This window comes from Rothia sp. CCM 9416 (assembly GCF_048513535.1).
In the GTDB taxonomy this organism is placed as follows: domain Bacteria; phylum Actinomycetota; class Actinomycetes; order Actinomycetales; family Micrococcaceae; genus Rothia.
In genome coordinates, this window is the sequence record NZ_JBLXXR010000019.1 from 1 (window position 1) to 44,316 (window position 44,316).

At 56.4% G+C, this 44,316-nt stretch carries 39 protein-coding genes and 2 tRNA genes; 20 read left to right on the top strand and 21 right to left on the bottom strand.

Translation table 11 applies throughout. The features are described 5' to 3' along the window. Positions 1-103: 103 nt before the first annotated feature. The 3 genes from ACN080_RS08250 to ACN080_RS08260 form a co-directional block, all read right to left on the bottom strand. Positions 104-175, bottom strand: a tRNA-Thr gene (locus ACN080_RS08250). Positions 176-410: 235 nt separating this feature from the next. Further along, positions 411-2,318: a DEAD/DEAH box helicase gene (locus tag ACN080_RS08255; protein ID WP_419113511.1), complete on the bottom strand. Its 1,908-nt coding sequence runs from the start codon at positions 2,316-2,318 to the stop codon at positions 411-413. 342 nt (positions 2,319-2,660) lie between these two features. Further along, on the bottom strand, positions 2,661-4,265 hold the full coding sequence (locus ACN080_RS08260) for a DUF2079 domain-containing protein (protein WP_419113512.1): 1,605 nt from the start codon (positions 4,263-4,265) through the stop codon (positions 2,661-2,663). A gap of 104 nt (positions 4,266-4,369) precedes the next feature. Here ACN080_RS08260 and ACN080_RS08265 point away from each other — a divergent pair, with 104 nt between their 5' ends. Beyond that, the gene (locus ACN080_RS08265; protein ID WP_419113513.1) at positions 4,370-5,380 is read left to right on the top strand and encodes a DNA-3-methyladenine glycosylase family protein; all 1,011 of its coding nucleotides are present in this window, start codon (positions 4,370-4,372) and stop codon (positions 5,378-5,380) included. Between the two features lie 78 nt (positions 5,381-5,458). Here ACN080_RS08265 and trxA read toward each other — a convergent pair whose 3' ends face one another. From trxA to ACN080_RS08280, 3 genes are all read right to left on the bottom strand, one after another. Further along, complete coding sequence (trxA, locus tag ACN080_RS08270) at positions 5,459-5,842, bottom strand: thioredoxin (RefSeq protein WP_419099233.1); 384 nt, start codon at positions 5,840-5,842, stop codon at positions 5,459-5,461. A 115-nt stretch (positions 5,843-5,957) separates the two neighbouring features. After that, positions 5,958-6,039, bottom strand: a tRNA-Tyr gene (locus ACN080_RS08275). Between the two features lie 164 nt (positions 6,040-6,203). After that, positions 6,204-6,590 carry a hypothetical protein gene (locus tag ACN080_RS08280; protein WP_419113514.1) on the bottom strand — a complete coding sequence of 129 codons (387 nt, stop codon included), beginning with the start codon at positions 6,588-6,590 and terminating at the stop codon, positions 6,204-6,206. Between the two features lie 179 nt (positions 6,591-6,769). Between ACN080_RS08280 and ACN080_RS08285 the strand changes: the two genes are divergently transcribed. Continuing rightward, the gene (locus ACN080_RS08285) at positions 6,770-7,261 is read left to right on the top strand and encodes a YajQ family cyclic di-GMP-binding protein (RefSeq protein WP_419110807.1); all 492 of its coding nucleotides are present in this window, start codon (positions 6,770-6,772) and stop codon (positions 7,259-7,261) included. A gap of 119 nt (positions 7,262-7,380) precedes the next feature. Here ACN080_RS08285 and htpX read toward each other — a convergent pair whose 3' ends face one another. Further along, positions 7,381-8,277 (bottom strand): zinc metalloprotease HtpX, encoded by an 897-nt coding sequence (gene htpX, locus ACN080_RS08290; protein ID WP_419110808.1) that lies wholly within the window; start codon positions 8,275-8,277, stop codon positions 7,381-7,383. 142 nt (positions 8,278-8,419) lie between these two features. Further along, on the bottom strand, positions 8,420-10,663 hold the full coding sequence (locus tag ACN080_RS08295; RefSeq protein ID WP_419113515.1) for a sigma-70 family RNA polymerase sigma factor: 2,244 nt from the start codon (positions 10,661-10,663) through the stop codon (positions 8,420-8,422). Between the two features lie 793 nt (positions 10,664-11,456). Here ACN080_RS08295 and ACN080_RS08300 point away from each other — a divergent pair. Together ACN080_RS08300 and ACN080_RS08305 are read left to right on the top strand one after the other, a co-directional pair. Then, positions 11,457-11,990, top strand: a complete 534-nt coding sequence (locus tag ACN080_RS08300) for a Fur family transcriptional regulator (protein WP_419104821.1) — start codon at positions 11,457-11,459, stop codon at positions 11,988-11,990. An 80-nt stretch (positions 11,991-12,070) separates the two neighbouring features. Beyond that, positions 12,071-13,537, top strand: coding sequence for a catalase (locus tag ACN080_RS08305; RefSeq protein ID WP_419099227.1), 1,467 nt, complete (start codon positions 12,071-12,073; stop codon positions 13,535-13,537). Between the two features lie 128 nt (positions 13,538-13,665). Here the strand turns inward: ACN080_RS08305 and ACN080_RS08310 are convergent, their stop codons facing one another. Together ACN080_RS08310 and ACN080_RS08315 are read right to left on the bottom strand one after the other, a co-directional pair. After that, positions 13,666-16,116, bottom strand: coding sequence for an MMPL family transporter (locus ACN080_RS08310; RefSeq protein ID WP_419113516.1), 2,451 nt, complete (start codon positions 16,114-16,116; stop codon positions 13,666-13,668). A gap of 34 nt (positions 16,117-16,150) precedes the next feature. After that, the gene (locus ACN080_RS08315; RefSeq protein ID WP_419113517.1) at positions 16,151-17,455 is read right to left on the bottom strand and encodes an SseB family protein; all 1,305 of its coding nucleotides are present in this window, start codon (positions 17,453-17,455) and stop codon (positions 16,151-16,153) included. Between the two features lie 337 nt (positions 17,456-17,792). Here ACN080_RS08315 and ACN080_RS08320 point away from each other — a divergent pair, with 337 nt between their 5' ends. Together ACN080_RS08320 and rarD are read left to right on the top strand one after the other, a co-directional pair. Then, positions 17,793-19,097 carry a DUF6882 domain-containing protein gene (locus tag ACN080_RS08320; RefSeq protein WP_419113518.1) on the top strand — a complete coding sequence of 435 codons (1,305 nt, stop codon included), beginning with the start codon at positions 17,793-17,795 and terminating at the stop codon, positions 19,095-19,097. Between the two features lie 174 nt (positions 19,098-19,271). Then, complete coding sequence (gene rarD / locus ACN080_RS08325) at positions 19,272-20,168, top strand: EamA family transporter RarD (RefSeq protein WP_419104817.1); 897 nt, start codon at positions 19,272-19,274, stop codon at positions 20,166-20,168. A gap of 3 nt (positions 20,169-20,171) precedes the next feature. On the opposite strand, the gene ACN080_RS08330 is transcribed toward rarD, so the two are convergent. The 3 genes from ACN080_RS08330 to ACN080_RS08340 form a co-directional block, all read right to left on the bottom strand. Then, positions 20,172-20,936, bottom strand: coding sequence for an amino acid ABC transporter ATP-binding protein (locus ACN080_RS08330; RefSeq protein ID WP_419111600.1), 765 nt, complete (start codon positions 20,934-20,936; stop codon positions 20,172-20,174). A 29-nt stretch (positions 20,937-20,965) separates the two neighbouring features. After that, the gene (locus ACN080_RS08335; RefSeq protein ID WP_419104815.1) at positions 20,966-21,760 is read right to left on the bottom strand and encodes an amino acid ABC transporter permease; all 795 of its coding nucleotides are present in this window, start codon (positions 21,758-21,760) and stop codon (positions 20,966-20,968) included. Between the two features lie 88 nt (positions 21,761-21,848). Continuing rightward, entirely contained in the window at positions 21,849-22,619 is a 771-nt protein-coding gene (locus ACN080_RS08340) for an ABC transporter substrate-binding protein (protein ID WP_419113519.1), read from the bottom strand. A 123-nt stretch (positions 22,620-22,742) separates the two neighbouring features. Between ACN080_RS08340 and ACN080_RS08345 the strand changes: the two genes are divergently transcribed. From ACN080_RS08345 to ACN080_RS08360, 4 genes are all read left to right on the top strand, one after another. Beyond that, on the top strand, positions 22,743-23,477 hold the full coding sequence (locus ACN080_RS08345; protein WP_419113532.1) for a demethylmenaquinone methyltransferase: 735 nt from the start codon (positions 22,743-22,745) through the stop codon (positions 23,475-23,477). 117 nt (positions 23,478-23,594) lie between these two features. After that, complete coding sequence (locus ACN080_RS08350) at positions 23,595-24,617, top strand: polyprenyl synthetase family protein (RefSeq protein WP_419113533.1); 1,023 nt, start codon at positions 23,595-23,597, stop codon at positions 24,615-24,617. Between the two features lie 302 nt (positions 24,618-24,919). Then, a complete protein-coding gene (locus tag ACN080_RS08355) occupies positions 24,920-26,524 on the top strand; it encodes a sodium-dependent transporter (protein WP_419113520.1) in 1,605 nt (534 codons plus the stop codon). Positions 26,525-26,526: 2 nt separating this feature from the next. After that, the gene (locus ACN080_RS08360; RefSeq protein WP_419099218.1) at positions 26,527-26,682 is read left to right on the top strand and encodes a methionine/alanine import family NSS transporter small subunit; all 156 of its coding nucleotides are present in this window, start codon (positions 26,527-26,529) and stop codon (positions 26,680-26,682) included. Positions 26,683-26,767: 85 nt separating this feature from the next. On the opposite strand, the gene menD is transcribed toward ACN080_RS08360, so the two are convergent. Then, positions 26,768-28,444: a 2-succinyl-5-enolpyruvyl-6-hydroxy-3-cyclohexene-1-carboxylic-acid synthase gene (menD, locus tag ACN080_RS08365; RefSeq protein WP_419113521.1), complete on the bottom strand. Its 1,677-nt coding sequence runs from the start codon at positions 28,442-28,444 to the stop codon at positions 26,768-26,770. Positions 28,445-28,473: 29 nt separating this feature from the next. Continuing rightward, the gene (locus tag ACN080_RS08370) at positions 28,474-29,514 is read right to left on the bottom strand and encodes an o-succinylbenzoate synthase (RefSeq protein WP_419113522.1); all 1,041 of its coding nucleotides are present in this window, start codon (positions 29,512-29,514) and stop codon (positions 28,474-28,476) included. Positions 29,515-29,763: 249 nt separating this feature from the next. Here ACN080_RS08370 and ACN080_RS08375 point away from each other — a divergent pair, with 249 nt between their 5' ends. Next, on the top strand, positions 29,764-31,365 hold the full coding sequence (locus tag ACN080_RS08375) for a phosphatase PAP2 family protein (protein ID WP_419113523.1): 1,602 nt from the start codon (positions 29,764-29,766) through the stop codon (positions 31,363-31,365). Between the two features lie 101 nt (positions 31,366-31,466). Here the strand turns inward: ACN080_RS08375 and ACN080_RS08380 are convergent, their stop codons facing one another. Then, the gene (locus ACN080_RS08380; protein WP_419113524.1) at positions 31,467-32,381 is read right to left on the bottom strand and encodes an MBL fold metallo-hydrolase; all 915 of its coding nucleotides are present in this window, start codon (positions 32,379-32,381) and stop codon (positions 31,467-31,469) included. Positions 32,382-32,607: 226 nt separating this feature from the next. On the opposite strand from ACN080_RS08380, the gene gluQRS reads away from it, so the two are divergent. From gluQRS to ACN080_RS08410, 6 genes are all read left to right on the top strand, one after another. Beyond that, a complete protein-coding gene (gene gluQRS / locus ACN080_RS08385) occupies positions 32,608-33,579 on the top strand; it encodes a tRNA glutamyl-Q(34) synthetase GluQRS (protein WP_419113525.1) in 972 nt (323 codons plus the stop codon). A gap of 5 nt (positions 33,580-33,584) precedes the next feature. After that, the gene (locus ACN080_RS08390) at positions 33,585-34,526 is read left to right on the top strand and encodes an EamA family transporter (protein WP_419113526.1); all 942 of its coding nucleotides are present in this window, start codon (positions 33,585-33,587) and stop codon (positions 34,524-34,526) included. Positions 34,527-34,787: 261 nt separating this feature from the next. Further along, positions 34,788-36,287 carry a sodium/proline symporter PutP gene (gene putP / locus ACN080_RS08395; protein ID WP_419099211.1) on the top strand — a complete coding sequence of 500 codons (1,500 nt, stop codon included), beginning with the start codon at positions 34,788-34,790 and terminating at the stop codon, positions 36,285-36,287. A gap of 216 nt (positions 36,288-36,503) precedes the next feature. After that, positions 36,504-37,457, top strand: coding sequence for a 1,4-dihydroxy-2-naphthoyl-CoA synthase (locus tag ACN080_RS08400; protein ID WP_419104733.1), 954 nt, complete (start codon positions 36,504-36,506; stop codon positions 37,455-37,457). Between the two features lie 154 nt (positions 37,458-37,611). After that, positions 37,612-37,866 carry a type II toxin-antitoxin system Phd/YefM family antitoxin gene (locus tag ACN080_RS08405; RefSeq protein ID WP_419111608.1) on the top strand — a complete coding sequence of 85 codons (255 nt, stop codon included), beginning with the start codon at positions 37,612-37,614 and terminating at the stop codon, positions 37,864-37,866. 7 nt (positions 37,867-37,873) lie between these two features. Next, on the top strand, positions 37,874-38,131 hold the full coding sequence (locus ACN080_RS08410; RefSeq protein ID WP_419113527.1) for a Txe/YoeB family addiction module toxin: 258 nt from the start codon (positions 37,874-37,876) through the stop codon (positions 38,129-38,131). A gap of 966 nt (positions 38,132-39,097) precedes the next feature. On the opposite strand, the gene ACN080_RS08415 is transcribed toward ACN080_RS08410, so the two are convergent. Both ACN080_RS08415 and ACN080_RS08420 read right to left on the bottom strand, forming a co-directional pair. Next, entirely contained in the window at positions 39,098-39,328 is a 231-nt protein-coding gene (locus tag ACN080_RS08415) for a hypothetical protein (protein ID WP_419113528.1), read from the bottom strand. A gap of 2 nt (positions 39,329-39,330) precedes the next feature. After that, positions 39,331-39,501, bottom strand: a complete 171-nt coding sequence (locus ACN080_RS08420) for a hypothetical protein (protein ID WP_419113529.1) — start codon at positions 39,499-39,501, stop codon at positions 39,331-39,333. Positions 39,502-39,613: 112 nt separating this feature from the next. Between ACN080_RS08420 and ACN080_RS08425 the strand changes: the two genes are divergently transcribed. After that, positions 39,614-40,867 carry an AMP-binding protein gene (locus tag ACN080_RS08425; protein WP_419113530.1) on the top strand — a complete coding sequence of 418 codons (1,254 nt, stop codon included), beginning with the start codon at positions 39,614-39,616 and terminating at the stop codon, positions 40,865-40,867. 87 nt (positions 40,868-40,954) lie between these two features. Continuing rightward, positions 40,955-41,872 carry a 1,4-dihydroxy-2-naphthoate polyprenyltransferase gene (locus ACN080_RS08430; protein ID WP_419099203.1) on the top strand — a complete coding sequence of 306 codons (918 nt, stop codon included), beginning with the start codon at positions 40,955-40,957 and terminating at the stop codon, positions 41,870-41,872. Between the two features lie 85 nt (positions 41,873-41,957). Here the strand turns inward: ACN080_RS08430 and ACN080_RS08435 are convergent, their stop codons facing one another. Continuing rightward, positions 41,958-42,239 (bottom strand): hypothetical protein, encoded by a 282-nt coding sequence (locus ACN080_RS08435; RefSeq protein WP_419099202.1) that lies wholly within the window; start codon positions 42,237-42,239, stop codon positions 41,958-41,960. A gap of 87 nt (positions 42,240-42,326) precedes the next feature. Between ACN080_RS08435 and ACN080_RS08440 the strand changes: the two genes are divergently transcribed. Then, positions 42,327-42,731 carry a PLD nuclease N-terminal domain-containing protein gene (locus ACN080_RS08440; protein WP_419104741.1) on the top strand — a complete coding sequence of 135 codons (405 nt, stop codon included), beginning with the start codon at positions 42,327-42,329 and terminating at the stop codon, positions 42,729-42,731. 64 nt (positions 42,732-42,795) lie between these two features. On the opposite strand, the gene ACN080_RS08445 is transcribed toward ACN080_RS08440, so the two are convergent. Next, on the bottom strand, positions 42,796-43,860 hold the full coding sequence (locus tag ACN080_RS08445) for a hypothetical protein (RefSeq protein ID WP_419113531.1): 1,065 nt from the start codon (positions 43,858-43,860) through the stop codon (positions 42,796-42,798). Between the two features lie 19 nt (positions 43,861-43,879). After that, positions 43,880-44,224: a PadR family transcriptional regulator gene (locus ACN080_RS08450; protein WP_419110822.1), complete on the bottom strand. Its 345-nt coding sequence runs from the start codon at positions 44,222-44,224 to the stop codon at positions 43,880-43,882. Positions 44,225-44,316: the final 92 nt, after the last annotated feature.

The window sequence follows — 44,316 nt, forward strand, 5'->3', positions numbered from 1 at the left end:
GCGGTGGACGGGCTCGATCCGTCGACCTCACGATTATGAGTCGTGCGCTCTAACCAGCTGAGCTACACCGCCATGTATGTGCCTTATTACGGGCTCATACCAGAGCCCCGACCGGGAATCGATCCCGGGACCTCCATCTTACCAAGATGGCGCTCTACCACTGAGCTATCGGGGCAACAGATAATACTCTACGGTACATCTGAGCCTGCGCGCAAACTGAAAGCCAGATTTTTCTGGGTGTTCTGAGGCACAGCCTTTTTCTTGGGTAAGCAAGGGCAGAAGAAGGCCCCTCCTGCCCATCCCGAGGCTGGCATAACCAACTAAGGAATAGAAAGCCAGGAGGGGCTCCCCCTTACACTTCTACGAGAACGAGCCTTTCAAAAGTCTCTAGGTTCTCACGGCACAAAGGTTTAGAACTTCTTACGGCCCTTTTTCTTACCGCCGAAGCCGCCACGGTCATCACGGTCATAGCGCTTACCAAAGCCACCGCGGTCCTCACGATCAAACTTCTTACCACCGAAACCGCCGCCGCCCTTGGGGCCACGGTCGCGCTTGATGTTGATGAACTCGCCAGCAACCTGGGTGTCACGCAGGCGGTCAAAGAAGTCACGGGGTAGCTCAGCCTCAGGCAGGCCCACAATGGTGAAGTGCTGGCGGATATCAATCGAACCGATCTGCTTACCGGTCAGGCCACCCTCATTGGTGAGGGCACCCACGATAGCTGCGGGCGAAACGCGTGATGCGCGGCCTACGTTGAGCTTGAAATCAACCATGCCTTCGTCCTTGTGGCGGCGGCCGCCACGGGGCTTATCATCACAGTCAAAGCCGCGGTCATCACGATCGCGGGTCTTGCGCTTGGGCTCAGGAGTTTCTTCGGCCAGGAAGGGGCGACCCTGCTGGGCGATAACAGCCAGTGCAGCTGCAATCTCTTCGCCTTCGACGTCGTGTTCCAGAGCGTAAGCATCAATGAGGGTACGGAAGAAGCTCAGGTCTTCACTCTCAATGGTGTCAGTAATCTGCTGAGCAAAGCGCTGCTTGCGGGTGTCGTTGACGTCGTCAACAGTGGGCATGTGCATCTGCTCGACCTGCTGGCGGGTAGCCTTTTCAATCTGGCGGAGCATGTACTTTTCACGAGGGGTCATGAAGAGGATAGCTTCGCCTGCACGGCCTGCACGGCCGGTACGGCCAATACGGTGGACGTAGGACTCAGTATCGTGCGGAATGTCGAAGTTAACAACCAGTGAGATACGCTCAACGTCTAGGCCACGGGCCGCAACGTCGGTCGCAACCAGGATATCGATACGGCCTTGGCGCAGAGCCTCAACGGTTCGTTCACGCTGAGCCTGGGGAATGTCACCGTTGATGGCGGCGGCCTGGAAGCCACGAGCCTTGAGCTTTTCAGCTACTTCTTCGGTTTCTTTCTTGGTGCGTACGAAGGCGATGATGCCGTCGTAGTCCTCAACCTCAAGCACGCGGGTCATTGCCTCGAGCTTGTGGGAGTGCATGACCTGCATGTAGCGCTGACGGATATTGGCGCTGGTGGTGGTCTTAGACTTGACGCTTACTTCAACGGGGTTGTTGAGGTACTTCTCCGCAATCTTGCGAATAGTCTTGGGCATGGTGGCGCTGAAGAGGGCTACCTGCTTGGTGTCAGGAGTTTCTGACAGGATTGATTCAACGTCTTCGGCAAAACCCATGCGGAGCATCTCGTCGGCCTCATCAAGTACCAGGTACTGGAGGTTTGAGAGGTCCAGGGAGCCCTTCTTGAGGTGGTCAATGACACGGCCGGGAGTACCGACAACAACCTGTGCGCCGCGCTTGAGGCCGGCTAGCTGGGGGCCGTAGGGTGAGCCGCCGTAGACGGGAAGAACGGTGAAGTTCTCCATGTCGGTGGCGTAAGAAGAGAAAGCTTCTGCTACCTGTAGAGCCAGTTCACGGGTGGGTGCAAGAACCAGAACCTGGGTGTCCTTGGAAACACCGTTGACGTCGGCGAGCTCAGCCAAGGTGGACAGGGCAGGCAGCGCGAAAGCAGCGGTTTTACCGGTACCGGTCTGTGCCAGGCCAACAACATCGCGACCTTCAAGAAGTAGGGGGATAGTCTGTGCCTGGATGGGTGAGGGCTTTTCGTAGCCTACCTTTTCCAGTGCCGCGAGGACGCGTGCATCCAGGCCTAGATCAGTGAAGCGGATACCCTCGTCATCAGACTTTTCGGTCTGAGTTTTGGGGGCAGTATGGGTGTCTACAACCGGTTCCTGGAAGACAGGTTCAGTTGCGGTTTCTGCGTTCACAGCAGTATTTTCAGTCAATGTATTCCTCATCGAGTGGGGTTGTGCACGCACCGGTTTTGTGTGGTGCGTTTACGGGTTTCCCCGTGGAATGCTCGCGAGGGGCCTTACGCTTAGGTGAGGTCTTCGGTTCGTGGGCGCTGTAGCTAACTTGGGTTGCGCGCTTGGGCGAGCTGATTACACATCAGGTTCTCTATCGTTGGTTCAACGTTCTGCTTAGCCAAAGTATGGTCGTCGAACGCGCGTAGCCCTGTGATTAGTTGCCTAGCTGGGCGTGAGCGCTAAGAGAAAATTTCGGGGTTCCCGATTCTTACACTCTCAACTCTACCCTAGTTTGTAGGTTTTGGTTCCCCGTGGTGATAGAGGGTACAGCACTTAGTCGGCCCGGACGGCTATCTCAATTGTCCCGATGGTTCGGTAGGGCAGGTAGGCTGCTGACCCGTACCTGCCGGTGGCATAGGCTACGGCGCTCGAGGGCGGGTTGCTGCCCCATGCGCTCCCCATACGGTCGATGACCACATAATCTGGGGCGGGTTCACCGGAGTGTCCGATCCAGTAGGCGGTGTGTTCTGGGACCAGGTAGGTCAGTACCGAGAGGTCAGCGGCCACGGTACTTCCCTGTGGAATAGCCGCTACAGCTTCTGCTTTCATCTCATCGGTCAAGCTGAGCGTGGAGCTAGCAAAACTAGGTTGGCCCAGCTGGGCAAGAGGCTGCCAGGGCAGGGTTCCTAAAGCAATAAGCAGGGTGAGAGCGGGCAAGATAATAGGTGCCTGATGCTTCATTCCATCCAGGAGCGACCTGCGGGTACCAGCCAGCGGGCCCTTGCCGAGGGGGCGGGCAGGAACCTGAGTACCTGCCTGCGCCCGGGCCAGAGTGTCCAGCAGGGCGGTGAAGATGATGGGCATGAGAACCAGGTTGTAGTGCCAGGTAGGTTCCCAGTAGCCTTCTTGCGGTGAGAGCAAGCGCCAGATAAGAGTCGGTACCGCCACCCAGGCAATGGGGCTAATAGCCCAGGCTAGAACCCCCGTGAGTAGGAGTAGACCGAGAGTTGCGCTTTTCTGCCAGGGGTAAAAGAGCTGGGCGAATGCTCCCAGGGGGTCTCCTAGAGCGGCGGCGACGTCAAGCTTATCGGAGTAGTCGAAGACTCCCCCTGTGTTGAAGTAAGGCAGGATCAGCCCGATAGCAAGCAGGGGCCAGATCAGCCCCCAGAGGGTAAGCAGACTAGCTTCCGCCACAGCCGGGGTGCTCATCCAAGAACGCAGGAGCGTTTTGCTCCGTTGTGTCAGAGTTGCCGGAGCAGCGCTTGCAAGAGGAAAGAGGATTCCTGCAGCTGTGCGGAACCATCCTGTTCGCCAAAGAATAACCAGACCGATAGCAAGAACCGTAATTCCCATGTCCTCTTTGACAAACACCACGGGGAATGCCCAGTAGACAGCCCGGCGTAAAAAGGGGCCGCGCTCGGTTTCAAGCCGCATGATCGCTAGGTTGCCCAGGCTCATGAGCAGGAAGGGTAGGGCGAAAGCTACTTCGTGGAATTGAACAGAGACAGCTTGCTGGATACCGAAGCTCAGGGCGTAGGCTAGCCCGAGTGTAAGAGCCGCCCAGGGCTTCACTATTTTTTGGGCAAACCTGATCAGCAAATAGACAGAGAGAGCGACCAGTCCGTTTTGCACATAGAGCAGGGTCGCTGGGCTGGGCCATAACCAGTAAAAGGGGGTCAGGGCAATGGTAATGGGGTGAAAGTGGTCCCCCAGGAGGTTAAAGCCCTCCCCCTTGATAGGAACAATAGGGGCCTGACCTTGGGAGTAGGCTTTGGCAAGCTGGGCGAAGATTCCTAAATCCCAGGAGGGCACAAGATAGTGCCGCCACTGGAACCAGGAGTAAGTGCTGTAGAGACCAAAGACTGCCAGAGCTAGGGTTGTTGCGGCAATTCGCGCAGGAACCGGCTGGGGGTGTTCAAGCAGTTTCTTAATGGCCATTGTTCTTCTCTGTTGGGGTGCAGTCTTTGGTAAGTATAGACAGTCGAGCTGAGTAAGACTTATCGGGTCTTCCAATATGCCCGGCACATGAGACGATAGAAAACATGTTGCGCGCCTCTTTTGTTCTGGAACCAACCCATGCGGTGCACCTGGGACAGACTTTTGCACCCTTGCAAAGAGGCCAGGCTGATCCGCTGATGCGAGCGGTTTCCACCCCCGCCGAGACCATCCACTGGGCAAGTGCTCATGAGCAAGGCATCAATATCCTCCTTCGGTGTGCACGCCTAGCAGGGGCGGGTCTATCTGCCCCGTTCAATGTGACGCTGTGGGCACCCGGTCCCTCCTCGTCCACACATTTAGGAACCCTCTCCCCAGCCAGCGCTTTGGAAGCCTTCGCTGAAAAGGTTGGAGGCTGGGTAGGCGAGAATGACTGCTGGTCGCCCTTCTATGCTTCCCCTGCCTGGCAACAACTACCCGAACGCCTCAAGCAGGCAAGGGCAGAGGCTCCGGGTCTAAGACTCCCCTCCATTGGCCTGCTTTCCCAAAATCTTCTGCTCGCTATCTCAGAACAGCGGGTAACTGGTATAGAGGCGATGGGAGGTATGCGGGCGCTCCTTGGCCGATACGGCCAGCAGGCCCCTCAGACCGGCTACCCCGATCAGCCGGCGGATTTGCTCTTTTTTCCCCCGGCTGATGTCTTTGCGCAGATTCCTGACTGGGACTACCACCGGGCTGGTTTTGACCGTTCGCGCTCCTCTACTATGGTCCATTATGCGCGCCAAGCCGCCTCTTTCGAACGGTTTGCGGAAGAAAGCACTACAGGGGAGCTGGCCCAGGTTCTTGCTGGGATACCGGGTGTCGGCCAGTGGACAGTTGCAGAAACACTCCAGCGGTACTGCGGCCACCCCGATGCCGTCAGTGTGGGTGACTACCATTTAGCCCACCACCTTACCTACGCCTTTGACGGGGTCCGCGGCGATGACCACCGCATGTTAGAACTCCTAGCCCCTTATGCCGGGCATCGGCAACGAGTGGTCAGCCTCATTAAAGCCACCGGTATCCACGAACCCCGCAGGGCGCCCCGCTACGCCCCGCAAGACTTCCGTTCCTTCTAGCTCCACGACATAGCAAAGCCATCGAACTCCCCTGCTGGGGGAGCCCGATGGCTAAGGTCTATAAGTATTTTTTGAAGCTTAGTTTTCTTCGGCCTGCTGGGCGGCTTCTGCCTCAGCAACCTGCTTGTGAACCTCAGCCATGTCCAAGCCCTTAACCGCCTCAATGATCTGGTCGAACTGTTGAGCGTTCAGCGCACCGGGCTGGGAGAACACAAGGACACCCTCGCGGAAACCCATCACAGTAGGAATTGAGGTGATGTTGGCGGCCGCGGCCAGCTGCTGCTGATCTTCGGTATCGACCTTGCCAAAGGTAATCTCGGGGTGCTTCTCAGAGGCTTCCTCAAAAATGGGGCCAAACTGCTTGCAGGGGCCACACCATTCAGCCCAGAAGTCGAGGAAGAGGATATCTGATGATTCGACCTGCTGGGTGAGGTTTTCCTGGGTAATTTCAATGGTTGCCATGATGAACACGCTACCCCTTTTACCCCTGCATGTCTAAAGCCCGGTGCCAGTTTCTCTGATAATGAAGAGGAGTTAACAAAAAATCCCATCTCGTGATGAGATGGGATTTTCGCTGTGGCAGATGAGGGATTTGAACCCCCGTAGGCAATGCCAGCTGATTTACAGTCAGCCCCCTTTGGCCGCTCGGGTAATCTGCCGTATTCAATTTCTTGAATCATTCGTATCAACGAACAGTAGACTACTTTACACACTTTTGCCACGGTTGCCAACTTGGCACCCCTTTTTGTTGCCAAGCCCACTTCTAGAAAGAAGGAGCTCCTGCAGTCATGACTGCAGGAGCTAGTGAGCATATTGTTTTCCGCTAGGACGTCAGTGCGGATTCCTGCTCTAAAAGAAGCGTGATTTCAAGGTTCTCCAAGTAGGCGTAGGCTTGGTCCGGGGTACACATGCCACCCTTGATTTCTCGCTCGAGATTCTCTTTAACACCCTCAAAACGAGCAATGATGGAAGGGTCCTTCAAGGTAGACCCTAGCTCGGGGGCAAAGAGTTCCGCTTGCTTATGCTCTGCCCCAGCGTTGGGAAGAGCTTCAAAGAGGAAATCGTCTGCAGACAGATCTGCCATGAGCGCTTCATAAGCCCTCTGCATGCTTTCGTCTGTTACTGCAGTTATCTGGTGCGCCGCCGGAGTGGTTCCTGAGCCGGACGGTATGCCGGCTTGAGCGTGGGCAGCTGTTTTCTTTTCAGCCATACTTTCATCCTTTCAAAGCAAAATGAAGTTTTGCTGAAAATGGAGTCACATTTTTATAACGATTCTAGAAATATGCTGACAGCCGCTCTAACAGGGTACGGTTATAGTGAGAAGCACTCAGGTTCAAAAAACCTTGTGCCCCAGCCCCCTGACTATTACTTACGAAAGAGGTGCCCTGCATGGCAAGCGACTCATCATTTGACGTTGTATCTAAGGTCGATAAGCAGGAAGTTTCCAACGCGCTCAACCAGGCCCAGAAAGAAGTAGCCCAGCGCTATGACTTCCGTGGCGTTGGCGCTGAGATTGATTTTTCTGGCGAAAAGATTCTGATTAAGGCTAATTCTGAAGAACGTGCCCTAGCTGTTCTTGATGTCTTCCAGTCCAAGCTGGTTAAACGCGGAATTTCTCTTAAGTCCCTGGATTCCGGTGACCCCTATGCATCGGGCAAGGAGTACCGCATTGAGTCTTCTATCAAAGAAGGTATTGCCCAAGACCAGGCCAAGAAAATCACCAAGCTGATTCGTGAAGAAGGGCCCAAGGGCGTCAAGGCAACCATCCAGGGTGACGAGCTCCGTGTCTCATCTAAGTCACGTGATGATCTGCAGGATGTTATCGCTCTGCTGAAGGGTGCTGACCTCGAAGTTGATCTACAGTTTGTCAACTACCGCTAGGTTTTAGCCCGCGCTTCACTCAAGCCCATAGAAGGTGCCCTCTGTTCTTTGAAACAGAGGGCACCTTTCCCTAGGCAGGGCAAAATATTCACCCGCTTACTGACGCGAAAGCGGCAGGGCTAGATTTGCCCCTTGGCGCGCGCCATCGCTTCAAGTCTGGCGATGCGGTCAGCCATGGGAGGGTGCGACGCCATCAGGTTCTGAATCTGACCCGCGCGGAAAGGGTTGGCGATCATCATCGAGGCTGTGCCAGCAACTTTAGGGTTCTCAGGGTCCAGGGGGTAGCGCGAGACACCGTTTTCAAGCTTGTGCAGTGCAGAGGCCAGAGCTAACGGGTCATCGGTGAGCTGGGAGCCGTCTTGGTCGGCATCGTATTCTCGTGTGCGGCTAATTGCCATCTGCATTACGCCCGCCACCAGGGGTGCCATCACAGCAAGAAAGAGCGTGAAGATGAGCCCTCCACCGCCCCGGTTGTCATTGTTTCGGTTACCGCCAAACATCAAGCCAAAGCTCATGACCTGAGAGATGGTTCCCACCACAGAAGCTAAAGCCGCAGCGATGGAGCCAATTAAAATATCCCTGTTATAGACGTGCATCAGCTCATGCCCGATGACACCGCGCATCTCACGATGATCAAGGAGCTGCAAGATCCCCTCGGTGCAACAAACGGCCGCATTCTGGGGGTTACGCCCCGTAGCAAAAGCATTAGGGGTCAAGGTGGGAGCAACGTAGAGACGCGGCATTGGTTGATTGGCCTTGGCTGAGAGCTCCTCAACAATTTCGTAAAGACCGGGGACCTGATCGCGAGTCACGGGATAGGCGTTCATGGAACGGATAGCGATTTTATCGGAGTTCCAGTAGGAATAGGCCACCATGCCCACGCCCACCAGGCCCATAATCATAATCCACACAGAACTACGGGTATAGGCAGCTAGCCCCGCCCCAATGAGCAAGAGAAAACCGACCATCGAACCCAGTAAAAGAGCAGTTTTAAGCCCGTTGTTATGGCCGTGCACCCTATTACACCTTTCTCAGGAAAGTTATTGTTGCTTTATAGACTAGGGTCTTTAGCTGGGTAGAGGCTGTGCTTTTGCGAAGAGCATATTATGACCGGCCTAACTCATTCAGGAGGCAGGCCGGTAGCTATCTTAATGTCTCCTAGACGCAGGTAATCTCTGTAATCGCCTCTAGCCCAAAGTAGCTCTCTAGAGCATAGAGCGCATAGGGGGAGTCAAGAATAATCTGCGGAATGTAGGTTCCGAAGCTGACCAGACTACCCGAATAGATATAGGTAATCCTGCACATACGGTTGTCATTGACTGGGCTACCGATTGTATCCCAGGGCACCTGCGCCATCCACTTGTAGTATTCGGGGGTTCCTACCCAGTCCTTGGGGTCGGGAACTCCAGGGTCGCTTGGCTCAGCTGGCTCGCTTGGTTCAGCCGGGTCGGTCGGTATAGAACGGTCCACTGGAGTGTCAGGATCAGCAGGTTCTTTAGGCTCAACTGGGTCGCTTGGCTCAACAGGCTCTGTTGGTTCAGCCGGGTCAGTTGGGTCGGTCGGTATAGAACGATCCACTGGAGTGTCAGGATCAGCAGGTTCTTTAGGCTCAACTGGGTCAGTTGGCTCAACAGGCTCTGTTGGCTCAGCTGGGTCGCTTGGTTCAGCTGGCTCAGCCGGGTCGGTCGGCTCAGCCGGGTCGGTCGGCTCAGCTGGGTCGCTTGGTTCAGCCGGATTAGCCGGGTCAGCCGGGTCGCTTGGCTCAACAGGCTCTGTTGGTTCAGCCGGGTCGGTCGGCATAGAACGATCTACTGGAGTATCAGGATCGGCAGGAGCAACTGGCTGGGTACGGTCTACAGGATTAACAGGCGCTACAGATTCCCCCGGTGGCTGACTTTCCACGGGCAAAGTTGATCTTACCGGGGTATCGCTCTCGGGCTCAGCTACCGTAGGCTGCTGAGTATCACCGACTCCAGCGGTACCATCTGGCTGGTTTGAGAATACTAAAGAGCTCGCAAGATCGGCTGACTCCTTAGACGCCCCATGAACCCCCATCGTGTCATCCTGCCAGGGACCGGTCAGAGCAGAGAGAGTCTGACCTTGAGGGATTTCCACCGATGGTCTTCTTATTACGCTAGTACCGGCTGAAGAGTCAGTGGCATTCCCAGAGCTTGCGCGACTGTGAGAGGCCTTCTGCCCCAGCTGCCCGCGCGGTGAAGCAGCAGAATCAAAAGTCTGGGTATCCACCAGCATGCTAGGCGCTGCTGCAGCAGGAGCCCTAAAAGATTCTACGGGGACGCTCGAGCCTGAGCTTTGGGGCGAATCAACAAGAGCATCAACGATGCCACCTGCCTCTTCCGAGGGGCTTGAAGCTGGTGCGGTTTCAAGCTGAGAATCGGCACTAATCACCGTTGAATTAGAGGACGAGTTATTGACCAGTGCTATGCCACCGGCCACCGCACCAATAGCGGTTACAGCGGCAGCGGCCCCCACCAGAGAGGGTTTGGAAGAAGCCCAGCGTCCGGGAATCAAAGAGGCAAGCCCCGCTCCCCCACTGTGACTTGCACCAGCCAGGGCTAGGCTACCACCGGCGATGTACGGGAGAATGACCTTAGAACTGTCAGTAAGAATCGGCGTAAGCCCTGCAAGCACGGGGAAAACCCACGTGCGCATAGTCTTGTTGATACCGATCAGATTCAGGTATTCAGAAGAGCAAAATGAGCATGTTGAAAGGTGAGCTCGTAGAGTTTCGCTACGCTTCTTAGTTAGCGAGCCACGGACCATAGAGCTGAGGTGAGGTGAGTACTGCGCGCACTCAGCAGTTTTGGGAGCGTGTTGATGTGCTCGCAGAAACCCCTCGCGAAGGCTTTCCCGTGCGCGAGCAGCTAGAGCGGAAACAGCATTAGCCGACAGGTTCAGAGCTGTAGCTACTTCACGGGGCTTTTTATTCTCAACCTCGGTCATCCACAGAACAGACTGCCAACGTTCCGGCAAACTGGTGAATGCAGAAATCAGTTCATCGGACTCATGCAGTTTAAGAACAGTCTCATCCAATGACCCAGCCAGCTCTAGGTCATGCTCTTCGCTCAGCACCTCTTTTTGCGCTATAAGACCGTTCTCAGCAGCCAGATGAGCGAGTGTTGTGGCAAGATATCCGCCCATGAAAGCGCGAGGGCCCTTGCCATTCTTAAGAGCCTGCAAAATTCTGACGAAGGCCTCAGATACGAGATCCTCTGACAGAGTCTGGTTTGAGGTATGCCTATAAGCAATAGCGCGCGCCATGACCACATAGCGCTCATACAAAACACCAAACGACTCAAGCTGACCCTGGCGAACTTCAGAAAGCAAAACTTCGTCGGCAGGGCCAGACTGGCCAGTTTGAGCAGAATTGTATGATCGCATAAATCTCCCCGTGTAGATACTAGCCGCGCTAAGGAAAACGACTTCCTTTCAGCTTATCGGGATTTTCTGCGTTACGGTATATTTCCCCAATATGTAAAGCGCATGCAGGCCATCACATACCGCATGCCCTCTTTAGCCCACGAACTGGATACTGTAATTCCGGTCACCAGCAAACCAAGGCACCATGCGATCCTCGCGATGTTTTCCGTGTACAGAACCCGCGAACGGCCCTGTACACGGTAAATGCTCGCGTAGCATGCAGGATCGCTTCATTATCTGGTTCCAGCAGAAGCGACCCGGCACCCGGTGACAGCACAATGCTTTAGCGCCGGCTATCAAGGGTCCCTAACCTTGATAGCCAGCGATTGCACTCGCTCAATCCCCACGATTGATGAGCGCCCATTATTCCCTTATGCCTGGCAAGGCTTCCCATAGCGCCGCCAGGTTCTTGCTACCCTCAAGCCCCAAACAGCTTGTAGGTAACAGCCGATGATTTTCACCATCACTTATTAAGAGCGGTTTCCACTTGTTTCATGACGCGAAACTTAAAAAAGTTTGAAAAAATTTTTACCGTCAACCAAAAATCTATCGCGGCGCTCCTGGCACCACAAAACTTTCTTCAATAACTTTTCTCGCCAGAACGATTCCAGAGCATATCCGCCAAGAGGTCTAGCAGCAAAACCTTTCAAGCACCCCCGCCGGGAAGAGGTAGACCTGATCTACCACACAGTCAGACTCTATTGTGAAAGATTCATAATAAGGGTAGGATGGTGACATGATGTCAACAAGGAGCATGCCTGCCACCGCAGGCTGCCAGCACATGCCAGAAGCCCCGAAAGCACCAGCTAGCTCCCACAGGGAAACCTGGTCAGCTCAGCTCAGAGCCAAGGGGCGTCGCGTCACAAAGCAACGACTCGCTGTTCTGAGCGCAGTTCACGAAAACCCGCACTCCACAGCCGATGCAATTGTTACAGCAGTGCGCCAAGAGCTAGCCGGTATCACAGTCCAGTCGGTCTACGTGGTCCTAGCTGATCTAACTGACATCAAAATGCTCCGTAAATTTGAGCCTCCAGGGTCAGCAGGGCTCTACGAAACCCGTACCGGAGATAATCACCACCATGCCTACTGCATCCGCTGCGGAAAAGTGGAGGATGTAGACTGCGCGGTTGGTGAGGCCCCCTGCCTGACCCCCAGCGATTTTCACGGCATGGCCCTGCTCAGCGCAGACGTTCTCTACCGAGGCATTTGCACCGACTGCCAGAAGCCAGAAGAAAAAGATGTAGCGCTCGCTCAGCAACAGGCTGCACAAGAACTCACCGTTAGCTAGCGCTCACAGCTCCGGTCGTTTCCCTCACCTCTCACGGTGAAGAGCTCCAGAGCATAACCCCACACAGGAAAGTAGGAGAAATGAACAATCCGATTAAGCCCGGTTCATTTACCACCACCGCTCAAGGTGCACCCGTTGCATCAGACAACGATTCACTGACTGTAGGCAACGATGGTCCCATCGTCCTGCACGATGCCTACACCGTTGAAAAGCTCGCTCAGTTCAACCGCGAACGCGTACCCGAGCGTGTCGTTCACGCTAAGGGCACCGGTGCCTTCGGTGTATTCGAAACCACCGAGGATGTCTCACAGTACACCCGCGCAGCGCTCTTCCAGCCCGGTGTTTCTACCGAAATGGCTATCCGCTTCTCAACCGTTGCCGGTGAACAGGGGTCACCTGACACCTGGCGTGACCCCCGCGGCTTCGCCATCAAGTTCTACACCACCGAGGGTAACTACGACCTCGTAGGTAACAACACCCCGGTCTTCTTCATTCGTGATGCCATCAAGTTCCCCGACTTCATTCACTCACAGAAGCGTATGCCCGGCAGCGGCCTGCGTGACAACGACATGCAGTGGGACTTCTGGAGCCTGCGCACCGAATCAGCTCACCAGGTCACCTGGCTGATGGGTGACCGCGGCATCCCCGCCACCCTGCGCCACATGGATGGCTTCGGCTCACACACCTACCAGTGGATCAATGCCGAAGGCGAGCGTTTCTGGGTCAAGTACCACTTCAAGACTGACCAGGGCAACGACTTCCTCACCCAGGAAGAAGCAAACCGCATTGCAGGCGAGAACGCTGATTACCACCGTCAGGACCTACACGACGCTATCGCACGTGGCGAGTTCCCCTCATGGACCCTTTACGTCCAGGTCATGCCCTACGAAGATGCAAAGACCTACCGCTTTAACCCCTTCGATCTGACCAAGGTATGGCCGCACGCCGACTACCCCCTGATCAAGGTCGGCAAGATGACTCTGAACAAGAACCCCGAGAACTTCTTTGCCCAGGTTGAGCAGGCTGCCTTCTCACCCTCCAACTTTGTTCCCGGTATCGGTCCCTCTCCCGACAAGATGCTCCTGGGTCGTATCTTCTCCTACCCCGATGCACACCGCTACCGCGTAGGCACCAACTTCGCGGACCTTCCGGTTAACTACGCTCGGAATGCAGAAGTAAACAACTACAGCCAGGACGGCGCTATGCGCTACTCCTTCAAGACTGCAGATACCCCGGTCTACGCGCCCAACAGCCTGGGTGGCCCCCACGCTGATCCTGCACGCGCCGGTGAGGGCTCCTGGGAAGCCGATGGCGCGCTGGTTCACGCCGCTGCCACCCTGCACGCAGAAGACGACGACTTCGGCCAGGCTCGTACCCTGTACACCGATGTTATGGACGAGGCCGCTCAGGAACGTCTGGTCTCCAACATCGCGGGCCACGTTGGTGCTGTGAAGTCAGATGAAATCCGTGAACGTGCATTCAAGTACTGGGACTCTGTCCATGAAGAACTCGGTGCTCGTGTACGCCAAGCAGTAGCAGGTAAGTAGCCTGCCAGGTAGCTACCTTGCTTAGCCAGGTAGCTACCCCATAAAAAACCGCCCTGCGGTGTCCTCTTGGATACCGCAGGGCGGTTTTCATGTTTGAAAGTACCCAGGCTTTAGCGCTGAAGCCGCACTTAGGCGATGTGCTTGGGCGCGTCCTCGGTCTTGCGGTTCTTCTCGAAAGGCCACCACCAGGCGACATCCCCCAGCAGGTACATGGTTGCAGGAATAAAGGTGGTCCGAATCAAGAAAGCATCCATAGCAACGCCCAGGGCCAAGGCAAAACCGATAGGCCGCACAGCTGTCAGGTGTGAGAAGACGAAACTGGCGAAAACCGCGACCATAATGACACCGCAGGCAGTCACAACCCCGCCACCCTGCTTGTAGCCGATGGCGACAGCATCCAGAGCAGTATGGCCCTTACGGTAAGCATCACGCATGCCGGAGACAATGAAGATTTGGTAGTCCACGGAAAGACCAAACAGAATACCGATGAGCAGGATGGGCAGGAAAGCCAAAATCGGACCCGGCTGGGTTGCCCCAAAGAGGTCACCCATCCAGCCCCACTGGTAGACGGCAACGACAGCGCCAAAGGAGGCCAGGGTTGAGAGCAAGAATCCGATGGTTGCCATAACAGGAACAATAATTGACCGGAAGACAAGGGCCATCAAGATCAGACAGAGCAGAATAACGACAGAGAGATAGAGTGGAATTGAAGTAGAAATCTGCTCAGAAATCTCGATGTTAGCTACAGTCTGCCCGGTTAAGCCAATACTGGTTGCCGTGGCTTTCTCCGCAGGCTCAACCTTATCGAGCATTGCGTGCACAGCATCCTGGGTGCTCTGGGCTGAGGGGCCTTCCTTGGGGAAGAATGCCAAAACTGCGGTGGCGTTGTCTTCGCTCATCCCTACGATAGCGACACTTTCGATGTCCTTGTTATTAAGCTTGCCGGCAACGTTCAAGGCAACTAGGCGCAGGTGTTCCTGGTCACCCGGAACGGAAAGGGTGACACCGGCAAGGATAGGCCCGTTAAAACCCTCACCGAACTTGTCACTAATGGTCTGGTAGGCGCGGTAGGAAGTTGAGTCGCTGGCCTGGTAGGAACCGTCGGGCAGACCAAGTCGAAGTGAACTGGTCGGGATAATGGCAAGAATCAAAATCGCAACTGATACCAGTGTCATGGTAATAGGATGGCGGGTTACAAAACCACCCCACCCCTTATAGGCAGCCTCAATTTCAGCGAATGCTTCACGGCGGTTACGTGGCTTGTGAGTTTTGTCTGAGATCCGGTGCAGGTCCTTGCGGCGCTCTTCCTGCTGCTTCTTGGTCAAAACCTTGGTGCCCAAGAGAGAAAGAACCGCAGGAACCAGAGTCAAGGACGAAGCAACAACCAGCGCAACAGAGAAAGCACCCGCAAAGCCCATGACAGCCAAGAATGGTAGACCGGTCAAAAAGAGAGCAGAGAGTGCAACAATATTGGTCATACCCGCAAAGAGGACAGAATGACCTGCCGTTGAATTAGCTATTGCAACAGCCTCCCGAACATCGACTCCGTCCATAAGTTCTTCACGGAAACGATGAAGAATCAGCAGAGCATAGTCAATGCCAATCCCTAGCCCCAGCATCAAAGCTAGAACCGGGTCGGTAGCGGTCATGCCGATAAAAGCGGTACTGGTGTAGACCAGGGCAACTGCGGTACCCGCCCCGATAAGTGCCAGAACAAGAGGCAGACCGGCTGCCACAACTGTACCGAGAGTAATCAGCAGAACAACGAATGCAACCGCTAGACCAATCGCTTCAGAGGCACCAAAAACTTTAGAAACGTCCTGGTCAAGCTCGTAGCTGTAGTTGACAGTAATGCCCTTGTCTTCAAGCGCCTTGAATGTTTCAAAAACCTTCTGACGGACTTCCGGAGTCAACGAGTTAGTGTCCTTGTTAAAGGCAACACTGACAATTGCTACGGTTCCGTCTTGGCTGACAAGGTTGGCCTCGGCCATGGCATCAAGTTCACGCTGACCGGTATCTACTTTAAGTTTGTTGGCCCTTAAGGTGATACGGGCCTGTTTCAGGCTTTCTTCCTGTGCAAGGAGGTCTGGGGCAAGCTCTTTGAGCTCTTCCTGGCTGATATCTGTAGGTAGAGCGGCCCGAGCTTGATCGACCTTAGCCTGGCCTTGGCTAATCTGAGCCTGAAGCTGATCTAGCTGAGCTTTTGAGTTTTCAAGGGTAGTAGTTGCCTGGGCGATAGCGTCTGCCGCCTCAAAGGGATTAACGGAACCTGCAACGTCCTCAACCTGGTGGGAAGTATCGACCGCCTGTGCGATGGCCTGCTTCTGCTCATCGGTGAAACCGCCAGCTGACTCAAGCACAACGTAACCACTAGAGACACCGTTATCAGGGAGCCTAGTCTGAAGGTCCGCACGGACAGCATCGAACGATGCTCCGGGCATGGTATAGCTGGCTGTTGCACCCCGAGCTAAAGTCAGGGCACCAGCTCCAGCGATCACGAAGAGCACCAGCCACAGTGCAATGGCTGCGCGAGCATGGTTGGCTACGGTGTGGCCAATTTGGCGCAGTGCACCGGTCATTGGAGATACTCCTGGTGTGTATGACTAGTTTGGTTTACTGCGATTCTACTACTGAAATAAGCTCGCAAATTTGAGTCATAGGCAAGGTAGCGTGCGGAGCAAGGGCGTTAATGCGCACAGCTGTACTAGCACCAGCAGCCAATAATTTGAGCATGTCAAGGGCCGGGGCACTTCGCACCTGCAAGGAGGGATCAAGCGCAGCAATCTCTGCAACAGTGGTAAAAACCAGTGCAACAGACTGGTCCTCAGAATCCTCATTTTTGAGGATGACTGGGCGACCTGCTGGATCATCGGCACGGACACCCATCAGGAGCGTGGAAGCCGGAGCAACCAGGGCAAGGAGCAGGTCGTGCATGTTCCCCTCCATAAGCGCCCGCTGTACTGGCATATTGTGGGGCGAACCGACGACCCACTGAATCTGAGATTTTTCTATGAAACACTCGTGTCTACTACCGGGGTCAAGTACCAGGACGTCAATTGACGCATCGTGGGCTACCTGTAAAAACACTTTCATAGCGTGCTCGGTAGTCAAACGCGGTATATCTAGACCGAGGACATCCACAGAATATTCGCAGGCCCGTTCCTCCGAGGAATAAGCTGTGAGCGCACGCATGCCATTCGACAGGCGGAGAACCTGATAGCTGGTCTGGAGCTGGCCTTCGGAGTTATCGACGCTCTGGGAGATATCCATGACCAGGTTACCGCCCTGGGCAGAACGCACAACATTGGCAAGGGCCTGGTCACTCCGGTCCTGGGAAAAGGCCTCAAGGGCCTCCACCAGGTAGGTGTTGGCGGTCTTTGCAGGCTGCGCCTTGGCCGTATCATCCGTAAAACCAGGAGCGCGACGACCCGCCAGGCGTGTGGCGGCCCAGTCCGGGATATGCTCATCCGCACGTGGGAAGGTTTCAAAATGAGTGCGGATATCGCGACCGGTCAGGCCCCCCTCGCCCTTCCAGTCAACAGGCTCCTGAAGGCGGTCATAGGACGCACCAATCTGGTATTTTGGCTCGGGCCAGTCGCTTGCGGTGATGACCACAGAAGCAGTGAACCAGGTTCCCTCACCCTCTGCATAGCAAGCATGCTGTAGCTGTTCAATAGCCTTAAGGATTGGGCTATCAGATTTAAGCGGGCCCACACTTCCCAGGTAATCGTCTTCATCGCGAGATTCAGTGATTCTCACAAAGACAGTCTCTGAGAGCGGCTTAATATCTAGGACCAGCTCATTCCAACCGGGCTCTACGGACACTACCCCCAGCATCCAGCTCCCAATTGAGTTAAGAGCATCTTGAACCATGGTGGGGCGTTCAATCTCTGCGTATCTGGGACTATAGTGCGACATGAAATTCCTGAATTGTTTGGGACGAATACCTCCACACCCGTTGGTGCGATATGGGAAGAGGCTTACCAATACCTATCAATACCTATTAAAGCAAGAATTCTTGCACTTGATATGCGTGTTCCTTGTGTTTGGTCAAGTTATTTGCGACTACCCTGTCTAAAAAACATGTGGCAACCGTAATATTTATTTTTAGCCGCACGCCCCCTGAATTTGTGTCTTTCTTGCTCACGGAAGAGGGAAGGAACCAAGTGGGTAGAACCTGGTAAAAGATAGAAAATACAGGTCCCCACGGGTATAAAAGGTGCGTGAGCACCCCAAGAGTTGCTAGCCTTAACCCATGACTAAAACACTGCAGGATCTGATTGATGATTCGATCTTCATCTCCACCGAGTACCAGGCCCGTCTCGCTGAGATCAGCGGCGACGCAGAATGGACGGTGGATTTCTCTGCGCCGTCATTCACCCTCCAGTCTGATGCTTCCGTACGTCTCACCCCTTACCTGTTGGGCACTGAGTCTGAGAACCGCGGTTCCTGGATTTGGTCCTGGCAAGAACTCGGTCACTTCCCTGACCGCGTTGTTTCGGCAGCAATCCAGGCGCGTGAAGGCGGGGCACAGCACACCATTACGGAACTCACCACCGATGAGCTCCCCCTGGACTCCGGCCTAGCGCGCAAGCTCACCCTCGCAACCAAGGCACTGACCGGCATCTATGCCCACTACCCCATCACAGCTGGGGCAGGTGTCCGTGCATGGGTCCTTCTCGAAGGCTCTCAGCTTGACCTGGATGCCCCCACCGTTAACCGCATGGGTCAGGTCATGGCTCAGGCCCTGCAGACCGGCACCGCTGTTAACCACTTGCGCGCTGTTGACTCCTATGCCAAGCTCCGCGGCGCACATATCGCCTGGGACACCGAAGCAACCGCTGTCATCACTGCGGCTGACGGTGCGCTACGTCTTTGGTTCGATAAGGGCAAGATTTCGGGCATTGAGGCAGCCGAGCCCCAGGTCGGGGCCGATGAGCTAGCCCGTCTTGCCAGTCAAGCTCGTGATCTGCGTGAACAGCTCGAAGCAGAACGCCAGGGTATTGAAACCCTCGCCGCGCGTGAGGCCGCAGCTCAAATGGCCCGACGAGAAGAAGCCGCCCGTCTAGCCGCTGAAGAAGCAGCACAAGCAGAAGCGCAAGCTGAAGCGCAGGCAGGTTCCGAGCAGGAAGAGGCTACCGCAGCCGAGCCTCAGACCTTTACGGAAGCTCCTACCCAGGAACCCGTGGCAGAACAGAGTGCCCTCGAAGATGAAGTCGAAGGTACTATCACCACAGACCGTGTCTACCCCAATGCGGACCAGCCCTATGACCAGGACCCTACCGAAGATGTACGCCCGGGCCGTGTTACCACCAGCACTATTGCTGAAGAGAACATTGTGCAGGACCAGCCTGCTGCCCCTGTGCAGAGCGCCGAAGAGCCTGACGAAGCCCAGCAGGCCCCCACGGGTTACGAGTCAGCTGAAGACACCCGTGATGCACGGGAGATTCGTTTGGCAGGTCAGGCACCTGACCTTGAGGCCGAACGCGCTGAGGCCTCTAAGAAGCCCCAGCCCAAGGAAGATAAGAAGGGCTTCTTTAGCCGCTTCTTCGGTCTGTAAGACCAAGATACCCCTGCTCTAGGGGTTGTCTCTGGCGGTGGCTCCCCCTATAGGTGGGGGCCACCGCCTTTTCTATGGTGAGCATTCGCCCAAGGAGCTAGAACTCCCCCGCCCATAGAAAGCACTGACCTATACTTGCAGGGACCTACTGAATCAGCACAGAAAGAAAAACAGGTGCCTACTAACCAGAGAAACTCGGGTATTCTTGCAGCTTTCCTCTGCTATCTTATCTGGGGCCTCTTCCCCCTCTATTTCCTGCTAACGGTACCGGCTAGCCCCCTCGAAATTGTGGCTGAGCGGGTGCTCTTCACCCTGCTTTTCTGTGCTTTCCTGATACCGGCAACCCGTCAGGTTCAATCACTCATGGCAGTACTTAAGCGCCCCAGAAAGCTCCTTGTGCTCGGGGCCGCAGGCCTACTCATTTTCTGTAATTGGCTGCTCTACGTTATCGCCACAACAAGCCACAATGTGATGGAAGCGTCACTGGGCTACTACATCAACCCCATTGTTTCGGTAGCGCTCGGCGTTCTCTTCCTGGGTGAAAAACTCCGCCCACTCCAGTGGGCCGGTATCGCGGTAGCTGCCTTAGCAGTGCTTGTCATGTGTTTCTTCTACGGCTCAATCCCTTGGTTGGGCCTGGGCCTGGCTTTCAGCTTTGGCCTCTACGGTCTGCTCAAAAAGTACGCTGGAGCTGTCCCCGCCGTCGTGTCGCTGAGCGTAGAGACCCTGGTTCTTGCACCCATGGCAGCTGTCCTACTGGCTCACTTTGCCCGCCGAGGTGACCTTACTCTGTTTGCTGAGGGTCAGGCTCACTTTTGGATTCTGGCTGCCTCGGGTCTAGTCACAGCGGTGCCGCTCCTGCTCTTTGCGAGCGCGGCCTCGCGGGTGCCGCTGTCCCTGATCGGCATGATTCAGTACCTCACCCCGACCATGCAGTTCCTGCTGGCTCTCTTTGTTACCCATGAGACCCTCACCGCTGGCAGGTGGGTAGGCTTTGGCCTGATTTGGGTAGCCGCAGTTTTCTTTATAGCCGACTCGTGGAGAGCCCAGAAACCACGGTTAAGGACCTAGCGTCTACGATTGCTGGGTGGGGTTCAGCACACGTGAGAGGAAGAGCTGGGTGCGCTCCTGTTGGGGGTTGCCAATGACCTGTTCAGCGGGGCCTTCCTCTACCACAACACCGCCGTCCATGAAGACCACGCGGTCAGCCACATCACGGGCAAAAGCCATCTCATGGGTTACGACCACCATGGTCATGCCCTCGGTAGCCAGCTGGCGCATGATACCCAGAACATCACCTACCGTTTCGGGGTCCAAAGCACTGGTGGGCTCATCAAAGAGCATGAGCTGGGGGTTCATAGAGAGGGCACGAGCGATAGCTACGCGCTGTTGCTGACCGCCAGAAAGCTGATCAGGGTGCCGCTGAGCCTTATCGGCCAGCCCCACCTTCTGCAGGTTAGCCATGGCAATTTTCTGGGCCTCGGCCTGGGAACGTTTGAGCACCTTAATCTGCGCTACCGTACAGTTTTGGAGTACGGTCAGGTGCGGGAAGAGGTTGAACTGCTGGAAGACCATGCCCACAGAGCGGCGCATAGCATCGACATCGACGTCGGGGTGGGTCACCGCATGCCCTGCTACCTCAATAGTTCCGCTGTTAGGTGTCTCCAGCAGGTTGACGCACCGCAGAAGAGTTGATTTGCCCGAGCCGGAGGGGCCAATCAGGCAGACAACTTGGCCGGGAGCTACGGACATATTGATGCCTTTGAGGACTTCCACCTCACCGTAGGATTTATGCAGGTCGGTAATGCTAACTGAGGCAGGTACAGGATTTTCGGTCATGGCTGTATTCCTTGAAACGGTAGTGGCGGTTACGTGCGGGAGCGGGCCTGGGCACGCTTCTCGAAGTGGCGGGCAAGGAAACCGAGAGGGACAGTGATAATCAGGTAGCAGACACCGGCAAGAACCAGCGGGGTCAGCCCGGCACCGGAGCCGGAAATTCCTTCGCGACCAAATTTGGTGAGCTCATACTGGGCAACAGACATACCGAGTAGGTAGACCAGCGATGAGTCCTTGGTCAGCAAGATAATCTCGTTGGTCAGCGGGGGCAGAACGATCCGGAAAGCCTGGGGAATAATAACGGTCACCATGGCGCGGGTATGGCTCATACCCAGTGATCGAGCGGCCTCATACTGGCCCTTGGGCACAGCCTCAAGACCGGCCCGCAGAACTTCACCGATGTAGGCCGCAGCTACCATACCCAGGGCAAGCATCACGGTCACATAGTTGTTCAGGCGTAACCCAAAGGCCAGCGGAATACCGTAGCCAAAGGCGATAAAGACAAGAAGCGCGGGCAGGCCGCGGAAAAGCTCAATGTAAAGCGAAGAAATCCACCGGTAGGGTGCGATAGAAGAAATCTTCATGAGGGCAAGCAGAATACCGCCTGACAGACCCACCACAAAACCCAAAGCCGTGTAAATCAAGGTGTTCTTCAGGGCAACAGTGATGATGTTGGGGAACTGCTTGGCGATGATTTCAGGGTTAAAGACCTTCTCACGCAGGGTTGCCCAGTCGGCAACAAGAACAATGATCAGGGCGATCACTGCCAGAAGAGCATACTGGGAGTAGCGGGCATAGGTCTGTTTCTGCCGGGTAGACAGTGCCATGGTTCTCATCCTCGGTTACGTGCTGGGGGCAGGCTCCTCTGAGCCCACCCCCGGTTTCTTAGAAGGTAGCTACCGCAAAAGCGGCTACTTACTGGGAAAGACCCAGGTACTTTTCCCGCAAGTCAGCTAGGCGGCCGTCGTCTTGCATCTTCTTCAGAGTCGCATTGGCAGAGTCCAGCAGTGCAGTGTTTTCGGTGGAGACAGCGGCAGCAATCTTTTCGTTGGTCTCAATCTCCTGAGCTACTTTGAGGCTGCTATCTGCGGTCAGCATTTCAGACAGAACAGTAATGTTACCGACCACGGCATCGACCTGGCCGGTCTGCAGGGCCTGAAGGAGCAGACCGTTGTCCTCATACTGGACGGTGTCAGCGCCGGCGTCCTTGGCATACTTTTCACCGCTGGTGGCCTGCTGGACGCCGACCTTACGGCCTGACAGGTCAGTTTCACCGGTGATAGAAGAATCGGCGGGCACCAGGATTGCTAGATTGTCATCGACGTACGAGGAGGTGAAGTTCATGACGGTTTTGCGCTCATCGGTCACAGTGATACCGGAAAGCGCGATATCGCACTGACCGGAGGAGAGCGCAACACCTGACTGGATCCCCTCGAAGCTGGTGGTGTACATTTCGGCTTCTACAGCCAGGTCTGAGGCGATAGCGGCGGCAATGTCAGCGTCAAGACCAACAATTTTGCCGTTTTCTTCGTACTCGAAGGGGGCGTAGGGAGGGTTAGTGCAGACGGTGAGTTTACCCTCAGAGATCAGGGATACCCCGGACTCAGTTGTGGCGGAAGTACCTGATGAGCCACAGGCGGTTAGGAGCAGGGCAGTAGCGGCAAGTGCCAAGGGCGCCTTCTTCATGGTTGGTTACCTCATTCATACGGTGTGTAAGTGGGTTAGCGTTGAAGTTCATTCTGCCCCCGAATGATTAAAAATGCAAACATCTGCATGATTATTCATAATGGTGTTTCATCGCTCACCAATATGAGCTTTTGCCCTAAACGTGACAAAATAGCTAGGGTGAACCGAGCAGACCTTAACAAAAAGACCACCGATATCGCCTCCATGTTCGACCAGGTGGCTGAACGCTACGACCTCATGAACGGCATTATGTCACTGGGGCAGCACCTCTACTGGCGTAAGCAGACCGTGGCCGCTGTCCATGCCCGCCCCGGCCAGAAAGTCCTCGACGTAGCCGCAGGTACCGGCACCTCATCTGAGCCTTTTGCCGATGCCGGCGTAACCGTCATTGCCGCCGACCTTTCCGAAGGCATGCTCGCCGTAGGCAGGCGCCGCCGCCCCGACATCGAATTCGTGCAGGCTGATGTCACGGCCCTCCCCTTTACTGATAACGAGTTTGACGCCGTCACCATGTCTTACGGTCTACGCAACGTCGCCGACTACCCCAAGGCACTGCGGGAACTCTACCGAGTCACCAAACCCGGCGGTCGAATCGTCATCAACGAATTCTCCACCCCCACCTTCGGCCCCTTCCGCACCCTTTACCGGAACTACATCATGAAACTGATTCCGCCCATCGCGCGCAAGGTATCCTCCAACCCCGAAAGCTACGAATACCTAGCAGAGTCAATTCTGGCCTGGCCCAACCAGGACGAACTGGCCCGCCACTTTACCGAAGCCGGTTGGCAGGATGTTCGCTACCGCAACCTCACCGGCGGTATCGTCGCTCTACACCGTGCATACAAGCCCCAAGCCTAGACCAGGTAGACTAATAGCAGCCCGAGCACGGCCCCCGGCCGATAGTGTACGACCCAAGAAGTGTGAAAAATCATCGTGACTGACTCCACCAGCTCCCCCGTGAGCGCAGAAGCATTCATGCCAGAGGCTGATTTCAGTCTGCCTAAAGGCTTTGAACTCATCGCGCAGGACGCTGAACTGGGCCCCAAGATCCTTGAGGCTCTCACCGAAATTGAGCAGCGGCTTGAACGCTCGGTAAATCAGACAAACCACCTGGCAGATGTTGCTTCCCGCCACCTACTCTCCGCCGGCGGCAAGCGGATTCGCCCCCTCCTGACCCTTCTGGCAGCAGAAGCTGGCGGCGGCATCAACGACCGGGTACTGGATGCGGCCGTGGTTGTTGAACTAACGCACCTGGCTACCCTCTACCACGACGATGTCATGGACGATGCCCCCAAACGTCGCGGGGTAGACACCGCCCAGAATATCTGGGGTAACTCGGTAGCTATTCTGACCGGTGACCTCATTTTCTCCCGCGCTTCGCTTATAGTTTCCGAACTGGGCGGGCGCGCCCTAGCTGTTCAGGCTCAGACCTTTGAGCGCCTCGTGCTCGGCCAGCTCTTTGAAACCACCGGCCCCGAGAAACATGAGGATATCCTCAACCACTACATCAAGGTCATTGAGGGCAAGACCGGCTCCCTGATTGCCGCCGCAGGTTCCTACGGCACCATCCTTTCAGACTCCCCCGAGTCCCTTATCCAGATGCTGGCCCGCTACGGTGAACTGGTAGGCGTAGCCTTCCAGCTTGCCGACGATGTCATCGACGTAACCAGCTCGGGTAAGTCATCGGGCAAAACCCCGGGCACCGATTTGCGTGAAGGTGTACCAACCCTACCCACCATTCTGCTTGAACGGGCAGCATTAGCAGGTGACCAAGAAGCCCAGCGTATCCAGCAATTAATTGAGGGGGACCTTACCAGCGACGAGGCTCTAGCCCAGGCCGTAGTCGCGCTCTCAGCCCACCCGGTCACCCAAGAAGCCTGGGATATTGCCTACCGGTGGGCCGATGATGCAATCGCCGCTATCGAGCCGCTACCCGATACGGTTATTAAGGAAGCACTCAAGTCCTTTGCTCACGCCGTTGTGCACCGAGACTCCTAGAAGCTATACCGCGTCACGGCAAAATTTTATAAGCCCGGCTAAGATACATGGCCGGGCTTAATTTATAGCCCGAAAACTTCCACTATCTGAGATTTTTTCGCGCACTTGTCCGCTCTTCGAAGATACTACAAGAAAGATTAACAGGATTCTGCCAGGAGCCCACCCCGCTCCGAGGCCACCGCATCACCTCTTAGCGGATTCCTCATGAACCAGCCACCACCCCCGGCACCAGTGTTCACACCACCGGTTGCGCCTCTAGCAGGTGCAGTTTTAGTTTCTATCCATGAGCGAGGGACACTCACATGAGTACGACCAAGACCTCAGCGCCTCAAAAACGAGAAGGCTTCTCCAGCCGTAAGGTCTTTATCTTTGCCGCCATCGGTTCCGCCGTTGGCCTCGGTAACATCTGGCGCTTCCCCTACGTTGCCTACGATAACGGCGGCGGTGCCTTCATGATCCCCTACCTGGTTGCTCTGCTGACCGCAGGCCTACCCTTCCTCTTCTTCGACTACGTCATCGGCCACCGGGCACGTGCCTCCTCCCCCCTGGCTTTCCGCCGTCTGAACCGCAAGACTGAGTTCATCGGCTGGTGGCACATGGGCATCAACTTCATTATCGCTATCTACTACGCGGCGATTCTGGCATGGGCGGCCCGCTACCTGTTCTACTCCTTTGATCACGCCTGGGGTGATGACCCCCAGACCTTCCTCTTCTCTGAGGTCCTCCAGGTAGCTGACCCCGCCGGCCTCACCTTTGACTTCGTACCCGGGATCTTGATTCCCATTGTGGTGATTTGGGTCCTGCTCGCAGTCATTATGTCCTTGGGCGTGCAGAAAGGTGTCGGTCTGGCTAACCTCTTCTTTATCCCCGTCCTGATTATTATGTTTATCGTGCTAGTGGGCTACTCACTGACCCTCAATGGCGCTATGACCGGCCTGGACGCTCTCTTCACGCCGGATTGGGGTGCCCTCACCAAGCCTGAAGTATGGGTTGCAGCTTACGGCCAGATCTTCTTCTCGCTCTCCATCGGCTTTGGCATCATGATTACCTACGCCTCCTACCTCAAGAACAAGACCGACCTGACCGGTACCGGTGCTGTCGTTGGTTTTGCTAACTCGTCTTTCGAACTGCTGGCAGGCATTGGCGTTTTCGCAGCCCTTGGTTTTATGGCAACCGCAGCTGGAACCTCAGTCTCTGAGGTGGCGACCTCCGGCATCGGCCTGGCTTTTATCGCCTTCCCTACCATCATCTCTCAGGCCCCCGGTGGTACCTTCATTGGTGTGCTCTTCTTCGGCTCCCTGCTCTTTGCAGGCTTTACCTCCATGATTTCAATTATCGAGGTTATTGTTGCGGGCGTTGAAGATAAGTTCAATCTGGGCCGTGTCCGCTCCACCCTGTTTGTGATTGCACCTATCGCTCTTATTTCAACGGTGCTGATGGCAACCACCTCGGGCCTCTACGTTCTGGATATTCTCGATAACTTTGTCAATCAGTTCGGTATTCTGGCAGCAGGCCTGGTCTCCATCATTGTAGTGGCCTACCTGCTCCGCGGCCTGCCCATTCTGCGCAATCACCTCAATGAGCGTTCCTCCTGGAAGATGGGTCGCCTGTGGATGCTACTGCTGGCAGTTATCACACCCATCATCTTGGGCTACTCACTGATCAACACCTTTATCGGCCTGATGAAGGAACCCTACGGTGGATACCCTGACCAGATGCTCAACATCTTCGGCTGGGGCATGGTCATTGCTCTTCTTGTAGCAGCTGTCATCCTGTCGATGTTGCCTTGGTCAAAGACCTCGCGTGCGGCGCTCACTCCCCCTGCTCCCCCGATCTCCGGTGGCAAGGTTGTGCATGACCACGTTGATGCTACCGTCAAGAACATAACCGCCCAGGGAGGTAAATAATTATGAGCTCATCAGCAATCATCATGCTCATTGTTGCTATCGCACTCATCTGGGGCGGGCTAGCTACCGCTCTGGTTCACCTGTCACGCCACCCCGATCAGTCGGGCACCGATGATGAACAGGCTGATACTTTAGCCCCCTGGGCCCACGAAGCCTAAGCTCCTGCTCACCCAGCGGTAGAAACAAATGCCGGGGTCCACACCAGTCAGTGTGGACCCCGGCTTTTCTCTGCTGTCTGAGCGGCTAGGGGGTAACGACCCGTAGACTAAACCCGTTATCTCCCCAGGCTCCGGCTAGCGCCTGCAGATTTGCGGTGTGTGGAGTCGTAAAAAACCGCTGAACGGTTGCAGTGTAGCGGGAATCTGCGGCAAGGGTCCCATGTTCCAGGGTAGAGAAAATACCGCCGCCCCGGTCATCGTAGACCAGCACCTCAACATCGGGCTTACGTTCCAAGGGGCCAATGTTAAGCGAGCCGACATCGTGCAGGAAGGTCAGGTCGCCCAAGAGCACACGCACCTTCCGCCCCAGCCCCAAAGAAATACCAGCAGCAACTGCCAGAGTGCCATCAATACCCGCTAACCCGCGTTGAGCAAAAACGAGTGGGCTCGAAGCCGCAGAGGGAGCAATCAGGTCTAGGTCTCGAATCAGATTAGAGGAACCTAAGACCAGAACGGCATCATCAGAAAGGCATTTCTCCCAGGTATCAAGGGCCGTAGAAAGAGCAGCTGTGCGGTCAGCCGAGTCGCTTAAATCCCCTCTATAGGTGCCTGCCCGGTAAGCTGCTACCCGCTGGTGGAGTTCTTCTTCCTGTATTTTGCCCTTTTCTAACCAGCCCTCTAACCAGCCAGCGGGAGCTTGCCCAGCAAATTCTGCCAAACCCTGGAGGGTAGGTACCAGGTGCAGATCAAGGGCTCCAGGCTCATGCCAGGGTGCAGGAACCGGGGCATAAAGTGCTCTTTCAAGACCTGAATTGGCCATCAGGGCGGCAACAGGACGTGAGAGTGTGGGATGCCCAAAGATGACAGCCCGCTCGATGGAACCTGCCAGCTCTCCAGCTAGTAGCTGGCGGTAGGCGGGTACAGCAACCGGCGAGAACCTAGCCTGGGAGGACGGTTCGGCTAGAAGCGGTAGTCCCAATTTTTGAGCAAAAATTTGAGCCAGAGGCCCCGCCCCGTCCCCGGCGATCACAACGGTAGGGTAACTATATTCAGGCAGTTGGGCTGAACGGGGCCAGCTCAGGGCAGAAAGGTCTGGGTTTTCGGGGAGCAGCCGCACTCCCTGCTGTGCAAGCGGCCCGAGACTGTGCGCCCAACGCCGTAGCATCTCTTGCTCGGTAGGGCCTGGGGTGAGCGGAGTATCAAAGGCCAGGTTAATCTGCACCGGCCCACGGGGTTGGTCTGCTGGGAGATTCCAGTTACTTTCGCTCCGCCCGGTCAAGGCCGCTAGCGCCCGATTAAGGTCGTCGCTTTGGGGATCAGCAGGGTCAGCCGAATAGTTTTCCAGGGTGAGACTGGCACGCGTGTGGGCCGGCGCCAGCCCAGCTTGTCGAGTAGTTTGGTTGGCCCCTGTGCCCTGGAGGTGGGCGGGTCGATCCGCCGACAGTAGAGCAAGGGGGAGGCCCGAATGGTAGGCCTCCATGAGGGCGGGTAGGCACTCCCCTACCGCAGTACCACTGGTGGTTATTAGTCCCACAGCTTGACCGGTGGCCTTCGCTAAGCCCAGGGCCGTAAAGGCCGCTGAGCGTTCATCGATTCGCACATGGGCTTCAAGAACTCCGGCATCGGCTAGCGCCCCCACAGCATAGGCTAAAGGCGCAGAACGAGAACCTGGGCAGATAAGAACATGCCGCATACCTGAACGGATCAGGGTATCGAGCACGCTGATTGCGGTGATAAATGAGGGCGCTGGGGCGGAAGTCACCCCACCATCTTACTCACTTGTGCCAATACTTAGCTTGGGCTCTCTCTTTCCAAAAGTCGGTAGCAGGCAAAAATACGTTCATGCCACCAGCGCTGGCGATCCGGTGGTGCTAGAAGCTGATCGAGCAGACCGGCATCGGGTTCTACAGTAGGTAAGGGAAGATTACCGTTCACTGCCACGAGGGGGAAAGCAGAAACGTCCTGCTTGAACAGCGACACCGTCCCCAAACCGCAGCCAAAAGGTAGCTCCGGCAGGGCCGCCGCCAGAGCCGCCCCAGTACGAATGCCCACCGAACTTTCCAGGGCCGAAGAGACAACAACGGGTAGGCCTGCCCGGCGCACGATCTCCAGCGAACGGCGAACCCCACCCAGAGGAGCGGCCTTAATGACCAGCAGGTCTGCAGCTCCTAGTCGCGCTACAGTGAGCGGATCATCGGCTTTGCGGACCGCCTCATCGGCGGCAATCCGCACGCCATTTCCACGCCGTCGCAGTTCTTCTCTCACCCTGGCCAGACTCTCGATGCCGGGCGTTGGCTGCTCCGCGTACAGCAGGTCATAATCCTCCAGTTCCATGAGAGCGTGAACTGCCTGCGCCTCGGTCCACCCACCGTTTGCATCCACTTTTAGGCGCGCCTGGGGCAGAACCCGGCCAACCGCTTTCACCCGGTTAAGGTCTTGGGCTAGAGATTCTTCAAAGGCTAGGCCGGCTTCGGCCACCTTAATTTTGACCTCACGAACCTCCCCGCAATAGCGGGCCAGCACACTTTCAACAGCCTGAGGATCAACAGCAGGAACCGTAGCGTTGAGAGGGATACTATTTCGGCGGGCATCGGGGTAGGGCAACCAGGCAGCCTCAAGTGCAGAGGCAAGCCAGGCGGCAGCCTCAGCAGGTTCGTATTCCGTGAAGGGAGCGAACTCCCCCCAGCCCGCCGGTCCCTGAATCAGAGCGGTCTCACGGACCTCAAGCCCCCGGAACCTCACCTTCATAGGAAGGGCAAGGACCCTGGTGTTGGCTAAAATCTCATTGATCGGGGGCAGGGTCAAGGAGGTAAGCGGTAGCGATGCTGTCATAGGCTCTAATCTACTCCGAGCATTGGCTCCATGCTCCAACCCAGGACTGCTAAAATTTTGAGGGTTAGATTGCCACCCAAACCTTAGGCTTTCTCCCAGGAAAGTCCCATCTGAGTTTGGCAGAATGATATAGCGAGCTCAAGCTCGAGTACTCAATGAATTTATTTATTTGGACTCGTTTCAGTGTATTTTGCTTGATAGGCTCGTGAAGGTACCTAACAGGCGGCAGAAAGGTAGTTGGGGTTTACTGTGAGTTTTAAAGAGCGAGACACCCGGGCTATCTCAGGCGTCCCCGACGATGCTACCGAGGTGCTGGCTACTCCCACCGTAACCACCCGTCTGGTGCCCCAGCCAGAGGGCCAAGACCCCACCATGCTTCTTTCCGCCCCCACCCCCCATAAGGGCCCTACCGCCGTAGAGGATGCAGACGCGACAGTTGTGCTACCGGTATCCGCCCAGCAAACAGCGCCCCAGAGCTCCCAAGATAGTGCACCTACCGCCCCTCTCGGAACCTTTGATCCCGATCCCGATGCGACCCTTGTTCTTCCCTCAAGCCGCCCAGCAGCCCCCACCATGGCTGACCCTACCGTGCCACTCAAACGCGATGAGCTCAAAACCAAACTGCAAGAAAGCGGTTTACAGGGAATAAACGCCGCCAAAACTGGTTTAGCCACTGCAAAAGCAAAAGCAATGCAGACAGCTGAGCGGGTCAGGCAGGAACGCGCAGCACGCGCAGCAACAAGTAACGCCCAAGAACGCCCGGTAGCCCAGCAAACTCCAACGGCGCAGCAAGCCCCCTTGACTGCCCAGCGCCAGCCCCGGCCCCTCTATGCCCCGGCTCACACTGCGCCCGCCCGCTCCTACCAGCAGGCCCAGCCGCTACCGCCCCACATGCTGGGGGTACCCGGCCAGCCGGCCGAAGCACATGCAGGCGAGAACTCACCCTCCGGCCGACTCCAGATGCTCACCCCGTCACATATCAGGCAGACCAGGCCCTCCCTCTGGACCCTCATCCAGCACTTCTTTGCCGCCGGAACCCTCTTCTTCCTCATGGTTGCCGCTTTCTTCTTCTTCGTCGGGACATCCATTGGCCAAGAACTCGATGAAGTCTCCTTCCAGGAGTTTTCCTACCAGTTCATGACCTACACCGACCAGACATCCAGCCTGCTCGACTCCATCCCGGCCGCAGCGGGAATTATTGCGGCCGTTGGCATCCTCTTTGTACTGGTCTGGAAGCACCGTTTCCTCCCGGCGCTCGTAGGCCTGGGCATGGCCTTGGGCGCTAACCTCTCAAGCCAAGTGCTCAAAAATTACATCATCGTCAAACCTGACCTGGGCATCCAGGAAGCCCTCATTAACTCTGCCCCGTCAGGTCACACAACCTTTGCGGCAGCCTCCGGTCTAGCGCTCTTCCTGGCCTCGCCTAAACGGTTCCGGCCCACTGTTGCCCTCCTGAGCATGTGCTTCACCGTAGCAGCAGGTTATTCAACCGTCATCAACGGCTGGCACCGCCCCGGTGATGTCATAACAGCTATCACCCTGACCGGGCTCTGGGGAGTCCTCGGCCTTGTGATACTGCGGTTCATGCGCTCCGAAGAACTCGATATGAGCAACACCCAGCGTTCAGGTCTCATCCTGGTCCCGCTGCTCTCCATTTCAGGGTTCTTTGTTGGTTTTTGCGCCGCCGCCCTCTATTGGGTCACCTACACCAACCCGATTCCCGGTTCAGCCTTTATGGCAGCGCTCTGCCTCATCGCTTCGGTGGCAGCCTTTACCACCTGCATCCAGGTTGCCCTGCTCCGCCCACAGAATAAGCAACGTAGCGCCTACAAGCGGGTATGGGCCTACTAAAAATTTCTATACCTGAATAAGACGGATGGCCGCCCTTTGGGCGGCCATCCGTCTATCAAGCTATTTCTGTGCAGGTTCTGCCGGCCTCTGAGGCTAAAAGCCTAACCCCGGCCCAGAGTAATAGGTCCGGTCAGACCACTAGCGACATTCTCCTGGAAGGTAGCCTCAGAAAGGCCCTGACCCTGAGCCTCAAAAGCCTCAAGTTTGAGCAGACGATCCAGCAAAATACGGGTGGAGCCCCCCGAGTACGGTAGCTGATACATAGAAGCTGTAGTAGCACCCTTAACCTTTTTCAGGGCAGAGTCAGCGATGCTTTGGATAGCATCTTCCATAGTGCTAGCCATACGCTCAATAAAGGAACTCTCCACGGGATCACCGTGACCCGGAACAAAAATCCGGTAACGGTCCAAACCAGCAAGGGTTCTCAGCGTGCGCACCCAGTGTTGAGGGTAAGAATCGTCAAAGGCAGGATCAGAGCCCTGCTCTACCAGATCACCGGTGAAGAGGACATCGTCCACACCCACCAGCACGTCACCGTCGGTATGGGCAAGACCCAGATACATAAGAGTTACCGCGCGCTCACCGAGCTCAACACGGGTAAAAGCCGGGCGGTTACCGTCACCGGGGAGCAAACGGTTGGGAGTCACAAGTTCGGTGTTGGGGCCCTGATCGTGCGCCATCTCCGGCTCCAGGACCTCAACATAAAGACGCTGGCGGTCACCATAGGCCTCAATAGCGCGGGCCGCTCGGGGGTGAGCCCAGAAATCGTCCACACCGTCGGCGTTAAACACAGCATTGCCCATAAAACGGTCGAAGTGGGCATGGGTGTTAACGACTACCAGAGGGAGGTCAGTCACCCGGCGCACCGCTCGCAGAATCTCCGCGCCCTGACGTGGGCCTGCACCGGTTTCAACCACGAGTGCTTTCTCGGTTCCCACAATGAGCCCCGAGTTCAGCCGGTAGTTGTCCGTTGAGATCTGATAGATACCATCGGCAATTTCAATAGTTCTAGCCATACTCTCTAAGGTACTTGAATTCTGAAGGTCGCTCCCCCTTTATTAGCTTCTGAGGGGCTTATTTCTTGACACACTCCCCTACGTGAAACTGCCTAGCCATGTCAGCGCAATCTTTTGTCACATATTCACCACAGTGATTTATGCCCGATTCTGAGACATGAGACCCTAAGAGGCCCCTATTTCCCCTAGAAGCGCAGGATGGCCCTGTCCCAGCTACACTGGTTGCATGCCTCAAACACACCCCGACACCCTCCCTCCCTGCGGTCGCTATGCGCCCTCACCATCGGGTGACCTGCACCTGGGGAACCTCCGCACGGCCCTCCTGGCCTGGTTATTCGCTCGCTCAGCCGGGGGTAGGTTTGTCATGCGCGTTGAAGACCTCGACCGGGTTAAGGCAGGGGCTGCTGAAGGCCAGCTTGCCGACCTCACTGCCCTAGGCATTGACTGGGACGGTAAGACCCTCTACCAGAGCACACGACTACCGGCCTACCGGGCCGCTGTGGAGAAGCTACTAGCGGAAGGTCTGGTCTATGAGTGTTTCTGCACCCGCCGCGAAATCCAAGAGGCTTCCTCAGCTCCTCACGGTGCACCGGGCGCTTACCCCGGCACCTGCCGCAAGCTGACTGAAAGCGAACGCGCCGCCCGCCGCGCCCAACGACCGGCCGCCCTTCGTCTGCGAGCGCACACTGATTCTTTCACCGTCACCGATTACTTCGCGGGGAGTTATACCGACGCTGTAGACGATTTCGTGCTGGTGCGTAATGACGGCACCTACGCTTATAACCTGGTCTGCGTTGTCGATGACGACTATCAGGGTGTGACCCAGGTGGTGCGAGGCGATGATCTGCTCTCCAGTGCGCCCCGACAGGCCTACCTGGCAACCCTGCTAGGCCTTGGGGTGCCCACCTACGCGCATGTGCCACTAGCCCTAAACACCCAAGGCAAGAGGCTAGCTAAGCGGGATGGCGCTGTCACCCTTGCCCAGTTACAGGCAGCTGGGGCAAGCCAGGCTGAGATTCTACGGATGATTTCGGGCTCTATCCCGCTCCCCCCGATCACTGCTTCAGGCGGTAATACCAGCACCCCGCATCTGCCTGAAAGCGCCGCTGAAATGCTCAGCGTCTTTTCACCGGACAAGATTGGCCGGGCCCCCTGGATCGTGGTTGATCCCCTCCTGGAAAGTACCTGCTGCCTATAAAGCCTATGAGTAACCCAATAGTTCAGAACCCCAAAAGCCTGCGTGAGCGTATCCCCGCCGAACACCGGGGTACGGCTGCCTTCCTGCTGATTTTGACCGGCTCGCTGGGAATCCAAATATCGGCAGCTATCGTATCCCCTCTCTTTGAGAGCCTGGGGGCCAGCAGGGTGGCGGCCCTCCGTACCCTCATTGCGGCGGTTGTTCTCTGGGTCTTGGTGCGCCCTAATCCCCTGGCCCTGGGTAAAAAGGACGCCTGTCAGGTACTGGTATACGCTCTAGTCCTAAGCCTCATGAGCGTCTGCTTTTATAATGCTGTGCACTACATCCCTTTAGGGGTTGCTGTCACCTTTGAGTACCTAGGTGCTTTCACGGTAGCTCTTCTAGGAGTAAGGAGGCTCCGCGACGGGGTCTTTGCCCTGGTCGCCCTAGTCGGTGTAGTCCTGATTGCCGGTCCCACGCTAGCAGGTGGCTATCACCCCCTGGGCTTCATCTGGGCGCTAGGAGCGGCAACTGCCATGGCAGGCTACACTCTCTATTCGGCGCGGTTGGGTTCCGCATCACCAGCCACCAGCGGACTCAAGGGCACGGCTCTGTCCCTAGCTTTATCTGCCATGCTCATGCTCCCCCTCTCGCTTCCCGCTGTGCCAGAACTCGACAGTGGCACCTGGTTCAAGCTGGCGCTCTCCGCCATTATAGGTGTGGCGCTGGCCTACTCAGCCGATAATATCGCCGGCCAGCTAACCAGTGCCGCCGTTATTGGCGTCCTCTTCTCTATCGACCCGGTAGTCGGAGCCACAGTAGGAACTGTCTTGCTCGGTGAGATACTCACCCCCTGGTCCTACCTGGGGATTCTGCTGGTGGCGGCCTCCGGGGCCTACATTGTATGGCGCACCAACCGCTTGGCGATCGCCCTTAGCGCCGCCGCCAACGGACATAGCACATCCTAAGGGTGGGTAGAAAAATGAGGAATTGCTAAGCCCAGCTCAAGGCTGGTCATCACAGATTCGAAAGCATGGGAACTTCCAGGAGAAAGTGTCAAAATGACCTATAAGGTGTAAGCTAACCCACAGGCTAAAATCTTAGGTTTGACCTAGCTTCAAGTAACCTCACAAGGGTACTTGTCACCTGACCATACCCACACCAGTGCCCCACCGCCGCCGTAACTATGGCTGGCCTCTATGGGAGCGCGTAACATCCAAGAGGAGCTCATGAGCAACACCACCTACCAGTTGGTGGCCCTGGCCATCTACTTTGCCGCCATGATTGGCATCGGCATCTGGGCCAAAACCAAAAACAACAACCTCGATGACTATGTTCTCGGCGGTCGCTCCCTCTCCCCAACAGCCGCCGCCCTCTCAGCCGGAGCCTCAGACATGTCCGGCTGGCTACTCATGGGACTGCCCGGCGCGCTCTACATCACTGGCCTGGCAGAAGCCTGGATTGCAGTCGGCCTGACCATAGGTGCCTGGCTCAACTGGAAATTTGTTGCTCCCCGTCTGCGGAGCTACACCGAAGTATCGCGGAACTCCGTGACCGTCCCCAGCTTCTTCCATAACCGTCTGCGCGACCCCTACGGGGCCATCCGCATCTTCTCTGCAGTGGTTATCCTGATCTTCTTCACTTTCTACGTGTCCTCTGGCATGGTGGCCGGTGGTGTTTTCTTCCAGTCCACCTTTGGGGGCAACTACCACACCGGCATGGTGCTGGTGGCAGGCATTACCATGCTCTACACGCTCTTTGGTGGCTTCCTGGGTGCCACCTACACCGACATGGTTCAGGGTCTGCTCATGCTCGTAGCGCTCATTGTTCTACCTATCATGGCGCTCTTCTATGTGGGCGGCTTCTCGGGCCTAGAAACCACCATCGAGTCCGTCAATCCCACGGCTCTTTCGCTCTTTGCAGGCACCAGTCTGCTGGGTATTCTCTCCTCCATGGCCTGGGGCCTGGGCTACTTCGGTCAGCCCCACATTATCGTGCGCTTTATGGGTCTGCGCACCGTAGCTGATGCCCGCGCCGGCCGCCGTATCGGAATCTCCTGGATGCTAGCGACAATTATCGGTGCTATGAGCGCCGGTCTGATCGGTATCGCCTACTTTGCCCGTCACCCGGAGGCTCAGCTAACCGACACCAAAAACGCTGAATCAGTCTTTTTGGATATGTCCCAGTATCTCCTGCACCCCCTGCTCGCAGGTTTTGTTTTGGCCGCCGTTCTCGCTGCCATCATGTCTACCCTGTCTTCCCAGCTAGTTGTCTGCTCCTCAGCGCTGGCTGAGGACCTCTACAAGCTCACCAGCAAGGGCAAGGAGCTCTCCGCTTCCAAGGGGCTGTGGCTGGGCCGCGGTGCTGTTTTAGCTGTTGCTCTCATTGCCGCCGCCCTGGCCTGGAACCCGGATTCGTCGGTCCTGTCCCTGGTGTCCTTCGCCTGGGCCGGCTTCGGTGCCGCCTTTGGCCCCATCGTCCTGCTTTGCCTCTACTGGCGTAAGCTGACTGTCGCCGGTGCGGTTGCCGGTATGCTGGCAGGTACAGCAACCGTCTTCATCTGGGGTTACAATGACACCCTCTCCGGTTACATGTATGAGATTGTCCCCGGCTTCCTGATTAACCTGCTCGTGGCCTACCTGATCTCGATAGCCACCTACAAGGGTGACTCCGTTCAGGCCCAGGAAATCAACCAAGAGTTCGACCGCGCCGTGGAACTTACTCGCTAACAAGCGCCTCAGCCAAGAGATAAGACCGCCCCGCTATCTGCCCCAAGGCAAGGATAGCGGGGCGGTTTTATGTCCATTCCTAACAGCAGGTACAGCAGTGGCAAGCGCCCCTCTTGCCCGGCTCGCTCACACTCGCTGGGCAATGTATTCCAGCCCCCAACCAGCTTGCCTGCCCCCGTGCGCCTGCTTCTGTACTTGCCTGGGTAAACTGGTGACATGACTAACCAACTTCCCGCACAAGTTTCCGATATTTTTGACCCCCACTCCTGGCGACTGGTCGAGGGCTTTGAAGACCTTACAGACATCACCTACCACCGGCAGGTAGAACGCAAGACCACCGGCGAAATTGTGCGGGACCTTCCCACCGTACGGATCGCCTTTGACCGCCCCGAGGTCCGCAACGCCTTCCGCCCACACACCGTTGATGAGCTCTACCGGGTACTGGATCACGCCCGCATGACCTCCACCGTGGGCACCGTACTTTTGACCGGTAACGGCCCCTCACCCAAGGACGGCGGCTGGGCCTTCTGCTCCGGCGGGGACCAGCGTATTCGCGGCCGCGATGGCTACCGCTACGCCGAGGGCGAGACTCGCGACTCCATCGACCCTGCCCGCGCGGGCCGCCTGCATATTCTGGAGGTCCAGCGCCTGATTCGTACCATGCCCAAGGTGGTCATTGCCCTGGTCTCCGGCTGGGCGGCAGGTGGCGGCCACTCCCTGCACGTGGTCGCGGACCTGACCATTGCCTCTGAGGAGTACGGTAAGTTCAAGCAGACCGACGCAACCGTGGGCTCTTTTGATGCGGGTTACGGCTCGGCACTATTGGCGCGGCAGGTGGGCCAGAAGTTTGCGCGCGAGATTTTCTTCCTGGCCAAGGAGTACGATGCCCAGCGTATGTACGAAATGGGTGCGGTGAACGAGGTAGTGCCGCACGCTGAGTTAGAGAAGAAGGGCCTGGAGTACGCGGCGCATATTGCCCGCCAGTCGCCGCAGGCTATCCGTATGCTCAAGTTCGCCTTTAACCTGCCCGATGACGGCATGGTGGGCCAGCAGGTCTTTGCCGGTGAGGCAACCCGTATGGCTTACATGACCGATGAGGCGGTAGAGGGCCGCGACGCCTTCTTAGAGAAGCGCGATCCTGACTGGGAAAGCTACCCCTACTACTTCTAGGATTCTCTTCCCCACCGGTTTTACCCAGATGCGGGGTTTCCTTTCGAATGCGCGGCTTTCTCGCGCAATTGGAAGGAAACCCCGTATTTCTTTGCGCACTTTACCTTGTCGAATAGGCTCAGCATAGGTACAGTTTCCTGTACAGGAGGATTTTATGAAAACTATGACCTACACAGAATCACGTTCTAGATACGCCCAGGTACTTGATTCTGTGGTTGATGACCGTGAAGAAGTAATCATTACCCGCGCTGGGCGCGAACCTGCCGTAATTCTTTCCCTGGCCGAGTACGAGTCTCTCAAGGAAACAGCTTATCTTTTGCGTTCCCCCGCCAATGCACGCCGCTTACTTAACTCAATTGAGGAGCTTGAGTCTGGTGACGGCAAAACTCATACCCTTGCAGAAGGTTAGCGAGCCTATGAAACTGTTGTGGAGTGAGAGCGCCTGGGAAGATTACCTGTGGTGGCAGGCCCAGGACCGTAGGGTGCTTAAACGGATCAACGCCTTGCTCAAAGATATTCAGCGCAATAGCAATGAGGGCATTGGCAAGCCGGAAGCTCTGCGCAATAATCTTTCGGGGTACTGGTCCCGCAGAATAACAGAGGAGCACAGGCTGGTTTATAAAATCGTTGACGACACCATCAGAATCGCGGCAGTCAGGTACCACTACGAATAGCCTCAACGAAAAATCAGATGGACGCACCAAAACTCGGCTTTTACAAGGCAGTGGATAGATTCAAACCTCTAGGGTTCGGGGAGAACTTGAAGTTATTTTCGACAGTGGCAGAGGGATGAGGGTCAAATTGTTTTTCCCAGGTACAGGAAATTATCGAGCAACGAAGTATAGTTAAAGTTAAAAAATATCAAACTTTAATTTCTGATGATTACCTGCGCTCCTGGTAAAACCCAGAGAATCAAGCTTGCTACGGCTTAGGTCGCCCAAAAACCTCCGTAAGTTTAAGATTCACATTGATTATCTCCAGCTAGCTTGTTTATCGGCTCTAAAAAATGGTCATTAACAACGAAGTTTAAAAAATTTGAAAACTGAATCTGTATTTCATTCAGGCCTTCCTCAAGCCGTCCAACACAGGAAGTCCTTTCATCATATACGGTTTCTAGTGCCGATTTGAAGTCACTCCAATTTGGTGCACCATCATCTTTCAAGCCCTCCATTTTTCAAGAAGTAAATTTTCTTCATTAAAATTACTCATTTTTAAAAAAATAATAGAATGACTCAAAGAAGGTGGCACACTTACTCCCTACATGTTTAAGAGCAAATATATCAAAACCGTTTCCAACCAGAAACACAATTCGATTATCAATTTAATTACCCACCAGGCCCTCCTAGAACTACCGGCGTTCAATAATTATGTGATATAAATTCAAACCACTAAATCCCTGGAGATAAAGCAGTATTTGCTGTTGGCCCAGGCTCCTTTTCTTAGGAGCACATAGTTGGGGGTGCAAGCATCTATCGGATGCAGGGATGCCCCTTTGCTTATGTTTTGAGGCTCCCGAGCAAGGATTATTCCCTTATCATCAAGAATGCGTTCACGTATTTTCGCTGTATTCCTTCCACCTGCGCGGTTTCTCTCGCGCAACTGGAGGGGGCCTCCGCATGTCGGTGCGCAAGAGGGAACAGCTACTCTGCCTCTTGCCCACCCTGAGCGCGGCGGCGGTCGATGGCCTGTTCTTCAAATTCCAGCTCAATGACGCGCAGCTTATTCTTGCGCACCCAAGTCAAGAGCACCACAATGGAGAAAACAAAAAGAGTCAGCACTGCCACCAGGTAGACCAGGCCAACAATAGTGATAACCAGTTCACCAGTAGTGGGTGCCAGCGGGTTAGCCGCGTCTGCAAGAATCAGGCTCATGGCTACTTACCTCCCCTAGCATCAAGGTCCTGTCCCAAGCCCAGGCGCTTACGAATTACCCGGATCTCAGCTTTGTTCTTCTTGTGGAAAACCAGCATGGCCCAAAAGACCAACCCAAAGAACGCTAGCTGGATTAGCAAGGCAAAGATCCCACCAGCACCAATAGAAAACACTATTTTCCTTTCTTCTGCCAGGGGCCACCCCTAGCATTACTGTTACCCACAACACTATCAAGCAGATTGAGCTAAGAGCCACTCACCGCCCAGGCGTAAACTGGAGAACATCATGCACACACACCAGCTCACCCCCCTACCCGCACCGCCCCTACCCAGCCCGGGCTCCGCCGTCATGGTGGATGGGGCACCAATCGGTGCAGTAGAGGAACAGGTGGAGCGTTCCCTGGCCCTCTTTGGTAGGGCCTTTAGGCAGGTTGATGAAAACCCCACCACTCCGGCGCTTGTCGTAGCCACCAGCGGCTCTACCGGTCGGCCTAAAAAGATTGTGCTCTGCGCAGGTGCCCTCCGTGCTTCTGCCGACGCAACCAGCAGGGTAACCGACTGCAGTTCAGCCCAGTGGCTCCTAGCTCTACCGGTCCACTATGTTGCCGGTGCCCAGGTGCTAGCCCGCTCAGTGCTGGCAGGTACCCGGCCCGTACTCACCCGTTCCATTGCTGAGGGAACCAGCTTTAGTGCCCGCGACTTTGTAGATAGTGCAGAGCGGCTCACTGCCCGCGAGCGGCTGGTATCCCTCGTGCCGACCCAGCTCCACCGGCTGCTTGAAACACCGGATGTCGCCCTGCGCCAGGCCGCAGTGGACGCCCTGCGTTCCTTCTCGGCTGTTCTGCTCGGCGGTGCCCCCTCCAGCGCCCAGCTGATCGCGACGGCCCGGCAACTGCATCTGCCCGTTATCAGAACCTACGGTTCAGCCGAAACAGCCGGGGGCTGCGTCTACGAGGCTACCCCCCTGCCCGGTGTGTGCGTGCAGATAGAACCGGCGGAAGATACCAGCGCACCCGGCAGAATCTGGTTGGGCGGGCCGACCATTGCCAGCGGCTACGCGCAGGACCCCCAGCGCACAGCCGCACACTTTTTCATCGACCCCAGCGGCACCCGCTGGTACCGCACCGACGACCTCGGTAGTTTTGATGCCGCCACCGGCAGGCTCACCGTGCAGGGGCGAAGCGACGACGTGCTCATCTCCGGTGGTATCAAAACAAGTGCCCGGCAGGTGGCCGCCGCTCTCGAAAGCCACCCGCTCGTTCAGGAGGCCCTGGTCTTTGGGCTCCCCGATCCTCGGTGGGGTCAGGTTATTTCCGCCGCCGTGACCCTAGCCGGAGCAAACGATTCAGCCGCCAACCACCAGCCTGAAAACCTGGACAGCGAACTGATGGAGTGGGTTGCCCAGCAGCTGGGCCCGGCCTCAGCCCCCAAGCTCATTGACTTCTTCCCGCAAGGCTTCCCTATCCTCAGCACGGGCAAACCCGACCGGAAAACAGTCAAGGACAACCTGGCCGCGCGGTGGGCCTCACGCACCCGCTAAACCCCTAGCCCAGCAAAAAGTGGGATAATAGGGTGTTTATGTGGGCTATCCCCGCCAATTACCCCGATAAAGTACAAGGAGCAAGCAGTGGCAACAGTTGCACAGTGGATTGAAGGAGCGCGCCTACGCACCCTCCCCCTGGCCGCCGCACCCATCATTGCTGGCTCCGCCGCCGCCTACGAAGTCAAGGAGTTCAGGCCAGAACGGGCTCTACTGGCCTTTCTGGTGGCCTTTTTCTTGCAGGTGGGGGTCAACTACGCCAACGACTACTCCGACGGCGTTAAAGGAACAGACGAGGTGCGCGTTGGCCCCCTGCGCCTGGTCGGATCGGGAGTTGCCAAGCCCTACCAGGTCAAGCTGGCGGCCTTCCTCTGCTTCGGTCTTGCCGGGCTGAGCGGCCTGGGTCTGATCATGCTCTCCCAGCAGTGGTGGTTCCTGGCCATCGGTGCTTCTGCGGTGCTGGCGGCCTGGGGTTATACCGGCGGCAAGCACCCCTACGGCTACCTGGGTCTAGGCGATATCTTTGTCTTTATCTACTTTGGTTTGGTCGCTACCCTGGGTACGATGTTCACCCAAACTGCCCAGCTTACTCTCACCGCCTGGGTTTGTGCCGTGGCTATGGGGCTCTTCTCCTGCGCCCTGCTCATGGCCAATAATGTCCGTGATATACCCACCGACATTGAGGCCGGCAAGAGGACCCTGGCTGTCCGCCTGGGGGACAGGGTTTCACGCTTGACCTACACAGCGGAGATGGCCCTGGGCTTAGGTTTAACTGTTCTGCTGGTCCCCAGTAATCCCTGGTTTGTTCTCACCTTTATTTTGATTGGCCCGGTCGTTCATTCCTGCCTGGTAGTGCTCTCCGGTGCCCTGGGGCTGCAGCTCATTCCCGTGCTCAAGCAGGCGGGCTTTATAGCCCTCTGCTACTCAATTTTTATTGCCCTAGCGGTGATACTCCACCCCTTAGAGATCTTCGCGGAGCGGGCTACGGTCTTTACCGGTTACTAAAGCCAGCTGGTGATTCAGAGCCCGCATAAGATAAGTACCCCATCAACGCATCAGGGATGCCCGGTGGAGCGTCCCTGATAGTGTTTTAGAGGCTCTGATGTGAGCGGTTGGCCTCGTCAATTTGGTCTTCGACGGCCTGATCTTCTTCAGCGATAGTAGTCTTCTCACGGGGTTTGCGCTTGAGCAGACGGTTAAAATCGCCAGCGGCGGCAACATGCAGGCGGGGGAAGGCAAGGTAGCAGATTGCGAACCCAATGATGACACCGCAGATAGCGGAGAGGTAAAGGCCCGCCCCAATATAGTAGGCGGCGAAGAAAGCTAAAGCCGCAAGACTGAGTCGGAGCAAGGAGTACTTGAAAAAATTCACTCCCCCAGTCTACCCTGCCCGGTCGGTTTACCTCGCTATCAGCGCACAAGCTCATCTAGCGGGCTGGAACGTGCCACACTAGAGGGTATGGGTAGAGCTATTTTGATTATTGGCGGTGCCGCACTGCTAGTGGGTGTGTGGATTTTTTCTGTCCTGGATGCCGCTCAGAGCGACCGGGGCCTGGTAAGGACCCTACCTAAGGGGGCCTGGCTGGTTGTTTTGATTCTGTTCCCCTTACTGGGGTCTGTGCTCTGGTTCTGGTTGGGCAGGCCGCCTAAATCACGGTACGGCTCTTTCGGCGCGCCTGTTGAGAAACCGGTGGTAGCTCCCGATGACGACCCCGAGTATCTTCGTTTTCTTGAGGCTAGGGCCAGACGAGAGAAGCAGGACCGCGAGCGCAAAGGGCTGAAGAACCCTGCTGACGCTGAGCGGGCTGACCCTCAAGATCCCGAGGACCCCGACCATAAGCCAGAAGATGGCAGTCCCTCATAAACCTGAGCCCCCGTAGCAGTCGCTACGGGGGCCTCATTTTCGCCGGTTTTCTAGGCTTGATTTTCTAGGTCAGGGGCTTCTGGGCCTTATGGTAGGCGCGCCAGCTTTTACGGGCCTCCGTGACCAGCAGTATCACGAGCAGGAATAGGATGGGTAGTTTCCAGCTAAGAGCCTGTGGGTCATTGACGGCAAAAGCGCTGTAGGCCCAAAAGCAGCAGGCCCCTAGGCTAAGCGAGGCTCTCAGGAGGTTGCGGTAGGGCGGGACCTTGCCTTGCCCGGCCAGTGAGCGGGCATAGGTAACGGGATCACCAAACTCTTCTAGGGCACTACTTTGGCTGAAGGCTAGGTGTTCTCTCACGCGGTAGGCTTCTTCGCGGGCACGGGCTTCGGTCATATCGCCCCGGGATCGCAGTTCCTGGATGAAAACGGATAGCCAGGCAGCTTCATCACCGGGCACCAACTCCTGTGCTTTGTGCGGTGAGGGCTCTGGGAGGTGTTTGAAGGCTAAGGCTCCCAGTAGACCGAGAACAGCTGCAATCAGTAGGAGCCACCAGGGGGAATAGCGGGTGCTGGTAGCACCGAGCAACCCAAAGACGCCCGCCGTTGCCCCAGAGCCAAGGAGCGTGAAGAGGGCACAGGCTGTAAGAGCCTTGACGAACCCCCAGCGCCTATTGGCCCGCTGGTAGAGGGAACCTACCCCTAGGGTAAGGAAAGCCAGAAGCAGGGGGGCCGCTAGCATCCCTATTTTGGGGTCGGCCTGGCGGTCGCTCGGTAGCGCTAAGACCAGCAGGAAGAGAAGAGAGTAGAAGGCCCCCAGGCACAGACCAAAGCCAATAAATTCTTTCAGGCCTAGGGGTGTGTCTTCAAGAAAGACCTGGGTTCCCTTGTCGCGCCAGAGCGCAATTTTGTGGGCGGCCCATTCCTGCGGCGGGCCGTAAAGTTGGGCTGGGCTTTGCCCGGTTGCCTCTACCTGCCGGATAACGCCCCGCACTGCGCTTTCGCTGGTTACGGCTTTGACGGAGTTGGTGGCTAGGGTGGCGAAGGCGGCCTGTACCCAGTCGGTATCTTCAGACAGATCACTAATCTGCCTGATCTCTTCGGTCAGTCTTTCGTAGGGGGTCCTTGCCATAGCTCCTCCTTAAAATCTTTCAGCCAGTGGTGGCAAGAGCGACAGGCAGAGCACCCAGTTGCTGGGCCAGTTCCGCCAGCCGGCTGCGTTGGGCTTCTAGATGGTGGTGACCGGCACCCGTGATGGCGTAGAGCCTGCGGGCGGGCCCCTTCTCGCCCTGAGTCCAGCTGGTAGTGACAAAGCCTGCGTCTTCTAATTTGGAGAGAGCTGGGTAGAGGGAGCCGCCCTTAAGCTTGCCGTACCCCCACTGCTCGAGGTGTTGGGCCAGGCCGTATCCATGGGCTGGTGCGGCTTCAAGGCAGGCCAGGATGGCCAGGGGCAGGGTGGCTCTGATCAGAGCCTGGGGGTACATGCTGTTTGCCATAGTCCGCTCCTTTCATCACTAAGTAGAACATGTACCTAGATAGATTTCAAGAGTTACCCTGGGAACCCACAAAAAAAGCCGGCCTCTTCCCT

Bases quoted from the DNA above. Each gene is read 5' to 3' on its own strand.
- ACN080_RS08255 (WP_419113511.1), bottom strand. From the start codon at position 2,318: ATGAGGAATACATTGACTGAAAATACTGCTGTGAACGCAGAAACCGCA.
- ACN080_RS08260 (WP_419113512.1), bottom strand. From the start codon at position 4,265: ATGGCCATTAAGAAACTGCTTGAACACCCCCAGCCGGTTCCTGCGCGA.
- ACN080_RS08265 (WP_419113513.1), top strand. From the start codon at position 4,370: ATGTTGCGCGCCTCTTTTGTTCTGGAACCAACCCATGCGGTGCACCTG.
- trxA (WP_419099233.1), bottom strand. From the start codon at position 5,842: ATGGCAACCATTGAAATTACCCAGGAAAACCTCACCCAGCAGGTCGAA.
- ACN080_RS08280 (WP_419113514.1), bottom strand. From the start codon at position 6,590: ATGGCTGAAAAGAAAACAGCTGCCCACGCTCAAGCCGGCATACCGTCC.
- ACN080_RS08285 (WP_419110807.1), top strand. From the start codon at position 6,770: ATGGCAAGCGACTCATCATTTGACGTTGTATCTAAGGTCGATAAGCAG.
- ACN080_RS08295 (WP_419113515.1), bottom strand. From the start codon at position 10,663: ATGCGATCATACAATTCTGCTCAAACTGGCCAGTCTGGCCCTGCCGAC.
- ACN080_RS08300 (WP_419104821.1), top strand. From the start codon at position 11,457: ATGCCTGCCACCGCAGGCTGCCAGCACATGCCAGAAGCCCCGAAAGCA.
- ACN080_RS08305 (WP_419099227.1), top strand. From the start codon at position 12,071: ATGAACAATCCGATTAAGCCCGGTTCATTTACCACCACCGCTCAAGGT.
- ACN080_RS08310 (WP_419113516.1), bottom strand. From the start codon at position 16,116: ATGACCGGTGCACTGCGCCAAATTGGCCACACCGTAGCCAACCATGCT.
- ACN080_RS08315 (WP_419113517.1), bottom strand. From the start codon at position 17,455: ATGTCGCACTATAGTCCCAGATACGCAGAGATTGAACGCCCCACCATG.
- ACN080_RS08320 (WP_419113518.1), top strand. From the start codon at position 17,793: ATGACTAAAACACTGCAGGATCTGATTGATGATTCGATCTTCATCTCC.
- ACN080_RS08330 (WP_419111600.1), bottom strand. From the start codon at position 20,936: ATGACCGAAAATCCTGTACCTGCCTCAGTTAGCATTACCGACCTGCAT.
- ACN080_RS08335 (WP_419104815.1), bottom strand. From the start codon at position 21,760: ATGGCACTGTCTACCCGGCAGAAACAGACCTATGCCCGCTACTCCCAG.
- ACN080_RS08340 (WP_419113519.1), bottom strand. From the start codon at position 22,619: ATGAAGAAGGCGCCCTTGGCACTTGCCGCTACTGCCCTGCTCCTAACC.
- ACN080_RS08345 (WP_419113532.1), top strand. From the start codon at position 22,743: ATGAGCTTTTGCCCTAAACGTGACAAAATAGCTAGGGTGAACCGAGCA.
- ACN080_RS08350 (WP_419113533.1), top strand. From the start codon at position 23,595: ATGCCAGAGGCTGATTTCAGTCTGCCTAAAGGCTTTGAACTCATCGCG.
- ACN080_RS08355 (WP_419113520.1), top strand. From the start codon at position 24,920: ATGAGTACGACCAAGACCTCAGCGCCTCAAAAACGAGAAGGCTTCTCC.
- ACN080_RS08360 (WP_419099218.1), top strand. From the start codon at position 26,527: ATGAGCTCATCAGCAATCATCATGCTCATTGTTGCTATCGCACTCATC.
- ACN080_RS08370 (WP_419113522.1), bottom strand. From the start codon at position 29,514: ATGACAGCATCGCTACCGCTTACCTCCTTGACCCTGCCCCCGATCAAT.
- ACN080_RS08380 (WP_419113524.1), bottom strand. From the start codon at position 32,381: ATGGCTAGAACTATTGAAATTGCCGATGGTATCTATCAGATCTCAACG.
- gluQRS (WP_419113525.1), top strand. From the start codon at position 32,608: ATGCCTCAAACACACCCCGACACCCTCCCTCCCTGCGGTCGCTATGCG.
- ACN080_RS08390 (WP_419113526.1), top strand. From the start codon at position 33,585: ATGAGTAACCCAATAGTTCAGAACCCCAAAAGCCTGCGTGAGCGTATC.
- putP (WP_419099211.1), top strand. From the start codon at position 34,788: ATGAGCAACACCACCTACCAGTTGGTGGCCCTGGCCATCTACTTTGCC.
- ACN080_RS08400 (WP_419104733.1), top strand. From the start codon at position 36,504: ATGACTAACCAACTTCCCGCACAAGTTTCCGATATTTTTGACCCCCAC.
- ACN080_RS08405 (WP_419111608.1), top strand. From the start codon at position 37,612: ATGAAAACTATGACCTACACAGAATCACGTTCTAGATACGCCCAGGTA.
- ACN080_RS08410 (WP_419113527.1), top strand. From the start codon at position 37,874: ATGAAACTGTTGTGGAGTGAGAGCGCCTGGGAAGATTACCTGTGGTGG.
- ACN080_RS08415 (WP_419113528.1), bottom strand. From the start codon at position 39,328: ATGAGCCTGATTCTTGCAGACGCGGCTAACCCGCTGGCACCCACTACT.
- ACN080_RS08425 (WP_419113530.1), top strand. From the start codon at position 39,614: ATGCACACACACCAGCTCACCCCCCTACCCGCACCGCCCCTACCCAGC.
- ACN080_RS08440 (WP_419104741.1), top strand. From the start codon at position 42,327: ATGGGTAGAGCTATTTTGATTATTGGCGGTGCCGCACTGCTAGTGGGT.
- ACN080_RS08445 (WP_419113531.1), bottom strand. From the start codon at position 43,860: ATGGCAAGGACCCCCTACGAAAGACTGACCGAAGAGATCAGGCAGATT.
- ACN080_RS08450 (WP_419110822.1), bottom strand. From the start codon at position 44,224: ATGGCAAACAGCATGTACCCCCAGGCTCTGATCAGAGCCACCCTGCCC.